This window comes from Promicromonospora sp. NPDC057488, assembly GCF_042802395.1.
Classification (GTDB): domain Bacteria; phylum Actinomycetota; class Actinomycetes; order Actinomycetales; family Cellulomonadaceae; genus Promicromonospora.
The window spans coordinates 1-40,964 of the sequence record NZ_JBHVEG010000040.1 but is presented as its reverse complement, the minus strand read 5'-3'; the positions used below and the strand labels follow the sequence as shown (position 1 = coordinate 40,964).

The following is a 40,964-nucleotide window of genomic DNA, read 5'->3' as shown; positions in this document are numbered from 1 at the left end:
CGGATGCGCTGATCAGCGCATCCGCTCCAGTTCTATCTCGCCACGGTTCTACTTCGGCACGGGGGCCTCCCGGGCCAGGAGGCTCTCCTTGATCGGCAGCCCGTAGCGGAAGCCGCCCAGCGTGCCGTCCGTGCGCAGGATGCGGTGGCACGGCACGAACAGCGCGGCCGCGTTCATGGCGCACGCCCCGGCCGCGGCGCGCACCGCCGCCGGTCGCCCGGTCCGCACCGCGTACTCGCTGTACGTCAGGCGCTCGCCGGGCTTGACCTCCCGCAGCACGTCCCAGGCGTGCGTCCGGTACGGGCCGCTCGCCTGCAGCACGGGGATGCGGCCGGGCGCCCCGTGGTCGCCGTCGTAGTAGGCGCGGACGGCGTCCGCGGCCTCGGCGAGCAGGCCCGCCGGGGCCGTCCCGTCGGCCCGGTCCGCGCCGGACGGGCGCAGGGTCGGGTGGACGAGCGCGAGGAGCGAGCCGACGTCGTCGGTCCAGCCGGCGGCGAGCACCTGCTCCGTGGCCAGGCCCGCCGTGGCGCCGCCGACGGCGGGGACCGCCGCGACGACGACGCTGAACGGGCCGTCGGGGGTGGTGAGGGTCGTGGTCTGCATGGTGCTTCCTTCCAGGAGGTCGGGGTGTCAGGCGGAGCGCCACAGGTGCATCGCGGCGTAGGAGCGCCAGGGCGCCCAGACCGCGCCGCGCAGGGCGAGCTCCTTGAACTGGTGGGGGCGGGAGGCCTCCGTGGAGACCAGCCCGAGGTTGCGGGCGCCGGACAGCAGGGCGACGTCGCCGTCCATCAGGACGTCGGGGTCGCCGAGCACCCGCAGCGCCACGTACCCGGCCGTCCACGGGCCGATCCCGGGCCGGGCCACGAGGCGACGCCGCAGCTCGTCGGGGTCGTCGCCGACGCTCAGCATGAGGGTGCCGTCCGCGAGGTCCCGGGCCGCGCCGAGCACGGTCGCCAGGGTCCGGGCGGGCAGGCGGAGGTAGGCCGAGCCGTCCTCGGCGCCCGGCCCGCCGCCGGAGCCGGGTCCAGGGGGACCGGCGATCTGCCGCGGGGTCGGGAACAGCCTGGTCAGGCCCTCGAACGCCGAGACGTAGGGGGTGCCCACGCCGTGTGCGAGCCGCGTCAGGTGCGTCCGCGCGGCGGCGACGCTGATCTGCTGCCCCACGATCGCGCGGACCAGCAGCTCGGCCGGGTCCAGCGTGCCGGGCACCCGGATCCCCGGCACCGCCGCGACCGACGGCGCGAGCACCGGGTCGGCCGCGAGCGACGTGTCGACGGCGACCGGGTCGGCGTCGAGGTCCAGCAGCCGCCGCACGCGCGCGACGGCGACGGGGGCGTCCGCGAGGTCGGCGAGCTCCAGGTCCAGGTCGACGCGTCCGCTGCCCGGCCGGGGCACGCGCACCTCGAACGCGCCGGGGCCGTGCGGAAGGACGACGGTCCGGGCGTACCGGAGCACACCGGCTCCCAGGTCCGCCGACTCCACCCCGTCGACCGCGCGGACGGCCAGGAACTCCAGCACCCCGCGCGCGTCGAACGGCTCCCGCACGGGCAGCGTCAGCGAGATCCGCATGGGCTCACTGCCTGCCCCACCAAGCCGGCCATCGCCGAGATCGGTCGCTTGCGCTGTGACCGGTCCGTTGACTGACCGATCTCGGTGCGACCGACCGATCTCACCTGCGCCAGAGCGCCCACCGCGCCGGGCCCGGGCGCGGAGCTCGGACGGCGTCGCGCCGAACACCTCGGCCACGGTGTCGTTGAACTGGCGGATCGAGCCGAACCCGGCCGCGAAGGCGACGTCGGCCAGGCGGAGCGAGGTGCCGACCAGCAAGGTCCGTGCGGTCTGCGCGCGCTGTGCCCGGGCAAGGGCCAGCGGCCCCGCGCCGAGCTCGCCGACGAGCAGCCGGTGCAGCTGCCGTTCGGAATACCCCAGGCGCTGCGCCAGGCCGGAGACGCCCTCGCGGTCCACCACGCCGTCGGCCACCAGCCGCATCGCGCGGCCCGTGAGGTCGCGGCGCAGGTCCCAGGCCGGCGTACCCGGCGCGGCCTCGGGCAGGCACCGCTTGCACGCGCGGAACCCGGCCTCGTGCGCGGCGGCGGAGGTCAGGTAGAACCTGACGTTCTCGGCCTTCGGCGTGCGCGCCGGGCACGACGGCCGGCAGTAGATACCGGTGGTGCGCACCGCGGTGTAGAACTGCCCGTCGAAGCGGGAGTCGCGCGCGGCGATGGCGCGGTAACGCTCGGTGAACGCGGGATCGCGGAGCTCGACGTCGGTCATGCCCACCATCCTGCGCCCGGTTCGGACGCGACGGCTAGCGGGATTCGGACACGGCAGTGAAGGCCGTCAGCCGCGCCTCGAGGCCGTCACGGACGCCCGGCCACTCGTCGGACAGGATCGAGAAGTACAGGGTGTCGCCCTCGGAACCGTCCGGGGCGATGCGGTGCGCCCGCAGCCGGCCCTCCTCCTGCGCGCCGAGCCTGAGGATCGCGGCGCGGGACCGCGTGTTCCGCGCGTCGCAGCGCAACGCGACCCGGCGCAGCTCCAGCTCCTCGAACGCGTGCCGCAGCAGCATCAGCTTGCACGCCGGGTTGGTCTCGCCGGCCCACCAGTCCCGCCCGTAGAACGTGGTCCCGATCTCGACCCGGCGCTGCCGGGCGCTGAGCTCGTAGAACCGGGTCGAGCCGCGCACCTCGCCGTCGGGCCCGAGTACCGCGAACGCCAGGTGGTCCGGGGCCGCGAGGGCGGCGTCCACGAACGACTCCATGGCCGGGACCGTGTCGGGGAGCGCGCTGGTCATGCCCGCCCAGAGCCGGTCGTCGACGAGCCCGGCCAGCGCCGGTGCGTGCTCGTGCGCCAGCGGTTCGAGGCGGACGTCGTGGGCGGTGAGGTGGAGATCGTGCTGCATGGCGTCATCCCACCATGCCCGCGGCGTCCCGGGCCGCCCTGTCCGGCGCCCGGGACCCGCGTCCAGGAACCGGTCAGCGCAGGTCGCGCAGGTACGCCGCCGCGCCCCCGTAGCCCGCCGTCCGACGCTCGTCCAGGGTGGCGATGATGAGCAGCACCCCGCCCGCCGCCGCGAGCGTGAGCATCCACGGCACTGCGGAGATCTCCGTGCCGAGCTGGCTGACGAACACGATCAGCACCTCGATCGGCAGCACCCAGACCCCGAGCAGGAACGGCGCCGCGAGCCCGCGCCGGGACCCGACCAGCACGCCGGTCAGCGCCACGGCGACGACGAGCACGGCCCGCCAGGTCTGCGGGTCGGTGAACGTCGCGAGCACCGACGGCCCGAGCAGCGCCAGGATCCCGGGTCCCAGCAGGGCCCACGAGCCGGTCCAGCCCACCGGCCAGCCCACCAGGGTGCGGTCCGGGACCTGGGCGGAGCCGGGTCCGGCCACCTTGGTCCGGGCCTCCCACTCGCCGAGCGCGAAGCAGCCGGCCACGACGAGCCCCACACCCAGCGGCACGGAGAACACCTCCACCCGCAGCTCGCGCGGGACCCAGGCCGCGATGCCCGCCGCCAGGGCGGCCATCCACACGGCCCAGGACGGAACGCCCGTGGTGTGCCCGCGCAGCAGCCGCCGCGCGACCACCACCAGGAGCACGAGCAGCGCGACCTCCAGCACCCACAGCGCCCCGATGGCGCCCCAGTGCGGTTCCGAGTTCGCCACGGCCCCCACGGTCAGGAACACCAGCGCCGGGACACGGCCCGCGGCGTCGAGCACCCGCAGCAGCCGGGCCGACGACGTGCCCTGCCGGACGCCGTTCACCGCCACGAGCGCGAGCGCACCCGCGACGACGGCCCAGCCCAGGCCGACCGCGAACCGGAACCCGGGCTCGCCGTCCGGCGACGCCGCCACCTGCAGCGACTCCACGGTCAGGCCCACGCCCACCAGCAGCACGGCCCCCGCCAGCAGGGCGCGGGCCCGGGCCGACCACCCGGCGGACACGAGCGGCCACCTGCGCAGCGCGAGGATCGCGAGCGTCAGGACCGCGCCGGCCGCGAGCAGGATCCAGGCCCGCGGGTCGCCGGAGCTCGTGCCGAGGGCCAGGGTCAGGTCGCTCGGCACCAGCGCGAGCACCAGGCCTGCGGCCAGCAGCCGCCAGCCGTGGCGCCCGCCGCGCCGGGCCAGCAGGGCGCCCACGAGCACCGCGGCCACCGCCGGCGGCAGCGTGTAGGCCTCGACGAGCCGCACGCCGCCGTCGGCCAGCGAGGTCCAGACCGCCGCCGTGGCGAGGGCTCCGGCGAGCCACCAGACGCGGCCGCGGTCGGGCTCGCGCGCCACTACCCCGGCGCCGACGGCGAGGAGCAGCAGCACGGCCACGGCGATGTCCGGCCCGGCGGAGGGGCGGCCGTACGCCAGGCCGATGGTGATCGCGCCGGTCACCAGCACGCTCACCTCCAGCGTGGTGCGCACCAGCGCGCCCACCACGCTGCCGTCGGTCACCCGCGCGGCGAGGAAGGCCGCGACCCGCGGCGCCCCGCCCGCGACCACGGCGGCCACCGCCGCGATCACCGGCAGCAGCACGGGCGAACCGCTGCCGGGGAGCAGCGCGGCGCCCGCGCTCACGACCGCTACCGAGACGGTCGGCAGCACCAGGCCTGCCGCGATCACCCGCACGGCCGGCGCGAGGCCCGTCCGCCGGGTGAGGAGCAGCACGAGCTCCAGGACGAGCATCGCCGTGGCCGCCCCCGCGGACCACCAGGTGCGGTCGAGCACCACGGTGTACACCCCGAGCGCGAACGGCACGGCGGTCACCCCGAGCACGGCGAACCACTCGCCGCGGGTGACGCGCGTGCCGACGGTCACGGCGACCGCCGTCATCGACGCCGCGGCCGACACGGTGCACACCGCGGCCACCCAGCCGAACCCGAGCCAGCCCAGCCAGACCCCGCCCACGACCAGCGCGTACGCGTAGGCGCCGCCGACGAGCGCGGGCTGCGCGGCGCGCGCCAGCGCCGCGCGCGCGGCCAGCGCCAGCGGCACGGCGACGACTGTCGCCACCAGCACCGAGGGCCGGCTCTGCCACGAGCCGACCGCCAGCAGGCCGAGGGCCACGCAGGCCCCGGTCAGCGCGGCGGGACGCCAGGACGCACCCTCCGCCGGGCTCATCGGCGACCCGCCGACCCGGACGGCGGACCCCGCTGCCCGGCGCACGCCGTCCAGCGCGGCGCGCACCCCGGTGACGACGGCGCGCAGCGGGCGCCAGGACCGGTCCGGGTCGGCGGTCGCCGCGAGCAGCACCGCGGCGAGCACGGCCAGCAGCACGAGCGACGCGGCGGCGGTCAGCCGGGTGTGCAGCGCGGCGACGACGGCCAGGCCCACCGTCACCCAGGGGGCGAGCGCCCGGGCGTACCGGACCAGCGGCGCCGGACTGCCCGACGCCGGCCCCGCCGCGATCCCCAGCCGGGACGCGGCCAGCACCAGCAGCGCCAGGACCACCAGGCCGACAGTGGCGGACGCCCGGGCCTCCAGCGACAGGTACGGGCCGCCCAGCGGGCCGTCGCCCAGGATCAGCGCCGGGGCCTCCCCGAGCGGCCCCACCAGCACCTCCGGCACGCGCTGCCCGGCGGACAACGCCGCCGGGACGGTCGCGACCCCGGCGACCAGCCAGGCGGCCAGCAGCAGGTCGGCGCGCGTGCGGGCGGCGGGCACGAGCCGGCGGGCACGCGCCGCGACCAGGACGGTCAGCGCCACGGCGAGCACGGCCCAGGCGACGCCCGCCGCGGCCGGCAGCACCCAGATCAGCTCGGCGCCGTCCCAGGTGGCGAGGCACATGGCCGAGACCGCGCCGAGGGCTCCGGCCGTGAAGGTCCACCAGCGGCGGTGCGTGCCGCGCCGCAGCACGGCGGCGACCAGGGCGGTGACCGCGAGCACGGCGGCCGTCTCCGCGTTCCCCGGCGCACCGGCGAGGAAGCCGGCCGGCGGCACCAGGAACGCCGTGCCGACCGCCAGCACCACCCCGAGCACCTGGACCGCCTCGAGCAGCCCGAGCTCCTCCCGCAGGGCGGCGTCGACGCGCGGGCCCGTGACCCGAACGACCACCGGGCCGGCCAGCGTGGCCAGGGCGACGAGGAGCGCGCCCAGGGCGACGGCCCACAGCTGCTCGACGCCGGCGTCCGCCAGGGCGAGCGCCGCGGGGAACGCCGCGAACGGCGCCACGAGCAGGCCCGTCGTGACCCAGGGCCGCACCCGCAGCGCGTGCCCGGCGGCGACCGCGCCGACCGAGACGGCCGCCCACCAGAGCGCGAAGGGCAGCGGGGCGAGGTCGGGCAGGGCGAAGATCGCGACGAGCGCACCGGGCACGGCCACGGTGCGGACCACGCCGAGCACCCGCGACTCCCACCGCGGCACGACGCCGAGGCGCTCGCCGACCCGGCGCAGCGCACCGATCGCGCCGTGCGCCACGAGGGCCGTCGCGACCAGGGCGACGACCCAGACCCAGGCGAGCGGCCCGACGTCGGACAGGCCCGCGGCGAGCAGCACCGGGACCAGGGGCGCCGACACGGCGCCCGCGGCGGCCCACGAGCGCACCCGCAGGCGGCTGCCGAGCGCGACGAGCGCGGGGGCGAGCAGCGCGAGCAGGGCGGCGCGCGCGAGGAACGGCTCGACGCCGCCGAGCAGCCCCGCCTCCAGCCCGAGCTCGGCGCACACCCAGCCCAGCGCGACGGCCAGGGTGCCCACGGCCTCGGCGGACGACCGCAGACCGGCCCGGCGCATCAGCGCCGCCGCCACCACGGAGGCGACCGTGACCAGGAGCGTCGCGACGGTGCGGAGCACGAGCTGGTCGGCGAGCGTGAAGAACACGAAGACCACGGCGGACACCGCGAGCAGCGCGGCGCCCACACCGGCGAGGATCGGCTGGAGGGCCACGGTGCTGGGCGGGGCTGTCGGTCCCGCGGGGGCGAGGCTCGCCGGCGGGGCCGGCGTCGCACCGGCCGTTGTCCCGTCGGACGGCGTCCCGCCGGACGGCGTCCCGCCCGCGCCGGTCGGTGCGAAACCGGCCGCGGGCGCCGTCGTCGGCCGGCGCTTGCGCACCGGGGGAGCGTCGCCGCTCCAGGCGACCGCCCCTGCCGTGGCGCCGGCGCCCACCGGCCGGCCGGAAGCCCCGGCCGTCCGCGCGTAGGCCGCCGCCGCGGGCTGCTCGGCGCGTATCTCGTCGAGGATCCGCTGCCGCTCCCGGATGGCCCGCTCGACGGCGAGCGAGGCCTCGTGCACGTCGATCCCGCGCTGACCGCCCAAGTTGAGTGCACACGTGCCGCAGACGGCGCCACGGAGGGGTGCTCCGCACGCGGGGCAGGACACGGTATCGGGCAGACGCCGCAGCGCATGACTCACCCACGTCTCTTCCATGGGCGGAAGCCTGGCGGAGCTGGAGGTCACCGGGATAGCCCGGCACGCAAGGAATCGGTCACAGTTTCATGCCGAATGTGTGCTTCGCCCGTCAATTCGGCCCGGCCGGACGGGCGCCGACGCCGTCCTGCCGCCGCCGTCAGACGTGCGCGTCCAGCCAGTCCAGCACCGTGCTCAGGTACTTCTCGCGGGCCGGCTTCGGGGACAGCGCCAGGTCGTGGGCCCCACCCTCGATGACGGCGATCTCCACGGTCTGCCCCAGCCCCGGCGCGCGGGCGTGCATGTGCGCCACGTCGAGCACCACGTCGGTACCGAGCTGTTCGGCGATCTCCCCGGCGTCGGACCCCGTGCGGCCGCTGGTGCACACGAGCACCGGGCACCGCACGTCCAGCCCGCGCCCGACGGCGCGGTGCCCGCGCCGGATCGCCGCGAGCCAGCCGGCCCGGACCGGGAACCCCGCGTACGGCTTCCACCGCAGGTCGTACTCCCACTCGCCGCCGTTGGAGACGTGCAGGGCCCGGCCGTAGCCCTCGCCGAGCCGGGACACGACCAGCCGGGGCGAGACCCGGCCGAGCACGTACACGGCCTGGGTGACCAGGGTCCGGTCGGACCAGCTCCCCTTCAGGTCGAACCAGGGGCTGTTCAGCACGAGGGCGCTCACCCGGCCGGGGCGCGCGTTCGCGTACATCGACGTGATGAGCCCGCCCGTCGAGTGGCCCAGGAGCGCCAGCCCGGTGTGGCCGTCCGCGGCGATCACGTCGGCGGCCGCGTCGAGGTCCTGCGCGTAGAGCTCCAGGCGGTTGATCATGTTGGCGTCCCGGCCCGCCGCCGTCCACGCGTCCATGGACCGCCCGTGACCACGCAGGTCGACGGCGTAGAACGGGTAGCCCCGCCCCGCGACCGCCTCGGCGAGGTGCCGCTGGAAGAAGTAGTCGGTGAACCCGTGGACGTAGAGCACCGGAGCGCGCCCGGTCACCGGCCCGTCCTGGGGCGTGTAGCGGATCAGGGTGGCCTCGGCGCCGCCCGGGAGCTGGAGCGTGCGGGCCTCGAAGCCCGCACCCAGCACGTCCTCGGTCCAGTCGTTCACCCGGCCAGTGTGCCCGACAGGCGCGGCGTGCGGCCAGACAACAGGCGCTCCCGGCGCAGCGCGGGCAGGAAGCACAGCGCGCCCACGGTGCTGAACACCCCGCCGATGATCATGGCCGCCTGGGTGGACAGCAGTCCCGCCGTCCAGCCCAGCGCGGGGGCGGCCAGCGAGTAGGCGGCGAACGAGAGCATCGACGCCATCGACAGCACCGTGGTGCGGTTCCGGGACTCGGCCTCGCGGTGCAGCAGCGCTTGGTAGGCGGGCCCGCACGCGCCGTGCAGCCCGTAGGTCACGAGGTACGCGGCGATCAGACCGACCGGACCGAGCGCGAGCCCCATCCACACCGTCCCGAGCCCGTTGAGCACGCGCGCGATGATGGCCGTCCGCGCCACGCCGAGCCGGGGCGTGGCCAGGCCCGTCAGGGCCGCCCCACCCGCGAAGACCGCCCAGCCGGCGGCCGCGGCCGGCCCGGAGACCGCGGCCCCGGCCTGCGTGCCGCCCAGGAGCTCGGACAGCCGGATCGGCTGGAACGTCTCGAAGATCACCATCCCCACGCTCCAGAACACCTCGACCAGGAGCAGCCAGCGCAGCACCCGGTTGTCCCGCGCCAGGCGCAGCCCGTCGCGGACCACCCCGGGCGCCTGGCGCGCGGAGTCGAGCACGCGTCCGGCCACGCCCCGCCCGCCCTGCGTGCCCGACGACGGCGCCGGCGGCAGTGCCGGTGTCACCCCGGGCCCGGCCGTCCCGGCGTCGGCCGCGGCGTCGGCGACGTGGGCCGCGGCGTCCGGCCCGGCCGGGTGCGCCGCGGTGCGCGGCACCTCCCGGACCAGCACGACGACGGCCACCAGGTGCACCACGGCGAGCACGGCGTACACCGCGTACGGCAGCACGAGCGCCGACCACGCGGTCACGGGGTGCCACCAGACGAGGGCGCCGGAGACCAGGGCGCCCGCGGCGATGACCACCCCCATCACCGTGCCCTGCGCGGCGAGCGGCCGGTCGACGTCGGCCCCCGGCTCGGTGGCGTGCACCGTGTCGACGAACCAGGCCTCCAGCGGGCCGGAGTCGAGCGCCCGGAAGATGCCGGTGACCGCCGCGGCGAGGGCGAAGGCCCAGAAGGACTGCGCGGTGAGGAACACCACGGCCGCCGCCACCTGCAGCACGGCGGCCGCGACGAGCATCGGCCGCCGCCCGAGGGAGTCGGCCAGGCCCGCGGTGGGCAGCTCCAGCGCGAACACGACGAAGCCGCCGACGGACAGCGCCGTGAGCGCCTGGGGTACCGACAGCCCTCGCTCGATCGGCAGCAGCGTGGTGACCGTGACGACCAGCCCGACGGGGAACCAGCGGGTCAGGGTGAGCAGCAGGAAGACCTGCCGGGCGCGGCGCGGGGTGAGGGGAGTCATGACCGCTCCGTCTCGTCGGTGCCCTGGGGCGCGTCGTCGCGGGGGGAAGCCTCGCCGGGCGTGCCGACGCCGGGGACGTCGTCCGGCTCCAGGGGGAACGCCGCCTGCCAGAAGTGCACGCGGCGGGCGTCCGGGGCCGGCTCGGCGTCGCGGTAGCGCTCCAGCACCGCGTCGATCTCCCGGCGGATCGCCTGGAGCTGCTCGGGGTTCACGGTCACCCAGGCGTCGCCCTGACCGGTGGCGTCCTGCCAGTCGGCGGGCCAGGCCTCGGCGACGTCGAGCCAGTGCCCGAAGTCGGTGGTGAACAGGCGCAGGTAGTCCCGCTCCAGCCAGCCGAGCGCGGTGGTGGCGTCCTCGTCGTGGGCCAGCTCCGAGCGCTCCCAGCTGTGCGAGCTGGTGGCGGCGCGCCACAGGCGCTGCTTGCCGGTGCCGTCGCCGGTGTCCGCGACCAGGCCGACGGACTCCAGCTTGCGCAGGTGGTAGCTGGTGGCGCCGGTGTTGGTGCTCAGCGCGTCGGCGAGCGTCGTGGCCGTCGCCGGGCCGCCTACCCGCAGGGCGCCGAGCAGGCGCGACCGCAGCGGGTGGGCGAGCACCTTGACGGCCTCAGGAGTGAGGCGGAAGTCGTCGGGCGTGATCATGGATGCACGATAACCATGCACAATCTCTGTGCACAAGAGTCATGCACAAAAATTATGCACGGAACCCAGAAGTCGGCCCGGGGTGCGAGCCGCGGCATGCGGCTCGGCCCCGGGCCGGTGAGGTCTGGCAGGAGGAGATCAGGTCAGCATGACGACGGCGGTCACCACACCGGCGACCACCACGAGCACCCGGAACACGCTCGGCGGCATCTTGCGCCCGATGCGCGCGCCCACGTACCCGCCCACGACCGAGCCCGCCGCCAGCAGCCCGATCGCCAGCCAGTCCAGGTCGGCGACGAACACGAAGATGACCGTGGCGATCACGTTCGCGGCGAGCAGCGCGACCGTGCGCAGCGCGTTGATGTTCTTCACAGCGAGGTCGGTCCCGAGCCCCAGCACCGCCGCCATCATGACGCCCGCGCCGGCCCCGAAGTAGCCGCCGTACACGCCGGTGAGCACCGAGAAGACGACCGTGGCCGGCGACATCCCGTGCCGCAGCCGGGTCGGCTCGTCGCGGGTGCGCCGCAGCCACCGGCTGATCCAGGGCTGCACGCCCACCAGCAGGCAGGAGGTCAGGATCAGCCAGGGCACGATCGCCTCGAACACCCCTGGCGGCAGGGCGAGCAGCAGCACCGCTCCACCGATGGAGCCGACGGCGCAGGTCACGAGCACGATCACCGCGACCCGCGGGTGCTCGCGCAGCTCCTGCCGGTAGCCGAACGACCCGCTGAGCCCGGCGGGCACCAGGCCGACCGTGTTCGACGCGTTCGCGACGACGGGCGGCAGGCCCACGGCCAGCAGCACGGGGAAGCTCAGCAGCGAGGCGACGCCGACCGTCGTCGACAGCACGCCCGCGCCGAACCCTGCGCCGAGGACGGCGAGGTGCTCCCAGCCGGTCACCGCTCCTCCTCCCGCAGCAGGGCCACGTCGCTGACCATCTCGACGTGCGCGTGCATGGCCGCGGCGGCGGCCTCCGGGTCCCGCGCGCGGATGGCGTCCGCGATGGCGCGGTGCCCGGTCAGCGAGTTGCGCGGCCGGCCCGGCTGCGAGAGCGACTCGATGCGGCTCTCGCGGATCAGGCTGGCGATCTCGCGCATGGTCTGGGCCAGCAGGTCGGAGTGCGCCGCGGCGGTCACGGCCGCGTGGAACTGCTCGTCGGCGTCCACGCCGCGGTCGCCGTGCTCGATGGACGCCGCCATCGCGTCGAGGGACGCGTCGATGGCGACGAGGTCGTCGTCGGTACGGCGCTGCGCGGCCAGGGCGGCGATCTTGGTCTCCAGCGCGTCCCGGATGTCGATGATCTCGGGCATCCGGTCGGCGTGCGCGCGGATGGCCTCGACGATGCGGCTCTCGCTGTGCTTGCCGGTCAGCACGGTGCCGTCCCCGTGCCGCACCACCACGACGCCCACCACCTCGAGCGCGACGAGGGCCTGGCTGAGGGTCGCGCGGCTGACGCCGAGCCGGGCCGCGAGCTCTCGTTCCGGGGGCAGCCGGTCGCCGGCTTTCAGGCCGTTCTGCCTGATCCACGTGGTGATCTGTTCCGCCACCTGCTCGTAGAGGCGGGTGCGGGCCAGCGGCGTCGGCAGTTCGGCGGGAGCCTTCGGGGTCACTACCCGAGAGTACTTGACAGAAGCCGGACTGGACTATTGGCTAGGCCACTGATCCATCGTGCCTCGTCGGTCAACGGTGACCGCCGCGATGGAAAGAGGAGTTCTCATGGGTCCTGAGTGGATCGCGATCATCGCGCTCGTCGCGTTGTTCGTGGCCGGGACAGTCCTGCCGATCAACATGGGCGCTCTCGCCTATGTCGCGGCCTGGTTCGTCGGCGTCTTCGCCCTGAACATGGACGAGAAGGAGGTGCTGGGCGGGATCAGCGCCGATCTCGTCCTGACGCTCATCGGCGTCACCTACCTGTTCTCCATCGCCAAGAACAACGGCACCGTCGATCTCATCGTCTCGAAAGCGGTCCAGGCCGTCGGCGGCCGCGTGGCGCTCATCCCCTGGGTCATGTTCGCCGTGACCGCGCTGCTGACCGCCATCGGCGCCGCCAGCCCCGCCGCGTGCGCCATCATCGGCCCGGTCGCCCTCGGTTTCGCCCGCCGCTACAAGATCAACCCGCTCATGATGGGCATGTTCGTGGTGCACGGCGCCCAGGGCGGCGGGTTCTCCCCGATCAGCATCTACGGCACCATCACCAACTCCGTCATGGCCGGGGTGGGCTACGAGGGCACCGAGATGGGCGTCTTCATCGCGTCGCTCGCGATCAACACCGCGATGGCCGTGGTCCTGTTCCTCGTGCTCGGCGGCCGCCAGCTCATGCACGAGCGGGTCGACCCCGCCGACGCGTCCGGGCACCTCGTCGACGACCTGCACGCGGGCGGCACCTCGGTGACCGTCAGCGGCCAGGGCGCCGGCGTCTCGACCGTGACCCGGGGCCTCGGCGTGCGCCGCGACCACGTGCTCACCCTCGTCGCGTTCGCCGCCGTGGCCGTCACCGCGCTCGCCTTCGAGTACAACATCGGCTTCGTCTCGATCACCGCCGCCGTCGCGCTGGCCATGCTCTCCCCGCACCAGCACAAGGACGCCGTCAAGCAGATCGCGTGGCCCACCGTGCTGCTCGTCGCGGGCGTGAGCACCTACGCCGCGATCCTCACCGAGGCCGGCGCGCCCGAGTACATCGGCACCTGGGCCGCGGGCCTGGGCGTCGCCGCGATCGGTGCGCTCGTCCTCTGCTACGTGGGCGGCATCGCCTCCGCCTTCGCGTCGTCGACGGCGCTCCTGCCGGTCATCATCCCGATCGCCGTCCCGCTCATCGGCGGTGGCGGCGTGAGCCCCTGGGCCATGGCCGCCGCCCTGGCGGTCTCGTCGACCATCGTCGACGTGAGCCCCTTCTCCACGAACGGAGCCCTGATGCTCGCCAACCGCCCGGACACGATCTCCGAGCAGGCCTACTACAAGCAGATCCTCAACTACGCCATCATCGTCACCCTCGCGGGGCCGCTGCTGGTGTGGGGCATCCTCGTCCTGCCGGGCTGGTGAGCACCATGACCGGACCCCTTTCCGACGTCGTCGTCGTCGACCTCTCCCGGGCCCTGGCCGGGCCGCACGCCACCATGATGCTGGGCGACCTGGGCGCGCGCGTCGTCAAGGTGGAGGTGCCAGGGCGGGGCGACGACACGCGGGGCTGGGGCCCACCGTTCGTCGGCGAGGAGGACGGCCGCGAGTCGACGTACTTCCTCTCCGCGAACCGCAACAAGGAGTCGATCGCGCTCGACCTCAAGGCCGACGCCGACCGGGCGACGCTCCTCGAGCTCGTCGACCGGGCCGACGTGCTCGTGGAGAACTTCCGCCCCGGGGTGCTGGACCGGCTCGGCCTGGGCGTCGACTCCCTGCTGGAGCGCAACCCGCGCCTCGTGGTGCTGTCCATCACCGGGTTCGGGCACGACGGGCCGGAGGGCGGCCGCGCCGGGTACGACCAGATCGCCCAGGGCGAGGCCGGCCTGATGTCGCTGACCGGCTCCGGGCCCGACGACCCGCAGCGCGTGGGCGTGCCGATCGGCGACCTGCTCGCCGGCATCTACGGCGCGTACGGCGTGCTGGCGGCGCTGCACGAGCGGCACCGCACCGGCGTCGGGCAGGTCGTCCGGACGTCGCTCCTGGCGGCCGTCACCGGGGTGCACGCCTTCCAGGGCACGCGGTGGACGGTCGCCGGGGAGGTGGGGCGCGCGCAGGGCAACCACCACCCTTCGATCGCGCCGTACGGCCTGTTCCGCTGCCGTGACGGCGCCGTCCAGATAGCCGTCGGGTCCGAGGCGCTGTGGCAGAAGTTCTGCCTCACGTTCGGCCTCGACCCCGACGCGGAGGGCCTGCGGAGCAACCCCGAGCGGGTGGCCCGCCGCGACCAGGTGATCAAGGTGGTCGAGGACGTCTTCGACGCCTACGACGCCGACCCGCTGCTGGCGAAGCTGTCCGACGCCGGGATCCCCGCGGGCCGGGTGCGTACGCTCGACGAGGTGTACGCATGGGAGCAGACGGCGAGCCAGGGGCTGCTCGTCGACGTGGAGCACACGAGCCTCGGGCGGCTGACGCTGCCGGGCCCGCCGCTGCGGTTCTTCGACGCCGACGGCGCCGAGGTCACGCGGCGCGAGCACCGGGCGCCGCCGGTGCTCGATGAGCACGCCGCCCGGGTCCGGGCATGGCTCGACAGGTCGGGGGCGTCGTGACCCGGCGCTGGACGGCCCGCGAGCTGCTCGACCTGGTGCTCGACCCCGGCAGCTTCGAGTCCTGGGACGAGCCGGTCGACACCTCCGGGCACACTCCCGAGTACCGCGCCGTGCTGGCCGCCGCGGCCGAGAAGGCCGGCACCGACGAGTCCGTGCTCACGGGCCGCGGTCGCGTGCGCGGCCGGCCCGTGGTGGTGATCGTCAACGAGTTCCGGTTCCTCGGCGGGTCCATCGGCCGGGCCGCTGCGCGGCGGATCACCGCCGCCGTCCGGCGCGCGACGGCCGAAGGGCTGCCCGTGCTGGCCACGACCGCGTCCGGCGGCACCCGGATGCAGGAGGGCACCCCCGCCTTCCTCCGGATGGTCGAGATCTCGCGCGCCGTCATGGACCACCGCGACGCCGGCCTGCCCTACCTCGTCTACCTGCGGCACCCCACCACGGGCGGCGTCTACGCGTCCTGGGGCTCGCTCGCGCACCTCACGGTCGCCGAGCCGGGCGCGCTCATCGGCTTCCTGGGCCCGCGCGTGGTCGAGGCGCTGACCGGCAAGGCCCTGCCCGACGGCGTGCAGTCCGCCGAGAACCTCGCCGCGAAGGGCGTGCTCGACGGCGTCGTCACGCCCGAGAGCCTGCCCGCGCTGGTCGAGCGGGCGCTCGCGGTGCTGGTCGACCCGCCGTCGTCGGCCACGCTGCCGCGCCGGACGGGCGAGCCGTCCGGGACGGCGTCCGCCTGGGACTCCGTGCTGCGCACCCGGGCCGAGGGCCGCGTGGGCGTGCGGGACCTGCTGCGCTACGGCGCGTCGGGGACGGTGCGGCTGTCCGGCACGGACGAGGGCGAGCGGGACGAGTCGATGCTGGTCGCGCTCACGCGGCTGGACGGCCGCCCGTGCCTCGTCGTCGGGCAGGACCGGACCCGGCAGTCGGAGAGCACCCCGATGGGGCCCGCCGCGCTGCGCGTGGCCCGGCGCGCGATGGGGCTGGCCGAGGAGCTGCGGCTGCCGCTGGTCGCGGTGATTGACACCCCCGGGGCCGAGCTCTCGCAGGCCGCCGAGGAGGGCGCGCTCGCGGGCGAGATCGCGCGCTGCATGGCCGCGCTGACCCGGATGACCGTGCCGACGCTGTCGGTGATCCTCGGCCAGGGCTGCGGTGGCGGGGCGCTCGCGCTGCTGCCCGCGCAGGCCGTGATCGCGGCCGAGCACGCGTGGCTCTCGCCGCTGCCGCCCGAGGGCGCGAGCGTCATCGTGCACGGGGACACCACGCACGCCGCCGAGCTGGCGGAGGCGCAGCACATCCGGGCGGTGGACCTGCTCGCCGAGGGCGCGGTGCAGCGGGTGGTCCCGGAGCACGACGACGACACGGTCCGCGACGTCGCGGTGGCGGTCGCGGCGGAGTGCGCGGCGGTGCTGGCCGGTCGGTAGTTTCGGGTGGTCGGTAGAACGTCAGGTGGTCGGCACCTCGGAATACCGATCACCTGACATTCTGCCGACCACCCACGAATTGCCGACCACCCCGATCTGCCGACCACTCAGCTAGCGCTTCTCCACCGCCTTGCGGACCTGCTGGACCAGAGCGAACACCAGGAGTGCGGCGAAGGCGATCGAGGCCACGTTGTCGGGCAGCACCACCGACAGGCTCGCGCCGCCGAAGGAGAACACCGACGCGACCAGGCCGATGATCGCCGCGGTCTTCAGGTGCACCAGGCCGTTGCGGGCGTTGACCCAGGTGCCCGAGATCGCGGTGGGGATCATCGCGACCAGCGACGTGCCCTTGGCGAGCGCGGGGGCGAAGTCGAACAGCGCGGACAGCCCCGGCACGGCGATCTGCCCGCCGCCGATGCCGAGCAGGCCCGACGCGATGCCCATGACCAGGCCGAGGCCGACCATCCCGGCGCCGTCGAGCAGGCTGGGGATCCCCTGTGCCGTGCTGACCGACGGCGGGTCGGCGAACGCGTCGAGCAGGGACCGCACGATGCCCGCCACGAGCACGCCGACGAACAGCCAGCGCAGCAGGGTCTCGGGCACGCGCGCGAGCAGCCGCGCGCCGTAGGCCGCGCCGACCACGGAGCCGACCACGAGCAGCCCGGCGGAGATCAGGTCGACCGCCTGGTGCGTCAGGTACGGGATGGACCCGACGATCGCGGCCGGGAGGATCGCCGCCAGCGAGTAGGCGCTCGCGCGGCGCTGCGTCAGCCCGCCGAGCGAGGTCAGGAGCGGCACCATCACGATGCCGCCGCCGAGGCCGAACAGGCCGGAGAACGCTCCGCCGACGATCCCGACGAGTACGGCGCGGGGTGGGGTCAGGGAGTCGTCAGTCTGCTCGGTCACCCCGTGATGATCTCAGGTGAGCGGCGATGGTCCGCGCGCAGTCCAGGGACCCGGTGCTCGTGGTATCGATCTCCAGGTCGTACCGGACGCCCCGGTGGACGACGTCGGCCTGCTGCGCGGCCATGCCCGTGACCCGGTCGCCGCGGGCGGCCTCGCGCCGCCCGGCCACGGCCGGGTCGCACCGCACGCCGACCCAGAGCGTCGGCACGTCGCCCAGTGCGTCGAGCCAGGGGCGCTGCGACGCGCCGCCGCCGAGGAACACGTCGTCGACCACGAGGTGCGCGCCCGCGCGCGCCATGGCGACCAGCCCGGTGATCCAGGCGTCCTGCAGCGCCATGAAGTCCCCGCCGACGGCGACGCCGCCGTCGTCCGCGAAGCCGATGCCGTCGCCGCCGGAGGTCAGCCGGGCGGGCATCGCGTCGACGAGGGTGTCGACGCTGAGCGACAGCCAGGGCTCGGGCAGCACGGTCTGCAGGTCGCGGGCGATGGCCGACTTGCCGGAGCTCGACCCGCCGTTGAGGACGATGACCTGGGTGTTCATGCCGCCACCGTACGAGTGTCGGTGACGCGCGCTACAGTGATTTCCAAGTTGAGCGGAATAGACTCAACTTTGAGACGGTTTCATCGAGGTAGAACTCCGCCCACCATCACCAGCCCCGGGAGGCTTCATGGACACCAAGTTCACGACCATGTCGCAGCAGGCGATCGGCGACGCCATCCAGTCGGCGTCGGCCGCCGGCAACCCGCAGCTCGAGCCGGTCCACCTGCTCGCCTCGCTGCTCACGCAGGAGCGCGGCGTGGCCGTCGGCCTGCTCGACGCGGTCGGGGCGAACGCGCAGGCCATCGGCCAGCAGGTGCGCGCGGCCCTCGTCGCGCTGCCCCAGGCCAGCGGCAGCAGCACCGCCCAGCCGAGCGCGAGCCGCGCACTGGCGACGGTCCTCGACCTGGCGGGCAAGGAGGCCCAGGGCCTGGGCGACGAGTACGTCTCCACCGAGCACCTGCTCATCGCGCTGGCCGCCGGCCAGTCGTCCGCGGCGCAGATCCTGTCCGACGCCGGGGCCACCGCCGACGCCCTGCGCGCCGCGCTGCCCGCCGTCCGCGGCTCGGGCCGGGTCACCAGCCCCAACCCGGAGGGCACCTACAAGGCGCTGGAGCAGTACGGCACCGACCTGACCCAGCAGGCGCGCGACGGCAAGCTGGACCCGGTGATCGGCCGCGACTCGGAGATCCGCCGCGTGATCCAGGTGCTGAGCCGCCGCACCAAGAACAACCCGGTGCTCATCGGCGAGCCTGGCGTCGGCAAGACCGCAGTCGTCGAGGGGCTGGCGCAGCGAGTCGTCGCGGGCGACGTGCCCGAGTCCCTCAAGGGCAAGCGGCTGATCTCCCTCGACCTGGCCTCGATGGTGGCCGGCGCCAAGTACCGCGGTGAGTTCGAGGAGCGCCTCAAGGCGGTCCTGGAGGAGATCACGGCGTCCGACGGCGAGGTCGTCACCTTCATCGACGAGCTGCACACCGTGGTCGGGGCGGGCGCCGGCGGTGAGGGCGCCATGGACGCCGGCAACATGCTCAAGCCCATGCTCGCCCGCGGCGAGCTGCGCATGGTCGGCGCCACCACGCTCGACGAGTACCGCGAGCACATCGAGAAGGACCCCGCGCTGGAGCGCCGGTTCCAGCAGGTGTTCGTGGGCGAGCCGTCGGTGGAGGACACCGTGGCGATCCTGCGCGGGCTCAAGGAGCGTTACGAGGCGCACCACAAGGTGACGATCGCCGACTCGGCGCTCGTGGCCGCCGCCTCCCTCTCCGACCGGTACATCTCGGGCCGGCAGCTCCCCGACAAGGCCATCGACCTGGTCGACGAGGCCGCGTCCCGCCTGCGGATGGAGCTCGACTCGTCCCCGATCGAGATCGACGAGCTGCAGCGCGCGGTCACGCGCCTGGAGATGGAAGAGGTCGTGCTGTCCGAGTCGGCCGACGCCGCCTCCAAGGACCGCCTCGAACGGCTTCGCGCCGACCTCGCCGACCGCCGCGAGGCCCTCGCCGCGCTCACCGCGCGCTGGGAGTCCGAGAAGGCCGGGCACAACCGCGTCGGCGACCTGCGCGCGCGCCTCGACGAGCTGCGCACCGACGCCGAGCGCAAGCTCCGCGAGGGCGACCTCGAGGGCGCGGCGCGCATCCAGTACGGCGAGATCCCCGTGGTCGAGAAGGAGCTCGCGGCCGCCGAGGAGGCCGAGGCCGGCGCGGAGGACGAGCCCGAGGGCCTCGGCCCGGAGACCGCCGAGCCCCCGATGATCGCCGACAAGGTCGGCGCCGACGAGATCGCCGAGGTGGTCGCCGCCTGGACCGGCATCCCCGCCGGGCGCCTGCTGCAGGGCGAGTCCGAGAAGCTCCTGCACATGGAGGACGTGCTCGGGGAGCGCCTCATCGGGCAGCGGGCCGCGGTGGCCGCGGTGTCCGACGCCGTGCGGCGCACCCGCGCCGGCGTCTCGGACCCCGACCGGCCCACCGGCTCGTTCCTGTTCCTCGGCCCCACGGGCGTGGGCAAGACCGAGCTCGCCAAGGCGCTCGCGGACTTCCTGTTCGACGACGAGCGCGCCATGGTGCGCATCGACATGTCCGAGTACGCGGAGAAGCACTCCGTGGCGCGGCTCGTCGGCGCGCCTCCGGGCTACGTCGGGTACGAGGAGGGCGGCCAGCTCACCGAGGCCGTCCGGCGCCGGCCCTACTCGGTGGTGCTGCTGGACGAGGTGGAGAAGGCCCACCCCGAGGTCTTCGACATCCTGCTCCAGGTGCTCGACGACGGGCGCCTCACCGACGGCCAGGGCCGCACCGTGGACTTCCGCAACACGATCCTGGTGCTCACCTCGAACCTCGGCTCGCAGTTTCTCGTGGAACCGATGCTGTCGGACGAGGAGCGCCGCGACTCCGTGATGACGGCCGTGCGGGCGGCGTTCAAGCCCGAGTTCCTCAACCGGCTCGACGACGTGGTCATCTTCGACGCGCTGTCGCTCGACGAGCTCGGCCACATCGTCGACCTGCAGGTCGGTGCCTTCGCCAAGCGCCTCGGCGACCGGCGCATCACCCTGGAGGTGACCGCGGCGGCCCGCGAGTGGCTCGCCCTGGAGGGCTTCGACCCGGCCTACGGCGCCCGGCCGCTGCGCCGCCTCGTGCAGCGCGAGATCGGCGACCGCCTGGCGCGGCTGCTGCTCGCCGGCGAGGTGACCGACGGCGACACGGTGGTCGTGGACCGCGCCGACGGCGAGGGGCTCGCACTGGATCGGCGGGTGCTGACCGCCTAGGCGAGGGGCGCTCGCCCGGGCGCGAAGCCCGGGCGGGCGACCGCCTGGATGTGACGGTGTTGTGAAGGTGGCCGTCGGAACGCCCAGAACCCGAATTGCGACTCGTCCCTCTGTATGTGCGGGGTGAATCGTGCGCGGCCGGTCGCGCGGTGCCCGGCACGGTCAGGGAGGCCCGATGCTGCGTTTCCACTTCACCGCGGACGATCTGGCGCGGGTCCGGATCGCGCCTGGCCCGGACCCCATGTGGGAGACGCTGCTCAGCGCCCACCTGGTGAACCAGCGCTCGGGCTCCCTGCTGTTCGAGCCCTGGCGGGCGCGGGTGCTGACCGGCCTGCCGCCCGCGGCGCGCATGCTGCTGCGCCTGGCGCCGCCACGCGGCTACTCGCCGGACTTCCTCACGCCCGTCATCGGCTCGGGCGCGCCGCTGACCGGCCCCGACACGTTCGAGGTGGGCCTCGACGCCGTGCTGTCCACCTCGAGGTCTCGGCTCCGGCACGACATCTCGCGGCTGGCGCAGGGCCGCACTCCGCACCTGTGGATGCGGGACCTCGCCGACGGGTCGGTGTCGGCGGTGCGCGGGCTCGGCGTCGCGATGCGGGCGTACCACCAGCAGGCGGTCGGGCCGTACTGGAGCGGCATCCTCGCCGCCGTCGACGTGGACCGGGCGGCGCGCACCCGCGCCTGGGTCGAGGGCGGCACCGAGCACGCACTGCGCAGCCTGCACCCCGCGATCCGCTGGCAGCATCCCGTGCTGTCGGTCGCGACCGCCGCGGAGCGGGACGTCCACCTGGCTGGCCGCGGCCTGCTCATCGTCCCGTCCTACTTCTGCCACCGCGCCCCGATCTCGCTGGCCGACCCCGAGCTGCCGCCGCTGCTGCTCTACCCGATCACCCACGAGCAGGTCTGGACGGGCCGGCGGCCGGAGGACCGGGCCGACGAGGACGGCGGCCGCAGGCTCACCGCGCTGCTCGGCCGCACCCGGGCCGCGGTGCTGCGGGAGCTCGGCACCGAGGCGACCACCAGCGAGCTCGCGCAGCGCTTGGCGATCTCGCCGGCGTCCGCCTCCGAGCACGCGACCGTGCTGCGCAACGCCGGGCTCGTCGCCAGCGGGCGCGAGCGCAACACGGTGCTGCACGCGCTGACCCCGCTGGGCCGGACCCTGCTGGACGGCAACGAGCGCCGGGTCCCGACGGCGTCGGCTACTGCAGCAGATCCTGCGTGATCGGCTCCGAGGTCGTCGCCAGGCACAGGCCCACGCGGTCGCCGTCGGCCCACGACTCCTCGCTGGGGCCCCAGACCACGTAGCTCACCGAGCCGGCCACCGGGCTGGTGCGCGCGACCGGGCCGAGCTGCTTGGTGCCGCACACCTGCGCGATGCGCTTGTCGACGGCGTCGCGGCCGGGCCAGACGGCGGCGTCGGCGAAGTCCGTGCGGCCCACCACCTGGGCGGTGTGCGAGGCGTCGCAGGGGACCGCGAGCACCTCGGAGACCTCGCCGTCCGCGGGGACGCTCTCCACGCAGGAGCCGAGCACGAGCTGCAGCGGGTGCACCTCCTGCGGCTCCGCGATCATCGCTTCGATGGGCTCCCACTGCTGGCGGCCCACCACGTTCACGATCAGGGCGATCACCGCGACGATGGCCACCACGGCCAGCGTCGCGCCGCCGATCAGGGCGTAGCGGCGCCGCTTCGCGGACTCGTCCTCCGCCGTGGGCGGGCGCCAGCCGGCGTATGACGCCTCGGGCGCGTAGTCATGGACGGCCGGGAACGAGTGCGCCGAGCCGCCGGGGGTCCCGGGGAACGGCGACGGCGGCTGCTGCGGGGCGGGCTGCGTGGACGGCTGGGCCGGGGTCTGCGCGGCCGGCTGGTGCTGCGCCGGCGCGGCGGGCGTCGGGAACGGGCTCGCCGGCGCGGGGGCCGGCGGGGTGCGGGTCGCCGGGGAGGCGAAGAGCTCCGACTCCGCGGTGGCGTCCTCGGCGGCGGCCGCTTCGTCCGTCCCGGCGTCGTCCGTGGTCGCCCGCCCGGCGGCGGCCTCCGCGGGTGCCTCGGCGGCGGGTGCGTCTGCGGCCGGTGCGTCGCCGGCGGGCGCGTCGGCGGGGGAGTCGGCAGACGCCTCTGCCGGGGAGGCTGCCGACGTCGTCGCCTCGGCGCCGTCCTCTGTCTCGTCCTTGGCCGCGACCGTGCGGGGACCCAGCGCCTTCTTGTGCGCCGCCGAGATGGCCGCGAACGAGAGCGCCTTGAAGTCGAAGTTCTCGTCGATCACCGGGACGTTGCCGGCCGGCTTCTTGTCGTCCTCCGGGGCGTCGGCCTTCTGCTCGGCCTGCTCCGCGGGCTTCTCGTCCGCCTGCTCGACGTCGACGTCGACGTCGACGGCGGGCTCGGCGGGCGAGCCGGCGGCGTCGTCCGCCGGGGCCTCGGGAGTCTCGGACTCCGGTGCTTCGGACTCCTGCGCCTCGGGCGCGGTCGGCGCGGCGGCGCGAGTGGGCGGGACGATCGCGATCTCCTCGGTGGGCGCCTCGTAGCGCTTCGGGCGGTTCGACGGTGCGGGCGGCTCGGCGGGCCCGACGTCCTCGGGCTCGGGGACCGGCTTCGGCGCGGGCCTCGGCGCCTCGGCGGCGGAGTCCCCGGCGGGACTGTCCACGGGCTCGTCCACAGCGTTGTCCACAGGCTCGTCCACGGAGTCGCCGACGGGCTCGTCCGCGGCACCATCCACAGCGTTGTCCACAGCATCGTGCCCAGCTACAGGAGTGTGCTCAGCCGCACCGGAGTCCGCGGCAGCACCGGCGTCCGCGTCGGCGCCCTCCGGGGCCTCGCCCACCGGTTCGGAGGCGTCCGCGTCGTCGTCGCTGTCGCCCTTGCCGGAGGGGCCCTGGGGAGCCGGGCCGGGCTCCGAATCGACCTCGGACGCCTTCGCGACAGGATCCGAAACGGGGATCTCGGCGACTTCAGTGGCGGCCGGTGTCTGGTCGGGCGTCGACGTCATGCAGTTAACTTACCGACATTCTGTAACGACCCTGCCACCGGAACGGTACCCGTTTCGAGAGCACTCGATTTATGGACAATTTCACCCGATGATTTCCTCATCGAGAGTGGAACCTCAGCACATCACAGCGGGCGCGCGACGGATCAGTCGGCGAGGTCGACAATCACCGGCACGTGGTCGGAGGCGCCCTTCCCCTTGCGCTCGTCGCGGTCGATCGCGGCCCCCGCGGCGCGTCCGGCGAGCGCCGGCGAGGCCCAGCAGAAGTCGATCCGCAGGCCCTTGTTCCGGGGGAACGCGAGCTGCTGGTAGTCCCAGTAGGTGTACGTGTGCTCCTCGGGCAGGAACTTGCGGGTCAGCTCCGTGTACCCGGCCTCGCCGAAGGCCTCGAACGCGGCCCGTTCGGGCGGGGACACGTGCGTCTTGCCGGCGAAGTCCGCGGCGTCGTAGACGTCGGTGTCCAGCGGGATCACGTTCCAGTCCCCGGTGAGCGCGACGGCGTCGCCGGCGTCGGCCCAGGTCTTCGCCGCCGTCCGCAGGGACTCCAGCCACGCGAGCTTGTAGGCGTAGTGCGGGTCGTCGAGCGCGCGGCCGTGCGGCACGTACAGGCTCCACACGCGGACGCCGCCGCAGGTCGCGCCGATCGCGCGTGCCTCGAGCGGCGGGGCCACGTCGAGCAGGGCGTCCGGGTCGGCGTCGGCGGCCGCCTTGGCGAAGCCGGGCTGCTCCGGGAAGTGGGTCGCGACGTCGGCCAGGCCCACGCGCGACGCGATGGCCACGCCGTTCCACTGGGAGAGGCCGAAGTGCGCCACCTCGTACCCGGCGGCCTCGAAGGCCGCGGTGGGGAACTGGTCGTCCCGGCACTTGGTCTCCTGGATCGCCAGGACGTCGGTCTGCGACCGGTCGAGGAAGGCGAGCACGCGGTCGACCCGCGTGCGGATCGAGTTGACGTTCCAGGTGACGAGGCGCACAGGCTCACCCTATGTTCACCCCGACTACCCTGGCACCGTGCAGAACCTCAGCAGGCGTCCTGTCGGTGCCGTCGTCGTCCTCACGTCAGCGGTCCTGCTCACGGCGTGCTCCGCCGGCAGCTCGTCCGGCGGGGCCTCGGCCGGGCGTACCGACGTCGTCGTCGGGCTGACCGGGGAGCCCACCAACCTCGACTTCACCACGACGTCCGGCTCGGCCATCCCGCAGCTGCTGATGAACAACGTCTACGAGGGCCTGGTGACGATCGACCAGGAGGGCGAGGTGCAGCCGCAGCTCGCCGAGAAGTGGAACATCAACGGCGACCGCACCGTCTACACCTTCACGCTGCACGACGGCGTGACCTTCTCCGACGGCTCGGCCTTCACCGCGGACGACGTCGTCGCGTCGATCGACCGGGTCCAGGACGACTGGACGCTGAGCCTGAAGTCGAAGATGGACGTGGTCGAGAGCGTCGAGGCCGTCAGCGACACCGAGGTCGCCGTGACCCTGACGCACCCCAGCAACGCCTGGCTGTTCGACATGGGCACGTCCGTGGGCGCCATGTTCCCCGACGACCTGTCCGTCGACCTGGCCACCGAGGCCGTCGGCACCGGCCCGTACACGGTCGAGGAGGTCGCCACCGGCGAGCACGTCACGCTCGCCGCCCGCGACGACTACTGGGGCGAGGCCCCCGCGCTCACCGACGTCACCGTCCGGTACTTCGCCGACGCGAACGCGCAGGCCAACGCCGTCCGCGCCGGCGACATCGACATGGCGTACAACATGCAGGCCCCGGACCTGATCTCCGGGCTGGAGCAGGACCAGGACCTCCAGGTGATCGACGGCACCTCGACGGGCGAGGTGCTGCTCGCGCTGAACAACGCCCGGCCGCCGTTCGACGACCTGAACGTACGCCGCGCGATCATGTACGCGATCGACCGCAAGGCCGTGCTGGACACGGCCTGGGCCGGGCACGGAGAGCTCATCGGCTCGATGGTGCCGCCCACCGACCCCTACTACCAGGACCTGACCGGCGCCTACCCGTACGACCCCGACCGGGCGCGCGAGCTGCTGGCCGAGGCCGGCGCCGAGGACCTGAGCATCACCTTCGACGTGCCGACCCGCCCGTACGCCGAGGCCGTCGCCCAGGTGGTGGTCTCGCAGCTCAAGGAGGTCGGCATCGACGCGAAGATCGTCCCGGCCGAGTTCCCCGCGGTCTGGCTCGACAAGGTGTTCACCGAGCACGACTACGAGATGTCCGTGATCCTCCACACCGAGGCCCGGGACATGCTCACCATCTTCGGGGACCCCGACTACTACGTGGGCTACGACAACCCGGAGCTTGGCCAGCTGGCCGAGAAGGCCGACGAGGGCAGCCCCGACCAGTACGTCGCCGGCATGCAGGAGGTCTCCCGGATGATCGTCGACGACGCCGCGAGCGACCCGCTGTTCCTCTTCCCCAACACGGTGGTGGCCGACGCGGCCCTGTCGGGCATCGCCGCGAACGCCACCACGGAGTCCATGGACCTGACCGGCCTGCGCTGGTCGGACCGCTGATCCGGCCGACGCCGGACGCCGCCCCGTGGTCAGACACCTCGCCTCGCACGCCGCACAGCTCGTCGTCACGCTGCTGGTGGCGACGGTCGCGATCTTCGTGCTGCTGCGCGTGCTGCCGGGCGACCCCGCCGCCGTCGCGCTCGGGATCGAGGCGTCGCCCGAGGCGCTCGCGGCCTGGCGGGCCGAGCACGGCACGGACGGGTCACTGGTGGTCCAGTACCTGCAGTGGGTGGGCGGGCTGCTCACCGGAGACCTCGGCACCAGCTACGTGACGTCGCAGGAGCTGACGCCGCTGGTCGCGGACCGGGTGCAGGTCACGGGCATCCTCGTGCTGCTCGGCATGCTGATCGCGCTGGTGGTCGCGGTGCCGGTGGGCACGATGGCCGCCGTCTGGCACCGGAACGCGGGCGGCGTGACCCTCTCGGCGGTGAGCCAGGTGGGCGTGGCCGTGCCGAACTTCCTGGTGGGCGTGCTGCTCGTCGCGGTCTTCGCGGTGCGGCTGGGCTGGCTCCCGTCGGGCGGGTGGACGGCGCCGGCCGACGGGCTCGGCGAGTTCTGGCGGCACGTGCTGCTCCCCGCCGTCGCGCTGGGCTCGGTGCAGGCCGCGATCATCACGCGGTACGTGCGCAGCGCGGTGCTGGAGATCATGCGCGAGGACTTCCTGCGGACCGCCCGCGCCAAGGGGCTCACCTTCACCGGCGCCCTGGTGCGGCACGGGCTGCGGAACGCGGGCGTGCCGATCGTGACCGTCGTGGGCGTGCAGATCGCGTCCATGCTGATCGGCGCCGTGGTGATCGAGCGGGTGTTCGCCGTGCCGGGGCTCGGCAGCCTGCTGCTGGACTCGGTGGGCAACCGCGACCTCCTGGCCGTGCAGTCGATCGTGGCGGTGCTCGTGGTGCTGGTGGTGCTCCTGAACTTCCTGGTCGACCTGGCCTACACCCTGCTGGACCCGCGCCTGCGGAGGGCGGCATGACCGGGGCGCGGCGCCGCACCCCGTCGGTCGAGCCTGTCGAGACCCGTCGCCGTCTCGGCGCGCACCCGCAGCTCGTCATCGGCGCCGTACTGGTGGGGCTGGTGCTGGTCACGGCCCTCGTCTCGCTCGTCTGGACCCCGTACGACCCGGAGCACGCGGGCGCCGAGCGGCTGCTGCCGCCGGGGGCCGAGCACTGGTTCGGCACCGACCGGTTCGGCCGCGACGTGTTCTCGCAGGTCATGGCCGGCGCGCAGATCACGCTGCTCGTGGGGCTGGTCGCGGTCGGGATCGCCGCGCTGGTGGGCGTGCCGCTCGGCGTGCTCGCCGGGATGCTCCAGGGGTCGGGCCGCGGCCGGCCGGCCGCGGTGCTCATGCGCGGCACCGACATCCTGCTCGCGTTCCCCGGCCTGCTGCTCGCGATCGTGCTGGGCGCCGTCTACGGCGCGGGCACGGTCACCGCGATGGTCGCGCTCGGCATCGGCTCCATCCCCGCGTTCGCGCGCGTCGCGCGCAGCGGGACGCTGCAGGTGATGCGGTCCGACTACGTGCTCGCCGCCCGGGCCGCGAACCGCGGCGAGGTCGCGATCGCGGCGCGGCACGTGCTGCCCAACATCGCCGGCACGGTGCTGGTGCAGTGCTCCGTGAACTTCGCGATCGCCGTGCTCGCCGAGGCCGGGCTGTCGTTCCTCGGCCTCGGCACTCCCCCGCCCACGCCGTCGTGGGGCCGCATGCTGCAGGAGTCCCAGCAGTTCCTCGGCCTGGCCGACCACCTCGCGATCGTGCCCGGGGTGGCCATCGCCGTCGCCGTGCTCGGCTTCAACCTGCTGGGCGACGGGCTCCGCGACGTCCTGGACCCGCGGCTCGCGACCGACCCCGGGCCCGCCGCGCCACCGCGGGTCGAGCCTGCCGAGACCCTCGCACACTCGCCGGTCGAGCCTGTCGAGACCCCCGCACTCGACCTGCGTGGCCTGACCGTCCGCACGACGAGCGGCCGCACCCTCCTGGACGACCTCTCGCTGCGGGTCGCCACGGGGGAGCGCGTCGGGCTGATCGGCGAGTCCGGATCCGGCAAGACCATGACGGCGCTCGCGGCCCTCGGCCTGCTGCCCGACGGCGTCACGGCGACCGGGCACGTCGGCCTCGCCGGCGTCGACGGCAACCTCCTGGACCGGGGCGAGCGGGCCCTGGCCCGCCTGCGCGGCCAGGAGATCTCGATGGTCTTCCAGGAGCCGATGACCGCGCTCAACCCGCTGATGCGCGTGGGCCACCAGGTCGCCGAGGCCATGACCCTGCACGGCACGGACGGGCGGACGGCGACGCGCCGTGCGGCGGAGCTGCTCGCCGAGGTGGGCCTGCCCGACGGCGCCGCCCGGCGGTACCCGCACGAGCTGTCCGGCGGGCAGCGGCAGCGTGTGGTGCTGGCGACGGCGCTGGCCAACGACCCGGCCGTGCTCGTGGCGGACGAGCCGACGACGGCCCTCGACGTCACCGTCCAGCGCCAGGTGCTCGACCTCATGACGCGGCTGGTCAGCGACCGGGGCGCCGGGCTGCTGTTCATCACGCACGACCTGGCCGTGGTGTCCCAGGTGTGCGAGCGCGTGGTGGTGCTGCTCGACGGCGTCGTGGTCGAGGAGGGCCCGGTCGACGAGGTGTTCGCGCACCCCCGGCACGAGTACACGCGGCGGCTGCTGGCGGCGTCGACCCTCGAACCTCGCCCGTCGCCGGCCGAGCCCCCGTCGCCGGTGGAGCCCCCGGAGGTGCTGGTCGAGCCCCCGCTGGTCGAGCCCCCGTCGCTGGTCGAGCCTGTCGAGACCCCGGAACCCGCCCTGATCCGGGTCCAGGACGTGACCCGCACCTACGCGCACCGGGGCCAGACGGTCCAGGCGCTGCGGGGCGTGTCCCTCGCGGTCCGGGAGGGGCAGCGGTTCGGGATCGTGGGGGAGTCCGGATCGGGCAAGTCCACGCTGTTGCGGATCGTCGCGGGGCTCGACCGGGCCACGTCGGGCCGGGTAGTGACCGCGGGCGTCGAGCTGAGCCCGGCCGAGCCGCGCGACCTGGGCGGCCTGCGCTCCGCGCTGCAGCTCGTGTTCCAGGACCCGTACGGGTCGCTCGACCCCCGGATGACCGTCGGCGATATCGTGGCGGAGCCGCTGCTGAACGCGATGAACGTCCGGGACGGCGGCCCGCGCTCGGCGGCCGGACGGCGTGACGCGGTGCGCGAGATGCTGGACGCCGTCGGCCTGCCGCTCGACTCGGCCGAGCGGTACCCGCACCAGTTCTCCGGCGGCCAGCGGCAGCGCATCGCGATCGCCCGGGCGCTGGTGTGCCGCCCGCGCATCCTCGTGGCGGACGAGCCGGTCAGCGCCCTCGACGTCTCCGTCCGGCGGCAGGTGCTGGACCTGCTCGCGCGCCTGGCTGACGAGCGCGCGCTGACCCTCCTGCTGGTGTCGCACGACCTCGGCGTCGTGCGGCACGTCTGCGACCACGTCGCCGTGATGCACGACGGCCTGATCGTGGAGCAGGGGCCCACCGCCCAGGTCTACGACGACCCGGCGCACGAGTACACGCGCCGCCTGCGCGCGGCGACGCCGCTGCTGCGCTGACCTGCACCGACACCCGCGCCGCTCCGGACATTCCACCCCAACGATCCGGGCGCACGCGGCGTCTGCCCTCGTGAAGGCGGTATTCGACCGCCGGCGTCCTCACGAAGGAGACAGGCAGATGCGCGCCAGAACGGGTGCAGCGGCAGCGGCGATCGCGGTGGCGGTCGCGCTGGGTACGGGGGTACCGGCGTGGTCGTCCGGGGGGACGGGGTCCGGCGGGGAGGGCGCCGACGCGACGGGCGGGACGGCTGCCGCGCCGGCGTCGTCCGCGACGGTCACCCTGATCACGGGCGACCAGGTCGATGTCGGGCGGTACCCCGACGGCCGCAGGTCCGTCACGGTGCGGCCTGCGGCGGGCCGCGAGGGGATCGCCTTCCAGAAGCTGGTCCAGGGTGACAGCGTGCGGGTGATCCCCGGTGACGTCGCGCGCCTCGTGCCTGACCGCCTGGACCCGGCCCTGTTCGACGTAACGGGGCTCGTCGCCGCCGGGTACGACGACGCGCACCGGGACACGGTCCCCGTCATCGTGCAGGACGCCGCGGTGGCGGACGCGGCGGCCACCCCGTCCGTCACCCCGGACGGGTCCGGTGCCGCGGCATCGGCCCGCCTCGCGCAGCACGACGAGCTCGACTGGGCGGCACTCGGACTCGAACCCGAGCGGAGCCTGCCGTCGGTCGGCGCCGTCTCGGCCGACCTGGACCGGGCCGCGGCCGCCGACCTGCTCGCGACGCTGGACCCGGCCCCGGCGGCCCGCTCGGCGGCGCCGGGCGTAGAGGCCGCACCGGCCGTCAAGGTCTGGCTCGACGGGCACGTCGAGGCGCTCGACGTGGGCTCGATGCCGCAGATCGGCGCGCCGGCCGCCTGGGACGCCGGGTTCACCGGCGACGGGGTGACCGTCGGAGTGCTCGACTCCGGCCTCGACGCGACCCACCCCGACCTCGACGACGTACTGGTCGGGGCACGCGACTTCACCGGCTCCGGGGACACCCAGGACCGGTACGGCCACGGCACGCACGTGGCCTCCATCGCCCTCGGCTCGGGCGAGGCGTCGGACGGCGACAACCGCGGCGTGGCCCACGGCGCCGACCTCCTGGTCGGCAAGGTCCTCGACGACTTCGGCGGCGGTGAGTCGTCGTCGATCATCGACGGCATGGAGTGGATCGCGGAGGCCGGGGCGGACGTGGTGAACATGAGCCTCGGCGAGTCCGAGCGCTACACCGACGGCACGGACCCGTTCTCGATGGCGGTCGACACGCTGAGCGACCGGTACGGGACGCTCTTCGTCGTGGCCGTGGGCAACGAGGGCCTGTACGGCGCCGTCGTCCCGCCGGGGGCCGCGAACTCGGCCCTGACCGTCGGCGCCGTGGACGATGACGACCAGGTCGCGTACTTCTCCAGCCGCGGACCGCGGGTGCGGGACTACGCGATCAAGCCGGACATCACGGCGCCGGGCGTCGAGATCGTCGCGGCCCGTGCCGCCGGCACCAACGAGGGGGAGGACGCCGGCCCCTACACGGCCTGGAGCGGCACCTCCATGGCCGCGCCGCACGTCGCCGGTGCGGCAGCCGTGCTCAAGCAGGCGCGCCCCGAGCTCACGGGCCCGCAGCTCAAGTCCGTCCTGATGGGCTCGGCCGTGCACACCAGCGGCGGGGCCTTCGACGAGGGCGCCGGACGCGTCCTCGTCCCCGCCGCGCTAGACCTGCCCGTGGTGCCGACGCCCGCCTCGCTGTCGTTCGGCGGCTTCGAGTACCCGCAGGAGGGCGCCTCCACGAGGACGCTCACCTACGAGAACCCCGGCGCGGCCGCGATCACGCTGGACCTCGCGGTCGAGGCGTCGGACCAGGACGGCGAGCCGCTGCCCGCCGGCGCCGTCACGCTGGACGCCACGTCCCTGACGGTGCCCGCCGGGGGCACGGCGGCGATCGACGTCGGCGTCGACCGGACGGCCGGTGCCGTCGAGCGCCGCTACTCGGGCGCGGTCACGGCCACGGACGCCGAGGGTCGCGAGGTCCGCACGCCGCTCGGCTGGTACAAGGAGCCCGACCTCGCCGACCTGGACATCCGGACGCTCGGGCGTGACGGCCAGCCGCACACCGGGTCCTCCAGCGTGCGCATCGTGAACGTGGACGACCCGACCCTGTTCGACCAGCACGGGGAGATCGGCCCCGAGGGCCTGGACCTGCGGGTGCCGCCGGGCCGGTACTCGGTCACGGGCTTCCTGTGGACCACCGACGAGGAGTACGTCGTCTCCGAGGTCTCCGCCGTGCTCCGGCCGGAGGTGACCGTCGCCGACGACACCACGGTCGTGCTCGACGCCCGCGAGGCGCGCGAGCTGAGCGTGTCCACCCACCGGCCCGCCGCGGTCCGGTGGATCGCGCTGGAGGACACCCGGACCACGGCGGCGGGCGACGACCCGTTCGGGTTCGGCACCCTGGTCGGGGCCGACGCGAAGGCGTACGCGACGCCGACCGATGCGCCCGTCGCGGTCGGCACGTACGACCTGCAGACCCACTTCGTCCTGGAGCAGCCGGTGGCGGCGGGCCGGGCGCCGTCGTACACCTACGACCTGCTCTACACGCAGGACGTCGTGGACACGTTCCGCTTCCGGGCGACGGCCCGGAACACGGCCGCGGTCGCGACCACGTACGCGTCCCTCGGCGCCGACCACGCCGCCGAGAGCGCCCGGGTCGGCACCGCGCCCGGTCACCTGTGGGGCTCGGCCCTGGGGAGCCCGGTCGCGATCCCGGGCCGGCGCACCGAGTACCTGAGCGCGAACGGTGTCGCCTGGGGCCTCCAGGTGTACACGGGCTCGGCGGACGACCCGCAGCAGGGCTGGTTCGACGCCCCTGCACGCACCTACGCGCCGCGGGAGAAGGCCCGGACCACGGTGGGTGGCGCCGTCCTGAGCACGCGTGCGGAAGCCGGAACGTTCACCGTCGCGGACGACACGCTCGGCCTCCGCCTCGTGCCGTGGAGCGACGCGGAGGGGCACCCGTTCGCCGGCTTCAACGGGCAGAGCACCCGCCTGCGGGTCTGGCAGGACGGCGAGGCCGTGCTCGACCGGACGCGGCCCTCGGCCGAGGTGGCGCTCCCCGCGGGCGGCGCCGACCACCGCGTGGTCCTCGACGCCCGCCACGAGTCCTCCTGGTGGGAGCGGTCCACGCGGACGCGGACCGAGTGGCGGTTCCGCGCGGCGCCGGACGCCGCCACCGGCCCGGCCGTGCTCGACGTCGGCTACGCGGTCAAGGGCGTCGACGCGCGCAACGCGGCACCCCGCGGCACGCGGGTCACGCTCACGGTCGGGCACCAGACCGGTACCCCGGAGGGCCGGTCCGCGAAGAACCAGGTGACGAACGCCCGCCTGTGGTGGTCCGCCGACGACGGCGCCACCTGGCACGCCGTCCCCCTCGCCGACAAGCGGGCCGGGACGTTCACCGGGCCGGTACGGGTACCGCGGGGCACCGAGCACGTCTCGCTCCGGGTCGAGGCGCGGGACGCGTCGGGCGGCTCGATCAAGCAGACGGTGATCCGCGCGTACGCCGTGCGCTGACCCGAGCCCGCGGCGCACGTGTCAGACGTACAGGTCCCCCGGGTGACCTGTACGTCTGACACGTGCGTCTCTCGGTGAGACTGTTACCCCGGCGCGCGAGCGGACATTCCAGTACGTGACGACCTTACGAAGTCTTCCCGACGGCGATCCCCCGTCGGACGAGGACCGGATCACCGAGCTCTGGCGCGCGTACGCCTGGCGCGTCCAGGCCTATGCCCTGCGCCACGTGGAACCGCACGACGCGCAGGAGGTGGTCTCCGAGACCTTCCTCGTCGCGTGGCGACGCCTGGCGAGCCTGCCCGGCGACCCGCTGCCCTGGCTGCTGGTGGTGGCGCGCAACGTGGTGCGCAACCAGCGCCGGGCTGCCCGACGGCGTAGCGCGGCCGAGGGGGAGCTCGTCCGCCTGGCGCGCGTCGCCCGGGCGGCAGACGACACCGTGGCGACCGTGAGCCGCCGCGACTCGATGATCGCCGCGCTCCTCCGGCTCGCGCCGAAGGAGCGGGAGGCGCTGCTGCTCACCGGATGGGACGGGCTCGCACCGGCCGACGCCGCGCGGGTCGCCGGATGCTCGGTCGCGGCGTTCAAGATGCGGCTGTCGCGAGCGCGCCGCCGGCTCGAGTCCGAGAGCGCGGAGCCGTCGACGTCGTCCGCGACCGGCGAGCGCCGCTCGAACCCTGGGGCCGGCCCCGCAGGTGTTGTGGCCGACCCGGCCGTGAGGAGGGCACGATGAACCGCACGAGGTACGACGACCTGCTGGAGCTCGCACCGACCAAGGCCGTGGACGGCACCGGCCTGGAGGTCGCGCGCGCGGCCTTCGAGCGGGGCCGCTGGCACGAGCAGGCAGACGGGATGCTCACCATGGGCGGCCGGGGAGGTCCCTTCGTGTCGGGCCCGCGCCGCGCGTGGAGCGTGGGACGGGTCCTGGTCCTGCTGACCGCGACCGTGCTGCTGTTCGGGGCCGGGGTGGTCGGGACGGTGCTGCTCAATGACGTGGCGCAGCCGGCGGACATGGGCCCGCAGGTGGAGTCACCGGATCCCCGGACGGGTCCCACCGCCTCGCCGTCGCCCACGGCGGAGGACAGGGCCGCGGAGGACGTCACGGCGGCGCGGTGCGACGGTCCCGGCTCGAGCCTCGACGGTTCCCCGGTGATCCTGCCGTCCGAGTGGTCCGGGGTGCTCGACCACGGCTGGATGCTGCCGGACGTCCCGGTGACGGCCGCGCCGAGGCTGCACAGCGCGCCGGTGGAGTGCGCGGTACGGACCGCCGTCGTCGTGTTCGCCGATGCGGCAGACGGCCGGGCCGTGGCCGTGTACCCGGGCAAGATGGGTGCGGACCTCCCTGATCCACGCGCGTCGTTGGACCGGGCCGAAGTGGAGACACTCCCGTCGGGGGACCACTACGTGGTGTGGAGCGACGAGCTCGGAGATCCCTGGTACGCCCACGCCGGCGGCATCTCGGTAGAGGAGTTCCGGGCGATCCTGAAGTCCCTCACCTACGGCCCCGACGGTTCCGCGACGGGTCCCGCGCCGGACGGGTTCGAGCAGGTCGGGGTACCGGAGGTGGAACCCGGGACCACGATCTACCTCTGGCAGATGTGGCACGACGAGGCGAACTCGTACCTCTGGGTGACCTGGCCGGTCACGACGCCGATCGAGGCCGGCATCGCCGACGGGAGCAACCACGAGGCGGTCGAGTTCGACGGCGGTGTCGCCCTCTACGACGAGGGCGTGTCGAGCACGGGTTCCAACCCGCCGAGCCTCCGGTGGGACAAGGACGGCGCCCGCTTCTGGCTCCTGGACTCCGGCGCTGACCTGGAGACGCTCAAGGAGCGCGCGCGTTCCGTCCAGCCCCTCGAGCTCGACGATCCACGGCTGACGCCCTTCCTGGACCGCTGACCCACCACTCCGAGGCACGTGTCAGACGTACAGGTCCCCCGGGTGACCTGTACGTCTGACACGTCCGTGGCCGTTGGTCGGTGTAGCCTCCTGCGCGAGATGAGCGAGCACGTGACCAGCGACGACAGCGACCTCCCCGCGCCCGCTGAGAGCATCCCGGGAGCCCGGACGCCGCGCACCGGCAAGCCGCCCATCCGGCTGATCTACGTGCCCGGGCTGGGCGACCGGATGCCGCCCCTGGTGCACCTCCAGCGCGAGGCGCTGCGCACCTGGCGCGCCCTCGGCGTGCGCACCACGATGTTCCGCGTGCGCTGGTCGTCCGACGCCTCGTTCGAGGAGCGGCTGGACCGGCTCGACGCCCTGGTCGAGCAGTTCGAGCAGCGCGGCGAGCGGGTCGCGCTCATGGGCGCGTCCGCGGGCGCCGGCGCGGTGCTGGCCGAGTACGCCCGACGCCGCTCGATCGTCGCCGTCGTGATCATCGCCGGGAAGTTCCTCGAACCCGAGGACATCATCAAGCCCGTGCTCGAACGCAACGCGCCGTTCGCGCAGTCGCTGTCGACCGTGCCGAAGCTCCTGGAGGAGCTGGGCCCCGACGACCGGGCCAAGATCTTGAGCCTCCGCTCGGCGCGCGACGGCGTGGTCGACGACGAGGACACGCTCCTGGAGGGCGCCGTCAACGAGACGATGCGCGTGGTGGGGCACGTGATCGCCATCGGCTACGCGCTGATGTTCCGCGCGCGGCGGGTCGTCCGGTTCCTGCGCGAGGTCGTGACGGACTGACCCGGAACCCCGCCGTTCCGGGGCCCGGGGTGCTAACGTGTCTCACATCGTGAGCACTTTCCTCTGTTCCTGCTGTCGCCGCTGAGCGGTCGCCCAACGGGCGACCCCCTGGCGCGTCTCCTCGCGCCGCCGACAGCAGCTCCTGCTCACCATGCATCCCCGTGCACGCGCACCGGGCTCCCGCACTCCTCCGTCCGGAGGTCTCGGAGCACACGGGCGAGGTCTCGTCGATGCCGGGGCGGTCGCCGTCGGCGCACCCCACCCGGCACCCTCGAAAGGACCCTCCCATGCCCGGCATCCCCGTACTCGACCTCTCGCTGCTCGACGGCGGCCCCGACGACCAGGCCCGCTTCCGCGACGAGCTGCGGCGCGCGACCCACGAGGTCGGCTTCTTCTCCCTGGTCGGCCACGGCGTCCCGCGCGAGCTGATCGACCGCGCGTACGCGACCGCCCGCGAGTTCTTCGGCCTCCCCGAGGAGCAGAAGCGCGCGATCGAGAACGTGCACAGCCCCCACTTCCGCGGCTGGACTCGGATGGGCGGCGAACGCACGCTCGGCCGCGTGGACCAGCGCGAGCAGATCGACATCGGCGCCGAACGCCCGGCCGTCCCGGCCGGGCCCGGCGTCCCCGACTACTGGGTCCTGGAGGGCCCCAACCTGTGGCCCGAGTCCCTGCCCGCCCTGCGTGAGGTCGCGGAGGAGTGGCTCAGCCGGCTCGACGGCGTCGCCACGCGGCTGCTGCGCGCCTGGGCGGAGTCGCTCGGGGCGCCGTCCGACACGTTCGACGCCGTGTTCGAGCGGCCCTCGCCGCACCTGAAGATCGCCCGCTACCCGGGCGTCGAGGCCGCGGCGCCCGCGCAGGGCGTCGGCGCGCACAAGGACCTCGGCGTGCTCACCCTCCTCTCGGTCGAGGACGGCAAGGCCGGCCTCCAGGTCGAGAAGGACGGCGAGTGGCTCGACGTCGTGCCGCCCGACGGCGCGTTCGTGGTGAACATCGGCGAGCTGCTCGAGATCGCGACGGACGGCTACCTCAAGGCGACGCTGCACCGCGTGGTGTCCCCGGCGGCCGGGACCGAGCGCATCTCGATCCCGTACTTCCACGGGCCGGCACTGGACGCGACGATCCCGGACGTCGAGCTGCCGCCGGACCTCCGTGCGGAGGCCCCCGGTGTGACGGCGGACCCGGCCAACCCGCTGCACGCCGTGTTCGGCGACAACTGGCTCAAGAGCCGGGTCCGCGCGCACCCGAACGTGGTCCAGGCGCAGCACCCGGGCCTGCTGCAGCAGGCGTGAGCACCTCGCCTCCAGCACGTGTCAGACCTACGGATCCCCCGGGTGACCTGTGGGTCTGACACGTGGCACGGGGTAGCGCGCCTTACGGATCCTTCAGGAACAGTGCGTGTCCGGGCTCTTGTCCGTGGCGCCCCGGCGTCCGCAGAATCTGGCCATGACGACCACCCAGGACACCTCCGCCGCCGTCGCCCACTTCGCCGGCCGCCTCGCCTTCGAGACCGACGTCAGCGACGTCCACGCCGCGCTCGCCGGGGGCAGCCCGTTCACGCTGGTCGACGTGCGCTCCCCGGCCTGCTGGGACCAGGGGCACGTCCCGGGCGCGGTGCACCTGCCCGGCGGCAAGGTGCGCCTGCGGGCGGAGCAGACCGTCGACCGGGACAAGCCCGTCGTCGTCTACTGCTGGGGTCCGGCGTGCAACGGCGCCACGAAGGCTGCCCTGGAGTTCGCGAAGCTCGGCTACCAGGTCAAGGAGATGATCGGCGGCTTCGAGTACTGGGTCCGGGAGGGCTTCGCCTACGAGACGGCGACCGGCCCGGTGCAGCCGGAGGTGGACCCGCTGACGTCCCCGATCTGACGCGGCCGCCGCGAACCGCGTCGAAGCGCACTTCGCACTCGGACGGCGGGCGGAGCGTCAGGCCGGGCGGTAGCGGTTCTCCGGGCGGCCCGTCGTGCCGTACCGGGGCGTCACCTGCGCGTATCCCTCCGTGACCAGGTGCTCCAGGTAGCGGCGGGCGCTGACCCGCGACATGCCGACCACCTTCGCGACCTCGGCTGCCGACGCGTCCCGGGCCACCGCCCCGGCCTCCCCGCACAGCCCCGCCAGCGCCTCCCGCACCAGGTCGCGGCTCCGGGACGACAGTCCCTTGGGCAGCCGGTCGACGGCGGAGCGCGATCCGGCCAGGAGCTGGTCCACCTCGTCCTGGTCGAGCGTGTCCTGGGCGCGGCGTACGTCCTCGCGGCGCTGCCACACCTCGTCGAGCCGCTCCCGCAGGGCCGCCGACGTGAACGGCTTGACCAGGTAGGCCACCACGCCGCCGGCCATGGCCTGGCGCACGGTGCCGAGCTCGCGGGCGGCGGTGGTGGCGACGACGTCGACGGGAGGACCGGGCAGGTGCCGCAGCTGCCGCAGCACGTCGAGCCCGCCGAAGTCGGGCAGGTGCAGATCGAGCAGCACCAGGTCGGGACGCAGCGCGGACGCGAGACGCAGCGCGTCCGCGCCGGTCCGCGCCTCGCCCACGACGACGAACCGGGGGTGGCTCTCCACGAAGCCCCGGTGCACGGTCGCGACGACCGGGTCGTCCTCGACCACCAGCGTCCGCGCCGGCTCGGTCACGACTTCCCCTCCACCGCGCCCGCGGCAGCGCCGGCACCGACGCCGGCACCGACGCCCGCTCCCACATGCTCGACGGCGGCCGGCACCGGCAGCTCGACCCGCACGCACGCCCCGCCGAGGTCGCCGGTGCCGATCACCACCTCGCCGTCCCACCGGTCCACGACCCGCCGGACCAGGGCCAGGCCGATGCCGCGGCTGTGCTCCCGGTCGCCGGGCACCTTGGTGGAGAACCCGGCCCTGAACACCTGGTGGTGCAGCTGCGCCGGGATGCCCGGGCCGTCGTCGTCCACCTGGAGCACCAGGTGCGGGCCCTCTACCCGGAGCGTCACCCGGACGCGGCCCTCGGGCCGCGCGGCGTCCACCGCGTTGTCGATCAGGTTGCCGAGCACCACCAGGGCGTCGGTGTGCAGCGACGAGTCGTCGGGGCCGGCCGGCGCGTCCAGCGCGGAGTCCTCGGAGACGTCGAGGGTCGCGCCCCGCTCCCGCGCCGTGATGGTCTTCACCAGGAGCAGGGCGGCGACCTCGGGGGACCGCACGCCCGGCGCGACGGCGGACGCGGTGAGCAGCCCGCCGTAGCCCGACCGCTCGATGAAGGCGACCGCCTCCTCCGTGCGGCCCAGCTCCAGCAGCCCCGAGATGACGTGCACCGTGTTGGCGAACTCGTGCGACCGGGAGCGCAGCGCGTCCGTGAGGCCCCGGGTCTCCAGCAGCGTCGCGATGTCGTCGGGCTCCAGCAGGTAGATCCGGCGGCGCACCAGCCGCGTCACCCAGGCTGCGCAGAGCGCCCCCACGATCGCGGCGGCGCCCAGCGTGCCGAGCAGCCAGCCCCGGTCGTCGTTCAGGTCGGCCCGCAGCTCGGACTCCAGGATCCCCACGCTGGCGGTGCCGATCACGGGGGCGGGCGAGGAGTCGTCGGCGGCGTCGCCGAACACGGGCACCTTGACGCGCCACGACGTGCCGAGCGTGCCGGTCTGCGTGCCCGTCCACACCCGGCCGGACAGCGGCACGGACGGGTCGGTCGACACGCGCTGCCCGATCTGGTCGGGGTCGGGGTGGGAGTAGCGCACGCCGTTCTCGTCGGTGACCACCACATAGGTGACCTGCGACGCCTCGCGGATCACCTCGGCGATCGGCTGGATCGTCGCGGACGGGTCCTTGTCGTCGAACGCGTCGTGGATGGCGGGCAGGCGCGCCACGGACTGCGCGACCCCGGCCATCCGGTCCACGTACGCCTCACGGAGCTGTCGTTCCTGCAGGGCGGAGGCCACCAGCCCGGTCGTGCACACGAGCACGAGCACGATGACGACCTGCAGCACCAGCAGCTGCGCCCGGAGCGTCATCGCTCTCTTCACGGACGCAAGTGTGCACCGGGTCACAGCCCGCGCGGTAGCCGCCCGGCGTGACCGAAACGACCACAACCTTTCTTGCGACCAGAACCAGGGCCCCGCGACCCGCCCTCCCTACGCTCTCGCCGAAGTGGTCCGAGAGGCCGGCGAAGCGGCCGGCTCCGGTACCCGCATCCGCTCAAGGAGGAGACATGCGCATCATCCGGTCCGGGGCTGCCCCCGTCGGAATCGTCCTGGCCCTGGCCCTCACGGGCTGTTCGATGCTGGAGTCGAGCGGTGGTGGCGGCGACGCCGCCATCGACGAGCTCAGCATCGTGGTCCCCGCAGGTCCCGGCGGCGGCTGGGACCAGACCGGCCGCGCCATGCAGGCCGACATGCAGGAGGAGGGACTGGTCGGCTCCGCCACCGTCACCAACGTCGACGGTGCGGGCGGCACCGTGGGCCTGGCGAACATCGCCACCGAGACCGACCCGAACACCCTTCTGGTGATGGGCCTGGTCATGGTCGGTGCCGTCGAGACCAACGAGGCCCAGGCCCGTATCGAGCAGACCACCCCGATCGCGCGCCTCACCGAGGAGCAGGAGGTGATCGTGGTGCCCAAGGAGTCGGACTACCAGACCATCGACGACCTCGTCGGCGCCATCACCGAGAACGGCAAGGAGGTCGCCATCACCGGCGGCTCGGCGGGCGGCACCGACCACATCCTCGCCGGCATGCTGCTCCAGGCCTCGGGCATGCCGTCGGAGAACATCGCGAGCAGCCTCAACTACATCGCGTACTCCGGCGGCGGCGAGTCCCTGGCCGCGCTGCTCGGCAACAACGTCGACGCCGGCATCTCCGGCGTCAGCGAGTACGCCGAGCAGGTCCAGGCGGGCGAGCTGCGGGCGCTCGCGGTCTCCGGCGCCGAGCGCGTCGACGCCCTCCCGGACACGCCCACCCTCACCGAGGCCGGCTACGACGTCGTCCTGACCAACTGGCGCGGCGTGGTCGCCCCGGGCTCGATCGACGACGCCGAGAAGGAGGCGCTGACCAGCGCCGTCACCGAGCTCGCCGAGTCCGACGCCTGGCAGGCCACGCTCGAGGAGAAGGCCTGGGACGACGCCTTCCTCGCCGGGGACGAGTTCGACACCTACCTCGACGGCAACATCGCCGAGATCAAGACGGTGCTCAAGGACATCGGGCTCGTCAGGTGACCAGCGACAGCACGGCGCCCGGCGCGCCCGTACCACCCGGCGGCGGGGGGGCGGGGGGGCCCCCGACCCCCCGCGCCGCCCGGCCAACCCCGCCCCCCCCGGGGGGGGCGGGCGGGGGGGCCGGGGAGTGGGGGGGGCCCCCCCGCCGGGGCCGGGGGGTATAAAAAAAAAAAC

At 74.4% G+C, this 40,964-nt stretch carries 30 protein-coding genes; 15 read left to right on the top strand and 15 right to left on the bottom strand.

The genetic code is table 11. The features are described from left to right. Nucleotides 1–48 precede the first annotated feature (48 nt). The 9 genes from ACFU5G_RS10995 to ACFU5G_RS10955 form a co-directional block, all read right to left on the bottom strand. Nucleotides 49–603 (bottom strand): methylated-DNA--[protein]-cysteine S-methyltransferase, encoded by a 555-nt coding sequence (locus ACFU5G_RS10995; RefSeq protein WP_377243673.1) that lies wholly within the window; start codon nt 601–603, stop codon nt 49–51. Nucleotides 604–630: 27 nt separating this feature from the next. After that, nucleotides 631–2,274 carry a DNA-3-methyladenine glycosylase 2 family protein gene (locus ACFU5G_RS10990; RefSeq protein WP_377243670.1) on the bottom strand — a complete coding sequence of 548 codons (1,644 nt, stop codon included), beginning with the start codon at nt 2,272–2,274 and terminating at the stop codon, nt 631–633. Between the two features lie 34 nt (nt 2,275–2,308). After that, on the bottom strand, nt 2,309–2,902 hold the full coding sequence (locus ACFU5G_RS10985; RefSeq protein WP_377243667.1) for a GNAT family N-acetyltransferase: 594 nt from the start codon (nt 2,900–2,902) through the stop codon (nt 2,309–2,311). Between the two features lie 73 nt (nt 2,903–2,975). Next, a complete protein-coding gene (locus ACFU5G_RS10980) occupies nt 2,976–7,217 on the bottom strand; it encodes an SCO7613 C-terminal domain-containing membrane protein (RefSeq protein WP_377243664.1) in 4,242 nt (1,413 codons plus the stop codon). Nucleotides 7,218–7,491: 274 nt separating this feature from the next. Continuing rightward, nucleotides 7,492–8,439, bottom strand: a complete 948-nt coding sequence (locus ACFU5G_RS10975) for an alpha/beta hydrolase (RefSeq protein ID WP_377243661.1) — start codon at nt 8,437–8,439, stop codon at nt 7,492–7,494. Beyond that, on the bottom strand, nt 8,436–9,842 hold the full coding sequence (locus ACFU5G_RS10970; RefSeq protein ID WP_377243658.1) for an MFS transporter: 1,407 nt from the start codon (nt 9,840–9,842) through the stop codon (nt 8,436–8,438). The genes ACFU5G_RS10975 and ACFU5G_RS10970 overlap by 4 nt, the downstream gene beginning before the upstream one ends. Next, on the bottom strand, nt 9,839–10,480 hold the full coding sequence (locus tag ACFU5G_RS10965; RefSeq protein ID WP_377243655.1) for an ArsR/SmtB family transcription factor: 642 nt from the start codon (nt 10,478–10,480) through the stop codon (nt 9,839–9,841). Before ACFU5G_RS10965 ends, ACFU5G_RS10970 begins: the two co-directional genes overlap by 4 nt. A gap of 138 nt (nt 10,481–10,618) precedes the next feature. Continuing rightward, nucleotides 10,619–11,380 (bottom strand): sulfite exporter TauE/SafE family protein, encoded by a 762-nt coding sequence (locus ACFU5G_RS10960; protein WP_182620200.1) that lies wholly within the window; start codon nt 11,378–11,380, stop codon nt 10,619–10,621. Then, on the bottom strand, nt 11,377–12,090 hold the full coding sequence (locus tag ACFU5G_RS10955) for a FadR/GntR family transcriptional regulator (protein ID WP_377243652.1): 714 nt from the start codon (nt 12,088–12,090) through the stop codon (nt 11,377–11,379). The genes ACFU5G_RS10960 and ACFU5G_RS10955 overlap by 4 nt, the downstream gene beginning before the upstream one ends. Before the next feature lie 106 nt (nt 12,091–12,196). Between ACFU5G_RS10955 and ACFU5G_RS10950 the strand changes: the two genes are divergently transcribed. Genes ACFU5G_RS10950 through ACFU5G_RS10940 form a run of 3 tightly spaced genes read left to right on the top strand, consistent with a single transcriptional unit; the run spans nt 12,197 to nt 16,118 of the window. Continuing rightward, nucleotides 12,197–13,519 carry an SLC13 family permease gene (locus ACFU5G_RS10950; protein ID WP_377243650.1) on the top strand — a complete coding sequence of 441 codons (1,323 nt, stop codon included), beginning with the start codon at nt 12,197–12,199 and terminating at the stop codon, nt 13,517–13,519. 5 nt (nt 13,520–13,524) lie between these two features. After that, entirely contained in the window at nt 13,525–14,703 is a 1,179-nt protein-coding gene (locus ACFU5G_RS10945; protein ID WP_377243647.1) for a CaiB/BaiF CoA transferase family protein, read from the top strand. Beyond that, entirely contained in the window at nt 14,676–16,118 is a 1,443-nt protein-coding gene (locus tag ACFU5G_RS10940; RefSeq protein ID WP_377243644.1) for a carboxyl transferase domain-containing protein, read from the top strand. The genes ACFU5G_RS10945 and ACFU5G_RS10940 overlap by 28 nt, the downstream gene beginning before the upstream one ends. Before the next feature lie 111 nt (nt 16,119–16,229). Here ACFU5G_RS10940 and ACFU5G_RS10935 read toward each other — a convergent pair whose 3' ends face one another. Continuing rightward, on the bottom strand, nt 16,230–17,024 hold the full coding sequence (locus tag ACFU5G_RS10935) for a sulfite exporter TauE/SafE family protein (protein ID WP_377243641.1): 795 nt from the start codon (nt 17,022–17,024) through the stop codon (nt 16,230–16,232). Next, entirely contained in the window at nt 17,008–17,565 is a 558-nt protein-coding gene (gene cpt, locus ACFU5G_RS10930; protein WP_377243638.1) for a chloramphenicol phosphotransferase CPT, read from the bottom strand. Before cpt ends, ACFU5G_RS10935 begins: the two co-directional genes overlap by 17 nt. 127 nt (nt 17,566–17,692) lie before the next feature. Between cpt and clpB the strand changes: the two genes are divergently transcribed. Both clpB and ACFU5G_RS10920 read left to right on the top strand, forming a co-directional pair. Beyond that, nucleotides 17,693–20,320, top strand: coding sequence for an ATP-dependent chaperone ClpB (gene clpB, locus ACFU5G_RS10925; RefSeq protein ID WP_377243635.1), 2,628 nt, complete (start codon nt 17,693–17,695; stop codon nt 20,318–20,320). 175 nt (nt 20,321–20,495) lie between these two features. Then, nucleotides 20,496–21,542 carry an ArsR/SmtB family transcription factor gene (locus ACFU5G_RS10920; protein ID WP_377243632.1) on the top strand — a complete coding sequence of 349 codons (1,047 nt, stop codon included), beginning with the start codon at nt 20,496–20,498 and terminating at the stop codon, nt 21,540–21,542. Here ACFU5G_RS10920 and ACFU5G_RS10915 read toward each other — a convergent pair. Beyond that, nucleotides 21,520–23,301, bottom strand: a complete 1,782-nt coding sequence (locus tag ACFU5G_RS10915; RefSeq protein ID WP_377243629.1) for a septum formation family protein — start codon at nt 23,299–23,301, stop codon at nt 21,520–21,522. The two genes, ACFU5G_RS10920 and ACFU5G_RS10915, sit on opposite strands and share 23 nt — an antisense overlap. Before the next feature lie 143 nt (nt 23,302–23,444). After that, entirely contained in the window at nt 23,445–24,269 is an 825-nt protein-coding gene (locus ACFU5G_RS10910; protein ID WP_377243626.1) for an exodeoxyribonuclease III, read from the bottom strand. Nucleotides 24,270–24,306: 37 nt separating this feature from the next. Here ACFU5G_RS10910 and ACFU5G_RS10905 point away from each other — a divergent pair, with 37 nt between their 5' ends. The 9 genes from ACFU5G_RS10905 (at nt 24,307) to ACFU5G_RS10865 (ending at nt 37,492) form a co-directional block, all read left to right on the top strand. Then, the gene (locus ACFU5G_RS10905; protein ID WP_377243623.1) at nt 24,307–25,824 is read left to right on the top strand and encodes an ABC transporter substrate-binding protein; all 1,518 of its coding nucleotides are present in this window, start codon (nt 24,307–24,309) and stop codon (nt 25,822–25,824) included. A gap of 25 nt (nt 25,825–25,849) precedes the next feature. After that, nucleotides 25,850–26,797: an ABC transporter permease gene (locus ACFU5G_RS10900; protein WP_377243620.1), complete on the top strand. Its 948-nt coding sequence runs from the start codon at nt 25,850–25,852 to the stop codon at nt 26,795–26,797. After that, entirely contained in the window at nt 26,794–29,400 is a 2,607-nt protein-coding gene (locus ACFU5G_RS10895) for a dipeptide ABC transporter ATP-binding protein (RefSeq protein ID WP_377243617.1), read from the top strand. Before ACFU5G_RS10900 ends, ACFU5G_RS10895 begins: the two co-directional genes overlap by 4 nt. A 118-nt stretch (nt 29,401–29,518) precedes the next feature. Continuing rightward, a complete protein-coding gene (locus tag ACFU5G_RS10890; protein WP_377243614.1) occupies nt 29,519–32,950 on the top strand; it encodes a S8 family serine peptidase in 3,432 nt (1,143 codons plus the stop codon). A gap of 115 nt (nt 32,951–33,065) precedes the next feature. After that, entirely contained in the window at nt 33,066–33,680 is a 615-nt protein-coding gene (locus tag ACFU5G_RS10885; protein ID WP_377243611.1) for an RNA polymerase sigma factor, read from the top strand. After that, the gene (locus ACFU5G_RS10880; RefSeq protein WP_377243608.1) at nt 33,677–34,846 is read left to right on the top strand and encodes a hypothetical protein; all 1,170 of its coding nucleotides are present in this window, start codon (nt 33,677–33,679) and stop codon (nt 34,844–34,846) included. The genes ACFU5G_RS10885 and ACFU5G_RS10880 overlap by 4 nt, the downstream gene beginning before the upstream one ends. Before the next feature lie 99 nt (nt 34,847–34,945). Continuing rightward, on the top strand, nt 34,946–35,626 hold the full coding sequence (locus tag ACFU5G_RS10875; protein WP_377243606.1) for a hypothetical protein: 681 nt from the start codon (nt 34,946–34,948) through the stop codon (nt 35,624–35,626). Nucleotides 35,627–35,913: 287 nt separating this feature from the next. Beyond that, a complete protein-coding gene (locus ACFU5G_RS10870) occupies nt 35,914–36,918 on the top strand; it encodes an isopenicillin N synthase family dioxygenase (RefSeq protein ID WP_377243603.1) in 1,005 nt (334 codons plus the stop codon). Between the two features lie 154 nt (nt 36,919–37,072). Further along, a complete protein-coding gene (locus tag ACFU5G_RS10865) occupies nt 37,073–37,492 on the top strand; it encodes a rhodanese-like domain-containing protein (RefSeq protein ID WP_377243600.1) in 420 nt (139 codons plus the stop codon). A 57-nt stretch (nt 37,493–37,549) separates the two neighbouring features. Here the strand turns inward: ACFU5G_RS10865 and ACFU5G_RS10860 are convergent, their stop codons facing one another. Further along, nucleotides 37,550–38,251 carry a response regulator gene (locus tag ACFU5G_RS10860; protein WP_377243597.1) on the bottom strand — a complete coding sequence of 234 codons (702 nt, stop codon included), beginning with the start codon at nt 38,249–38,251 and terminating at the stop codon, nt 37,550–37,552. After that, complete coding sequence (locus ACFU5G_RS10855) at nt 38,248–39,603, bottom strand: ATP-binding protein (RefSeq protein WP_377243594.1); 1,356 nt, start codon at nt 39,601–39,603, stop codon at nt 38,248–38,250. Before ACFU5G_RS10855 ends, ACFU5G_RS10860 begins: the two co-directional genes overlap by 4 nt. A 185-nt stretch (nt 39,604–39,788) precedes the next feature. Between ACFU5G_RS10855 and ACFU5G_RS10850 the strand changes: the two genes are divergently transcribed. Then, complete coding sequence (locus ACFU5G_RS10850) at nt 39,789–40,790, top strand: Bug family tripartite tricarboxylate transporter substrate binding protein (protein ID WP_377243591.1); 1,002 nt, start codon at nt 39,789–39,791, stop codon at nt 40,788–40,790. Nucleotides 40,791–40,964 lie beyond the last annotated feature (174 nt).

Excerpts from the sequence above, each read along its gene's own strand:
- ACFU5G_RS10995 (WP_377243673.1), bottom strand. The coding sequence starts at position 603 with ATGCAGACCACGACCCTCACCACCCCCGACGGCCCGTTCAGCGTCGTC.
- ACFU5G_RS10990 (WP_377243670.1), bottom strand. The coding sequence starts at position 2,274 with ATGACCGACGTCGAGCTCCGCGATCCCGCGTTCACCGAGCGTTACCGC.
- ACFU5G_RS10985 (WP_377243667.1), bottom strand. The coding sequence starts at position 2,902 with ATGCAGCACGATCTCCACCTCACCGCCCACGACGTCCGCCTCGAACCG.
- ACFU5G_RS10970 (WP_377243658.1), bottom strand. The coding sequence starts at position 9,842 with ATGACTCCCCTCACCCCGCGCCGCGCCCGGCAGGTCTTCCTGCTGCTC.
- ACFU5G_RS10965 (WP_377243655.1), bottom strand. The coding sequence starts at position 10,480 with ATGATCACGCCCGACGACTTCCGCCTCACTCCTGAGGCCGTCAAGGTG.
- ACFU5G_RS10950 (WP_377243650.1), top strand. The coding sequence starts at position 12,197 with ATGGGTCCTGAGTGGATCGCGATCATCGCGCTCGTCGCGTTGTTCGTG.
- ACFU5G_RS10945 (WP_377243647.1), top strand. The coding sequence starts at position 13,525 with ATGACCGGACCCCTTTCCGACGTCGTCGTCGTCGACCTCTCCCGGGCC.
- ACFU5G_RS10940 (WP_377243644.1), top strand. The coding sequence starts at position 14,676 with ATGGCTCGACAGGTCGGGGGCGTCGTGACCCGGCGCTGGACGGCCCGC.
- cpt (WP_377243638.1), bottom strand. The coding sequence starts at position 17,565 with ATGAACACCCAGGTCATCGTCCTCAACGGCGGGTCGAGCTCCGGCAAG.
- clpB (WP_377243635.1), top strand. The coding sequence starts at position 17,693 with ATGGACACCAAGTTCACGACCATGTCGCAGCAGGCGATCGGCGACGCC.
- ACFU5G_RS10920 (WP_377243632.1), top strand. The coding sequence starts at position 20,496 with ATGCTGCGTTTCCACTTCACCGCGGACGATCTGGCGCGGGTCCGGATC.
- ACFU5G_RS10915 (WP_377243629.1), bottom strand. The coding sequence starts at position 23,301 with ATGACGTCGACGCCCGACCAGACACCGGCCGCCACTGAAGTCGCCGAG.
- ACFU5G_RS10895 (WP_377243617.1), top strand. The coding sequence starts at position 26,794 with ATGACCGGGGCGCGGCGCCGCACCCCGTCGGTCGAGCCTGTCGAGACC.
- ACFU5G_RS10890 (WP_377243614.1), top strand. The coding sequence starts at position 29,519 with ATGCGCGCCAGAACGGGTGCAGCGGCAGCGGCGATCGCGGTGGCGGTC.
- ACFU5G_RS10880 (WP_377243608.1), top strand. The coding sequence starts at position 33,677 with ATGAACCGCACGAGGTACGACGACCTGCTGGAGCTCGCACCGACCAAG.
- ACFU5G_RS10875 (WP_377243606.1), top strand. The coding sequence starts at position 34,946 with ATGAGCGAGCACGTGACCAGCGACGACAGCGACCTCCCCGCGCCCGCT.
- ACFU5G_RS10870 (WP_377243603.1), top strand. The coding sequence starts at position 35,914 with ATGCCCGGCATCCCCGTACTCGACCTCTCGCTGCTCGACGGCGGCCCC.
- ACFU5G_RS10865 (WP_377243600.1), top strand. The coding sequence starts at position 37,073 with ATGACGACCACCCAGGACACCTCCGCCGCCGTCGCCCACTTCGCCGGC.
- ACFU5G_RS10850 (WP_377243591.1), top strand. The coding sequence starts at position 39,789 with ATGCGCATCATCCGGTCCGGGGCTGCCCCCGTCGGAATCGTCCTGGCC.